Source organism: Pseudomonas sp. SLFW (assembly GCF_009905615.1).
Lineage (GTDB): Bacteria > Pseudomonadota > Gammaproteobacteria > Pseudomonadales > Pseudomonadaceae > Aquipseudomonas > Aquipseudomonas bambusae.
Genome location: NZ_JAAAKW010000007.1, coordinates 230,429 through 288,099, shown reverse-complemented (window position 1 = coordinate 288,099; position 57,671 = coordinate 230,429). Strand labels below are relative to the sequence as shown.

The following is a 57,671-nucleotide window of genomic DNA, read 5'->3' as shown; positions in this document are numbered from 1 at the left end:
GTGTTCTTTCCACGAAGCTATGGCAGTGGCCTGTACGCGCAGCTGCTGAGCCTGGCGCGTGATGCGGGGTTCACGCCGTTGTTCGCCCAGGAAGCCGCCGAGGCTATGACGATCATCGGGCTGGTCGCGGCGGGGCTGGGCGTGACGGTGCTGCCTGCGTCGTACCAACGCATGCGGATCGATGGCGTGGTCTATCGCACCCTCTTGGACGAGGCCGCAACGTCGGCGGTGTGGCTGGTGCAGCGCAAGGACCAGAAGTCGCCCATGGCCAAGGCGTTCGTTGAGTTGGTGACGCGCAAGGCGGGCTAGTAAGGACGCACGAGATGCGCAATTCGAACTGTGGGAGCGAATTCATTCGCGAAAGATGCAACAGGCGATGCACCTCTATCGGCTGAAGTTTGTTCGCGAATGAATTCGCTCCCACAGGTGAACCGTTCGTGCCATCGGGCGCCGCAGAAAGCCTCGCCCCATTAGAAAGCTTTACTGCACCTTCGCCAGGTCACCTTTCAACGCAACGCCTGCCATGACGGCCCCGGCGTGGCATTCGTAGGTTGCAGGGTCTTTGCGTTCGATCTTCTTGTAGTAACTGGCGATGTTAACCACGGCATTTGCCCCTGCGCCTTTCGCCGCTTCGTTCAATTGCAGGATGGCTGATTGCAGCGCCCATTCGCAGGCGTCGTTGTCGCTTTTGTTGAAGGCGTTGGTTTTCTTGTTGGTCACAGCGTTCGGCGATAGCACCGACACTTTCCCTTTTGGCGTGACACCCGCCAGGTAGAACTTCACGCTGCCGTCCAGTTTCTTCTCTTGAAGCATTTGTGCAACGACCTTGTCGAACGGCAGATACAGCGCGGTATCCCGTGCCTGACTGATACCGGGCAGCGCGCCCAGAACGATTGCAGCGGTGGCCGCCCAGACTTTCAGTTTCATGCTTTCACTCCTTGAGGGATCAACTAAAAAACGCTCACGGCCAGCGACGGAAAATCAACGACGTGTTGACCCCGCCGAAGGCAAAATTGTTGTTCATCACGTACTCGTGGCTCATGGCGCGGGGCTCGCCGCGCAGGTAATCCAGCGCCCCGCAACGGGCATCGATGTCGTCCAGATTGAGGGTATGGATGTAGCGGTCGTGCTTCATCATTTCGATGGTGAACCACGACTCCAGCGCACCGCACGCACCCAGCGTGTGGCCGAGGAAACTCTTCTGCGAGCTGATCGGCATGCGCGCACCGAACAGGCTGTGGGTGGCCAAGGTTTCAGCGATGTCCCCTTGCTCGGTTGCGGTGCCGTGGCCATTGACGTAACCGATGGCATCCGGAGAAAGGCCCGCGTCTTCCAGCGCCAGCTCCATCGCCCGGCGCATCGTGCTTTGCTCAGGGCGGGTGGTGTGTACGCCGTCTGCGTTGCTGCCGAAACCGACGATTTCGGCGTGGATGCGCGCGCCACGGGCCAGTGCATGTTCCAGCTCTTCAAGGACCAGCATGCCGCCGCCTTCACCAATCACCAGCCCGTCACGGCCACTGTCATAGGGACGCGGACTGGTGTGGGGCGCATCGTTTTTCAGGCTGGTCGCATACAGCGCGTCGAACACCATGGCTTCCGTTGGGCACAGCTCTTCTGCACCGCCCGCAAGCATCAACGGCAGGCGCCCGAACTTGATCGCTTCATAGGCGTAGCCCACGCCCTGACTGCCGCTGGTGCACGCGCTGGAGGTCGGAATGAGACGGCCCGTGAGGTTGAAGAAGATGCTGATATTCGCTGCCGTGGTGTGGGGCATCATCCGCACGTACGAATTAGCGTTCAGCCCTTCGGCCACCGAATTGAGCAGCATGTTGCCGAACGCCTTGATCTCGTCGGTACTGCCGGTGGAAGACCCGCACGCCACCCCCATGCGGCCATCACGGATGACCGGATCGCCCAGCAAACCAGCGTCGCGCAACGCCTCTTCCGAGGCGCCGACCGCCAGCCGTGACACGCGGCCCATGCTGCGCAGTTGTTTGCGCGTCCAGTGCGTGGGCACCGCGAAATCGTCGATGGGGCCGGCCAGACGAGTGTTCAATTCGCTGAAACGATCCCACTCATCCATGCGCCGGATGCCGCTGCGATTGGCGCTGAAATTGGCCTCAATGCTGGCCCAGTCGCTGCCCAGCGAGGTGATGCCGGCCATGCCGGTGACGACAACGCGCTTCATCAGCACAAGCCTCCGTTCACGGCCAGCACCTGTCGGGTGATGTACGACGCTTCCGCCGACATCAGGAAATTCACGGCACCGGCGACTTCTTCCGGGGTGCCCATGCGCTGCGCAGGAATCATTTTCAGCAACTCTTCCACCGGCACGTTTTCATCCAGCATCGCGGTGTCGATCAGGCCCGGCGCGACACAGTTGACCGTGATCTTGCGCTTGCCCAACTCAATGGCCAGCGCCTTGGCGGCCCCGATCACGCCCGCTTTCGAGGCGCTGTAATTGACCTGTCCGCGATTCCCGATCAGTCCGGAAACCGAGGTGATGCAGACAATCCGACCCGCCGCGCGGCGGCGGATCATCGGCATCATCACCGGGTGCAGCACGTTGTAGAAACCGTCCAGGTTGGTGCGCATGACCACGTCCCAATCCTCGTCGGTCAACGCCGGAAAGGCGCCATCGCGGGTCAGGCCCGCGTTGCAGACCACGCCGTAATAAGCCCCATGGGTTTCGACGTCCTCTTCAAGCACGGCTTTGCAGGCGGCGCGATCCGCCACGTCGAATTGCAGCACCCGTGCATCCCGGCCCAATGCACGAATCTCAGCCTGCACGGCCTCGGCTTCAGTGCGGCCGCTGCGGCAGTGCAACACGATGTCATAGTCGGACCGTGCGAGGCGCAGCGCGATGGCGCGACCAATGCCACGGCTGGAACCGGTGACCAGGATTGAATCAGTCATTCACGGCTCCTTCGGCCAGATAGCCCGCCGATTGGGGCGGACGGTAAACGTTCAGACGTGCGCTGGCGTGAATGCCGGGCCCGTTCAGGTGGCATTCGAAGACGCCCATGCCGTTGTCATCCTCTAACGATCGGAGGGCATGAATGATCAATTCGCTGCCCATTGGAAACCCTTCGACATTGCATTCGAATTTCCGGGTGCCCAACAAGAATCCCAGTTCGACAGGTTCACGCTTCACTCGGGCCTGACACCCCGCATAAGCGGCGACACTTTGAGCCATCAGCTCAATGCCAACCCAGGCGGGCAAGCTGCCATCGGCGCGATTGAACAGTCCGCCAGCGCGTACGTTCAGGCGGGTTCGGATCTGCTCTTCGTCGAATTCGATCACCTCGTCGATGAGGATCATGTCGCCCGCATGGGGTACCAGTTCGGCGACGGGCCACTGGCAGGAAATCAGGGCGGTCACGGGGCGTCTCCGATGATCAGGCTGACGTTGTTGCCACCGAAGGCAAACGAATTGCTCATCAATCGGCGCGGTGCGCGAGATGGCCATTCATCACCTGTCTTCACCCAGGCCAGTGCGGACAGATTTGTATCGGCCTGCTCGTCCCACACATGAGGCGGCAGCCGATGCCCGTCGTTTTCGGAAGAGAGCGTCAGCCAGCAAAACGCCGCTTCCAGCGCGCCCGCTGCGCCGAGGGTATGGCCGCTCATGGGCTTGGTCGATGAACAGGGCACGCCGCCGGGAAAGAGCGCGTCCACGGCGAGGCACTCCATTGAATCGTTGTGTTGGGTCGCCGTGCCATGCAGGTTCAGATAGCCGATGTCGGCGGCGTCCAGGTGCGCATTATTCAGCGCTTTTTGCATCGCAGCCATGGCGCCGCGCCCTGTGGGTTCCGGGGCGGAGATGTGATGCGCGTCCGAGCTGGCCCCCGCGCCGAGCAGGGCAATCCGATGGTCCGCGCTTGCTTCGCGGGTCATCAGAAACAGCACCGCTGCTTCGCCAATATTGATGCCGTTGCGATTGACGGAAAACGGATTGCAACGCTCGCTGGACACGGCTTCGAGGGATGAAAAGCCGTTGAGTGTCAGCTTGCACAGGCTGTCGACGCCGCCGCACAACACGGCGTCGCACAAGCCCATGTCCAGCAGGCGACGGGCGCTGAGCAACGCGCGGGCGCTGGACGTGCACGCCGTGGAAATCACGTAGGCCGGGCCGCCTACGTCCAGCCAGGTCGCCAGAAAATCCGCAGGCGCGCCGAGCTCTTGCTGACGATAGTCGTAATCGCCGGGAAACGCGTCGTCACGAAGATAGCTGGCAATGCCCCGGCTGGCTTCATCGATCCCTGATGTGCTGGTGCCAAGAATCACGCCGACCCGCGCAGCGCCGTAATGCCCGATGGCTTCACGGATTTCGGGTTCGATCTGCAACGCCGCCGCCAGTAGCAATTGGTTGTTACGGCTCGACTGCCCGCGCAGCGCATCAGGAATCTCGGGAAGCAGGGCCTTCACGGACGCGACGGGCAGTGATCGTTCAGGCACCCAGCCGCTTTCAGTCCGCATGCCTGAGGTATCGCCCGCGAACAACGTCCGTGCCACGCTTGCGCGGTCATCGCCCAGCGAGCAGATAAGACCCAGTGCATTGAGGTAAGCGGTCATTTCGAGGCCTTGCCTTCGAGCGGGCTGACGACGTATTTCAACTCGCCGCTTTCCAGGGTGAGGCGGAAAACCCCTTCCGAGGCATAATCGACCCGCCAGCGCTCTTCGAGGGTGCGGCCGTGAGGCAATAACACGACGCCGGGATAGTCGAAGCGCGCCTCTTCATTGGAGGTCAGCGCGAACAACACGGCTGCAAACAGCTCCCGGGCTTCGCGATTGGGTGGCAGCAGCCCATCGGCTTTCCAGGTTTCCTCCTCCAGTTGCTGACGGGCGACGGGGATGCCCAGCGGGTCCATCAACGAGAAACGCAGACCGTGGCGTTCCTTCTGGATCACCAGCAGCCAATCCTGTCGCTGGCCAGCCTGTTCACGCAGGACGTGCAACTGCTTGGGAAATTTGATGTGCGGAATTTGCGCGGGCAGTGGCGCGTGGCTGGTGCAAGCACTCAGCAGCACGACGCAAAACAGCAAAAGTGCGCGGATCATGGTGTCTCACCTTCGAATGGTGCCTGTAGTGGTTTACGTGCGACGGCATTCACCAGCGTCTCTTCACGTTCGCCAAAGGGCTTGGGTTTAACCAGCTTGAAACGCTCCAGCAGGCCGAAATCCCTGGCGCGGCTCCACCACAGGTAGGGGTAGGAGACGTTCTTCGCGGTAAATTGAAAACCTTGTCCGTGCAGCATGTCCAGATAATGCGCAGCGCTCTTCTGTACGTGCATCGGATGGCGGAAGAACCAGCGAATCACCCACGTGTCGATGTAGGCCTCGGTGGATTCCGCGAACAGCAAATAACCACCTGGCTTGAGCACGCGGTAGAACTCGGACAGCGCCTGTTCCTGCTCGACCAGATGATGGAAGGTTTGGTGGCAGAACACCATGTCAACGCTGGCGTCGGGCAGTTTAAGCGATGCGCAGTCGCTGCCGATCAATTCGACGTTCAAGCGTCGCCGCTCCGCTTCCTCAGCACTGAGCCTGAGGCTGAGCGGATCGGCATCCACCCCCAGAATTTTCACCGGGTTGAACACGCTGTGCAGGTACTGGAAGGATTTTCCCTGACCGCAACCCGCGTCGAGAATCACCGGATTTTCGGGTGGGTGTTCGCTGAACAGGCCGCGCAGGTCGTTGATTGCTACCCGAAGGACGTGATGCTGCCAGGTGTGGCTGCGCAGGAACAGAAAACCCAGGCGAGTCTCTTCGACGTAGCTGGGAGAGAAAAACGGCTCGCTCATCGGCTGGCACCCCCGCAGATTTCCGCGAGCATGCGCAGGCGGCGGGAGGGTTCGGCCACGAAGGGGTTGCGTTCGTCCCACGCGTAACCGGCGAGGATCGAACAGATCATGCGGCGAATGTCATCGCTGCTGCCGGGGTAAAAAATGACGTCCTGAAAGCTGCCGTCGTACCAGCCTTCGACATAGGCCCGGAAGGTATCGACGCCTTTCTTGAGCGGGACGGCGAATTCGTTTTCCCAGTCCACGGCTTCCCCCTGCAACTGACGATGCAGTACAGCGGCGGCCATGCTGGCCGAACGCATGGCGATGGTCACCCCGGAGGAGAACACCGGGTCCAGGAATTCCGCCGCGTTCCCCAACAGCGCGAAGCCTTGACCGTGGAGGGTTTTGACGTTGGCCGCGTAGCCGCCGATCGTCCTTGCCGGGGTGTCCCAGACCGCGTTTTGCAGGACGCGCTGAAGGCTGGGCGTTTCATCGATGAAGGCGCGCAGGCAGGCGTCGAGGTCGGTGGGTTTGTCCTTGAAACGTTCGGCAGAAGCCACCACGCCCACCGAGCAGCGCCCATTGCTGAACGGAATCGACCAGAACCACACGTCGCGCATCGTCGGGTGCACGCTGACCAAGATCTTTTCTCGGTCGAAGCCGGGATCGTCGATGCGATCTTCGACGTGGGTGAACACGGCCTGGCGCAGCGGGAAGTTCGAAGGGGCTTCGAGGTCGAGCAAACGAGGCAGGACGCGACCGTAGCCGCTGGCGTCGAGGACGAAGTCGGCTTGCAGGCGGTACTGACTGCCATCCTCGCGCTGCACGTCGAGCACAGGCTGTTCGGCCGTGAAGTCAGCCGCGATGAGGGTTTCCTGAAAGCGAACGTCCACACCCTGACGCACCGCTTCGTCGGCCAGCAGTTGGTCGAAATCGGCTCGCTGAACCTGAAACGTTGTCGGCTTGCCGTTGCTGAACGTCTCGCTGAAATCGAACGCACTGTATTGCTCGCCGCACGCAAACGCCGCGCCGTTCTTCACCTGAAAGCCCGCCGCGTGCACCGCGTCGAGCATGCCCGCTTCTTCGACGAAGTCCAGGCAGTGCGACAACAGGCTTTCGCCGATGGAGAAGCGCGGAAAGGTCTGGCGTTCGATGATCAGCACGTCATGGCCGCGACGTTTGAGGAGCGCAGCGGCAATGGCCCCGGCGGGTCCGGCGCCGATGACGACGATCTGGCGAGATTCCCTATCAGCTATTGGCACAGGATTTCCTTTTCGAGTGTTTGACGGCGTCGGCGTCTTGCCGGGCAGAGGGTTCGGAATGACTGCCCGCCCACGGCGCCAGGATGAAGCTGAAGGCAAGCCCCAGGCTTACCGACAGGCCAAAGTTGCTCACCGCTGGCGTGCTGGAGATGGCCAGCAGCCCGAACGATAACCACGTGGTCGCGGCGGCCAGCAACGTACCCAGCAGGCTGACCGCAGCACCGCCGATCTGCTCACGCATCAGGATCGCGTAATCGACGCTGATAGCCGTCACCAGCAGCAAGCCGAACAGGCTGAACAGCGTCAGCGGTTGGCCGAGCCAGCCCAGACTCGCCAGGCTGCACAGCGCCGCCAGCAACGGCAGGGCGACGACTCGGAGGGCACCGCGCAGGCCGAATGGCAGGATCAGCAGCAGGACGATCAGCACGCACGACAGCAGTTTCAACTCGGCAGCGCTGACCTGCGTGGCGGCGAACACTTTGTTCAAGTCGCCCAAGCGGTCCACCAACTGCACGCCGGGCAAACCCTCGGCCTGGGCTTGCAGCAACACTGCGTTGTTGAGCCCTTGCAGGCTGACGATGCCCGCGACACCCTCGGTATCACGTCCCATCCACAACAGTCGCCAGGGTTCACCGAGCGGGCCGGCCAGCACCTCATCGATGCCCTGATTCGGCAACGCGCGCAGCGTGGCCAGTTCGTTGTTCAACGCTTCAACCGGTACGCCGAGGTCCAGCAAGGGGTGCCACCGGGCATGCAGGACATTGAGCGCCTGACGCGTGGCGTCCTGTTCGGCGGGCGTTGCAACCAACTGGCTCAAGGACAGATAACCTTGCAGCGCCTTCTGATTCACCAACTGATCGAGGCGCTGACTCAGTGCGCTCTGACGCTCCAGCAATTGTTGCTGATCGGCGCCGCGCACCAGAAAGAACTGGCTGGTGGGCTGATAACCCGTAATGCGCGCAACGGTCCGGGCCTCATCGGTGAGACTCGGTGGTGCCGCGATCCATTGGCGAATGTCGTTCTTGGTCGTCAACTGCCACAAACCTGCCGTGCAGAACGCCAGCAGCAGGCCCAGCAAGACGGGTGTGCCGACGCGTCCGATCAGTCGAGCCCGCAGATGGATCAGGCGTTCGGCAATCTTGAGCGGCCACTGCGCGGGGTATAGATCGACACCGTTCAGCAGCGCAGGCAGCAGGCAGACCGCGCACAGATAGGCTCCGATCAAGCCAGCGGCGGAGAACACGGCAATTTGGGTCAGCGCCGGGAAGGGCGTCCAGGCCAAGGCGAGGTAACCGATGCAACTGGTGGCGAGGCTCAGGCTCAACCCCGACAGCGTCAGACGTAACGCTGGCCAACTGCGCCACGGCTTCAGGCTCCAGCCTTTGGAGAGATAGTGCAGCGGATAGTCCACGGCGACACCGATCAGGCTCGACCCCAATACCAGCGTCATCACGTGCATCTTGCCGAACAGCGCGATGCACGCCGTGGCGCCGAAGAGCATGCCGACGACCACCGGCAGGAACGCCAACAACACCCGCCAACGTTTGAACGCCAACAGCAGTAACAACAAAATGCCGAGGGTCGCGCCGCCGCCGACCCAAGTGATTTCCCGTGCAGCTTGCTGCTGGCCATGGGCGGCGTACAGAAGCCCGCTGGCGGCGAGCAATTGCGCGTCGGTCTTGTCGGCTTCAGCGCGGGCGGCGTCGAGCAGAGCCGAGACCTTCAATGGCAGGCTCATATCGAATGCGTCGGCCTGCGTGCGCGCCCGCAACAGTACCCAATGCTTGCCGTCAGCCTCGGCGATGAGGGCGCCGCTGCCTACGTCCAGTTGCACCGCGCCGCGAGTCGGCTGGTTGTTCTGGATACGCGCCGTCAGCCCCAGCCAATCGTCCTGACTGGCTACCAGACTGAAACCGCCAAAGGGGTCGAACAGGTTCTGCACGCGCTTCTGAATAAAGGCGTCCGGCTGGTCGATCAGCTCGGTGCGGTCGCTGTTCGAGAGCATCGACAGGCGGCCTTTCAACAACTGCTCACGCAAGGCCGGGAGATCAGCCTGAAGGTTCCACTGGACCTTCTCGAACAGACCGCTGGCTTGCCATTGCTCGCTGATCCTGCGGGCCAGCGCGATGGCCTGCTCTTGATCGGCGTGTCCCACCAGCACCAGCATTTCGCGATTCAACGGTTCCTGAATCCGCTGCTCGGCGCGCAATTCCAGCGCATCAGGACTGCTGCCGGGCACCAGTTCCATCAGGTTCGCCGACAGTGGCGCACCGCCACGCCATTGCCAGCCTGCCAGCGCGAGAATCGCCAGCAGCAGGATCAGGAACAGGCGGGGCAGCAGGCGCTGCAGTGTCGGGTCAGCGGGCAAAGTCGGCGCGCTCCGAGTCGCTCAGCGGTTGGGCGCTTGTGCTGTCGATCATCTTCAGCAGTGTTCGATCACCTTGAGTTTCCAGCAGCTCGATCTGCTCGACCAATGCACCACCGTCGATGTTGATCTGCGTGAACACCTGTTGAAGCATCAGCGAGCGCGGCACCAGCGTCAGGTGCCACGCTAGGGCATCGCCACTCACCCGCAACTCGAAATCCCGTTCCAGACCGCTGCTGTCGCCTTGCAACACGGCGAGGAACAGCCGGTTTTGTTGGGCGCCTGCGGTTTTGCCGGGGATGACTTGCCAACTGCCGTCGGCGTCACGACGGGCGATACCCGCAGCGCTGATTCGGTAGTCCTGTTTGAGCGGCGTATTCAATAGCCACAGAAGACCGAAATCCTTGGCCAGCACGAAGTTGCCTTTGCTGGTCAGCGGCTGAGGCAATGAACGCAGGTGTTTTTCCTGAATGAAGCTGCCGTGGATCACGCTCGGTTTGGCCAGTTGCTCGCTGAGCTGGTGCAGGTCGAAGGCGTGGGCATTGAAGCTCAACAACATCGCAACTGTAGGAGTGAGCTTGCTCGCGATGGATTGTTTCAGCCGCCTCATCATTGCCTGGCCAGCCCTCATCGCGAGCAAGCTCACTCCTACAGGGGTGTGTGATGTGGCTGTCAACATTGCAAGGCCCTCTCGACCGCTTCGACGAAGACCTTGGGCGAGGCCAATTGCATTTCACGCGTCTCTATCTCGACCGCCACTTGCACCGTGCTGGCGCGGGTCAGTCGTTCGCCAGTGGCTTTGTCGGTGATCAGGTAGTCGATTTTCAGGCGGTTTTCCCATTCCACCAGGCTGGCGCGCACGTTGATCCGCTGACCGAACACCGCGCCGCGCACGTAACGCAGTTGCAGGTCGATCACCGGCCACGCATAGCCCGAGTCGCGCATCTGGGTGTAGTTGTGGTTCAGCTTGTCGAGCAACGCGCAGCGCGCCACTTCCAGGTATTTTACGTAGTGCCCGTGCCAGACGACGTGCATCGTGTCGACGTCGAAAAACGGCACCAGCACTTCGGTGTCTTCATGGATCACGCCTTTGCTACGCATGCAGCCTCCAATGTTGATCGGCGATGCGTTGCAGGCACAGGCGAAGTTCGCCCTCCAGCGCGCGGTCTTCGATGACGGGGGGGAAGTCCTCGCGCAGTTGCTCGTGCATGGCGGCCAGCACCGGCGGCAGCGGGCGGGCCTCGGGATCACGGCTGCGTAGCCATACCCCCTGGTTGGCGGCGATCAGCGTGGCGGCGGCGACCTGCTCGGTCAGCTCGAGCACACGAATCGCATCCCGCGCCGCGATGGTGCCCATGCTCACCTTGTCCTGGTTATGGCATTCGGTGGACCGCGAAAACACGCTGGCGGGCATGGTGTTTTTCAGGGCCTCGGCGGTCCAGGCGCTGGTGCCGATCTGCACGGCCTTGAAGCCGTGATTGATCATCGCGCGGTCTGCTGGCGAGCCAGACAGGTTACTGGGCAGGCCCTGGTTGTAACGTTCGTCCACCAGCAACGCGAGTTGGCGATCCAGCAGGTCGGCAACGTTGGCAACGAGGGTCTTCAGGCTGTCCATGGCGAACGCGATGTGGCCGCCGTAGAAATGCCCGCCGTGCAGCACGCGCTCGGCTTCGGCGTCGATGACCGGATTATCGTTGGCGCTGTTCAGCTCTATTTCGATGAAGCCCCGCAGCCAGTTCAAGCTGTCAGCCAGCACGCCCAACACATGGGGGGCGCAGCGCAGGGAATAGCGATCCTGCAGGCGATGCAGCGGGGCGGTCGGCGCATTGATCGCCAGATCCTCGCGCAGCCACGCCGCGACCTGCATTTGGCCCGGATGAGGCTTGGCAGCGAACAGGCGCTCGTCGAAGTGTTCCGGATTGCCTTGCAGCGCGACAACGTTCAGCGCTGTGATGCGGGTCGCAAGCTTCAACAGGTAATCGGCGCGGGCGAAGGCCAGGCACGCGAGCCCGGTCATGACAGCCGTGCCGTTCATCAGCGCCAGCGCTTCTTTGGGACGCAGCACCAGTGGGTCCCAACCCAGCTCACGATGCACCTCGGCAGACGTGCGACGCTCGCCCTTGAACATCACGTCCCGCTCACCGGACAGGGTCGCTGCGACGTAGGAGAGCGGGGTCAGGTCGCCACTGGCGCCCACCGAACCCTCTTCCGGGATCAGCGGCAGGATGTCGTGTTCAAGAAAAGCTTGCAGGCGTTCCAGCAGTTCGACCCGCACGCCCGAGACGCCGTAGCACAACGAGCGCAAGCGGGCGGCCAGTACCGAGCGCGTCGCCTGTGCGTCGAGCAGTTTCCCGAGGCCGCACCCATGAAAGGTATACAGATGACGAGGCAAGGCTTCGACGTGTTGCAGCGGCACGGCCACCACACAGGAATCGCCATATCCGGTGGTCACGCCGTAGATGACGCCTTCCTTGTCCAGCAGCGAGTCGAGAAACTGCGCGCCTTTGGCAATGCGTTGACGATAGGCGTCATCGTTTTGCAGCGCGGTGGGCCGCTGGCGATTGGACAGGGCAAGGACGTCCTCGATGCTCAGGGGACGTTCGCCGAAGATGATCGGCTCAGGTGCTGGGTTCGTCATCGGATTTCCAGAACGGGTAGAAGTTGAACCACTGTTGCGGTGCTTGCAGGCAGTAGTGCGCCAGGCGATCGGCGTAACGTTGAGTCCACTGTGCGATCACCTGTTGGCGATCACTGCGCCGCCATTCGATGGCGCGGGCGAACGGCTCAAGCACCACGCGATAACCGCCGGGGCCCTTGAGGCAGAAAATCAGGTTGATGGGGCATTTCAGCAGCCCTGCCAGCAGCCACGGGCCTTGAGGAAATGCTGCCGAATGGCCGAGAAAGTTGACCCTGACGTTGCGTCCGCCGTGCAGCGGAACGCGGTCGCCAGCAATCGCCAGCCACTCGCCTTCATCGAGACGCTGGCTGAGTTGCAGCATGATCGCCGGGTCCAGTTCGCTGACCTGAATCAGCCGCAGATTGGTTGCGCCTGCCTCACCCAGGAGACGATTGAAACGCTCGGCGTGTTTAGTGTGCACCAGCACGTTCATCGTGACTTTTTCGCCAAGTTCGGCGAGCGCTCGACAGACTTCAAGATTGCCCAAGTGGGCGCCCACCAGCATCTGCCCGCGCTCGCCGCGCAACTGATCACGCAGATGAGCGTCGTCGACGATTTCAATCTGGTCCAGCCCCAGCTTGCCGTTCCACACGTCGAGCTTGTCGAGCAATGCGTCGGCGAACGCCATGAATTGCCGGAACACGCGCCAGGTTGTAGGGCGCAGTTCGGGGCGCTGGCTCCAGTCTGAAAGCCGGTGCTGGTATTGCCACGCACTGCGCCGTGCGCTGCGGCCAAACAGGAAGAAGTACAACACGATGCCGTGGAGGATCGGACTCAGCACCCGGCGCCCAAGGACCTTTACGCCCCAAGCGGTGAGTTTCATCAGCATGAAACTGCCGCGCTCTTCATGCTCGGCCCAATGCTGCTTCTGGTCGGCGTCGCTCACGGCAGCCACCGTCGCCAGAGGATCAGCGGGAAGCGCCCAAGCATGCCGAAAAACAGCTTGGCGTGCATTTTCGAAATCAGCGCGTTGTCGTGAAACAAACGGAAATGGGAAAGGCCGTCCTGGGGGTAATGCACCTTGGTCGGCAACCAGCGCATCGGCTGGTTGCGCCACGACAGGCGCACGAGAATTTCGGGATCGAAGTCCATGCGTTTGCCGAGGTTTACGGTGTCGATCAGGTGAAGGACCGGCTTGAGCGGGTACACCCGGAAGCCACACATCGAGTCGGGAATCTGCAGCGACAGGCTGTTGATCCACACCCAAACGTGGGTCAGGTAGCGTGCGTACAGACGACCTTTCGGCACGCTGGCGTCGTATTGCGGGTAGCCACAGATCAACGATGTCGGGTGTTCGCGGGAGTGGTCGAGAAACACCTGAATGTCGTTCAAGTCGTGCTGGCCATCGGCGTCCACTTGCAGGGCGTGGCTGAAACTCAGCTTCGCGGCTTCACGCAGGCCGGCCATCACGGCACCGCCTTTGCCTTGATTCACTGGCAACTGAACCAGAAACACCTCGTCCTGCTCCGCCAGGCTGTTCAATACGGCAGCGCAGGCGGGGCTGCTGGCGTCATCGACCAGCACGCACGGCAGGCCAGCGTTCAGCAGTTCCTGAACCACGGCAGGGACGGCCAGTTCATGGTTGTAGACCGGGATGACGGCACAGGGGTTATGCATAGGGAAGTCCTTTTCGAGCGCTGCGATACGTCACTGCCGACCGCAAATCCTGTGGGAGCGAATTCATTCGCGATACGGAGGTACATCCGACAGAGATGGGTCGACTGTACCGGTCTCTCGCGAATGAATTCGCTCCCACAGGGTTATCGCCAGACACATAATCCGTGTCGGGCATGGAGCTTGTGGTCTGCTCACGCATCGGCTTCACTCCACAAAATCCGCCCGCTGGAGCAGGCCGCATCGCCGTTGCGATAGGTGAAATACAACTTGCTGCGTTCCTGATCGAAGCGCAGGGTCAGCGTGATGCGGTCGCCCGGGCGCACCAGTTGCTGGAATTTCAGCACTTCCATTCCAGCAAAGCGCGGTGGCAGGTCCATCAGGCGCTGGCCGAGGGCGATGGCCCAGTCGACCTGTACCACGCCGGGCAGAATCGGCGTGGTGGGGAAGTGGCCACTGAAATGCGCCAGATCCAACGGGACGATCAGCTCCAGCCGAAGCCCTTCGTCGGTGTCTTGCTGATTGACCAACTCCGGCTCATGGACTCGCGGTGCCACGAGCAGCGCTTCAACCTGTACCTGAGGCAATTTGCCTTGGGTGTTCAGCGGCAATTGGCTCAGGATCCGCCAGCGGCGGGGCAGGGCGAGGGTTTCGCAATGAGGCACCAGATGCTGTCGGAGCGCGGCCGTTACCACGCGACGGCCCTGATTTCGCAGTGCATGCACGCCTTGGGCGCTAAGGACGACCAGCGCACCCAGTGACGCACGGTTTTCCCGGACAACACCTAACCGGGCTTCGCTGACCCATTCATGGGTGGCCAGCGCTTGCTCCAGCAGCGGCAGAGAGATGCGCTTTTCTTCCAGCTTGACGATGCGGTCCAGTCGTCCGAGCAGTTCAAAGCGGCCATCTTCAGTGAAACGTGCCGCGTCAGCGGTTTGTTCGACATGGCCCACGGGCAAGTAGGGGGACTCGATACGCAACGCGCCGTCTTCGTTCTGACTGAGTTTCACGTCGTCGAACGCGCGCCACAACGGATCGCCCTGGCGCCAGGCGATACCGCCGGTTTCCGAGCTGCCAAGAACCTCCGTCGGCCACTGATCGAGACGCTGACGCAGGCTCTTTGCTGCGTCACTCGGCAAGGCGCCACCCGAAGAAAACACCCGGCGCACGGCGCTCAAGCTATCCCAGTCAAGGTTGTCGCCCATGCGCTTGAGCAACGCGGGGCTGGCGACCCATGCAAAGGCTTCATGCTCGCGACTGGCGCGTTGCAGGTCTTCTGGAAACGGGAGCTGCTTGCGCACGAAGCTACGTCCGGCACACAGAGGCCACAACACACGAAACAACAGGCCATAGATGTGCTGAGCGGCAACGCTGCCAATGATGCAGGCCCGGCCAAGGTCGGCGCCCCAGAGTCGTTCCAGTGCTGCGATTTCGTTGGCCAGCTGGCGCGCTGTTTTTTCGATCAGTTTGGGCTCGCCGCTGGAGCCTGAGGTGCACAGGCTCAACAAGCACGTGTCCAGATTGAGAGGCATCGGCTTGAACGGTGGGGCGTTCAGCTCATCGAGACGGGTATCGCCTTCGGCGTCCGTCAACCAAAGCTCGGCGAGGGAAGCCCAGCGTTTGCGGCTCTGGGCCTGCAAGTCCGAGGGCAACAGCACACTGGCGCCCGCATGCCAGGCGGCGAACACGGCGATGGCCAGTTCCGCCGCGTCTTCGAGGTGAATCGCGACACAGGTCACGGCGCGTTGTTGCAGCGCCGCCGCGACTGACAATGCGCGCTCGCGCCATTCTGCGTGGTTCATCCCCGGGGCGTGAGTGATCGGGCGTTCAGGGTGTGGCGCCAGCAACAGCCGATCAATGCTCAGCCAACTCATGCACGCCCCCGCACACGTTGGCGCACGACCCATTCACCGGCGAACAGCAGGCCCATCAAACCGTAGGCGATCAGCCCGGTGTACAGCGTCCACCAGCTCAGCGGCGCCCAAAGGGTCAAGGCGGCGGCGACGATGCCATTGAACAGAAAAAACAGGCACCAGATTTGGGTCACGTGACGCGTGTAACGGACCGCGACGTCCGGCAGCTCGGGATCGGTCAGGCGTGCGAGGCGTTCGACCACAGGCATGCCGTGCATCAGGCTCAAGCCAAACAGTGCCAGCATGAAACCGCTGATCAACACCGGGTACCAGCGCAGCAATTGCGGGCTGTTCACGATGCCCAGCAGCAGGCAGAAGCCGATGGCGACCGACGCCATGCCAAGGCTGCCCGGACGACGCTCGGCCGTCAGCGCACGGGCAGCCCACAGCACGCCCAGCAGCAATGCGAATTGCCACGGCGAAAAGTGCCCCATGCCGAAATACACGGCGAAGGGGTACAGCACCCCTGCGAGCACCAATACCAGACCCATCAGGCGGTTCATGCGGCGGTGTTGACCAGCCGGTGTACCGCTTCGACGACGTCATTGACGGTGCGAACGGACTTGAATTCTTCGGCGGCGATTTTCTTGCCGGTCTTGCGCTTGATGTGGTCGATCAGATCGACCGCGTCGATGCTGTCGATTTCCAGATCCTGATACAGATTGGCATCCAGCGTGACCCGCTCGGGCTCCAGCTCGAACAGCTCGACCAATGCGGTGCGCAGGGTTTCGAAAATCTCTTCACGGGATTGCATGTTCAGTCCTCAGGCCACTTGGCGAGCGCTGACGAATGCCGCGAGGCTGTCGACGCTGGTGAAGTGGGTGCGTGTGTCTTTGGCGTCGGCGTCGATCTTGATGCCGTAGCGTTTCTGAATGGCCAGGCCCAACTCCAGGGCGTCCACCGAGTCCAGCCCGAGGCCTTCGCCGAACAGCGTCTGGTCATTGCCGATGTCGTGGGTGCTGATGTCTTCGAGGCCCAGGGCATCGATGATCAGCTGTTTAATTTCCAGATGCAGATCGCTCATCTGTGGCGAGCTCCTTGATGAAGTGGTGATGCAGATAGTCATTGAGCTTGCGCGATGCCACAGGGGCGGGACCGAGCAGGGCGAACGTCGCCGGGTCGATGTCGTTGCCCACTCGCAGGTGAAAGTGCGGACGACGCTGAGGGATGCGATACCAGGGCTCTGCCTTGGTCAGGGTGGTCGGTGAGACATGGATCGTGACCGGAGTAATGATCTTCGCGCCACGCAAGGCGATCGCCGCCGCGCCACGATGGAAGGCAGGGGCTTTGCCCGGGCAGGTGCGAGTGCCTTCGGGAAAGATGATCAGAGTCTGGCCGGTCTGGAGGAGATACGCGGCGTTTTCCAGCATGTCGGCGCTGCCATCGTTGCTGACGTAGCCAGTCGAACGAACGGGGCCTCGCGTGAACGGGTTCTGCCAGAGGCTTTCCTTGACCACGCAGTTGGCATCCCTGACGAGGCCGATCAGAAACACCACGTCGATGAGCGACGGATGGTTGGCGATGATCATCTGCCCAGGACGGCCCAGTCGCTCTGCACCTTGGACCTCGTAGGTGAGGACGCCTGCCCTGGCCATGAAGCGAATGAACGTCCAGAACAGGCGGCTGATGGTTCGACGCGCACGACGCTGATGACTGCACGAATCGCCGGGCAGCCATGCCAGTACGGGAAAAATGAACAGGCGCAGGCACAACCCGCCCAGCCCGAACAGGGCGAAGCTCAGGGCAGTGGTCAGCAACCGCCAATAGTAGGCGTTGCGACTTTTGCTCAGCGGTTGCGTTGCCAGTTCCATAGCCGATTCTTCCAGGGATGTTGCAAAGCGTTTTGTTGTGTCGACAGTGCGCGCAGCAGATTGAGGGCGTGCGGCCACTCGTGGGGTGATTTCGCGTCGTCCTTAGACTCGTTCACGCGCAAGGTCAGTTGCCATTCGTCGCCCGGCGTCAGCAACAGGCCGAGCGCGTAGGGAAATGGCACATCGTCGATCCAGGGCGCATAGGCCTTGGGCGGGTTTTCCTCGGCAATGACCAGCAATACCGCTGGAGCCCCTTCGTTTAACAGGCCCGCCGCTTCCAGCACGCCATGCTCCAGACCGTCGCCTGCCGCTGCGAGGGCCGTCATTTCGCTGGTTTCGCCGCGCATGATCGACCACAGGCCGATGACCGCGTTATGCACGGACAGGCTGAATTGGGTCGGGGACAACGGCTGTTCGGCCGCCAGGTCGCTGAGAATGTCGAAGGTCCGGGGTGTTTCACCGTGTCTTGAAACGAATACCAGCGGCAGGTGTTCAAGCCGTTCTGCCAGCGGCCAGCCGACGCTGAAGGCCATACGCGCCAGGCGGCTCAGGCGCCTGCGTTGCATGGCGGGCAGGAACGAGACATCGGGGGCCTCATCCTGATGGCAGGGCACGACCGGTTTTTGGCTCCAGTGCCGCCAATCTTCGACCGTGGTCAATCCCGGCGCCCAAGCGCGCCACTGTGCAATGTTGAAATTGATCACGATTCTTTTCCCGCCCCTGCGGGCTTACTTCCTGGCTTCGAGTATCCGAAGTGACACCAACCATGGCGCGGCGCTATCACCGAGTGCCGGGCATTATCCCGGCGTAAAAGCACAGAGGCAAACGCTGAAACAAATAGTTTATTTACTTGGGATATTTCCTACTGTAACGGCAGTCGCTGTCTGGCAAAGGTCTGTAGGATGTTGCGACTTGATAAGCGCGGGGGTTTCGGGCCGACTATCGGAATTTTCCGAAGCGCTCACCTGACATGTCTCGTTTGCCTAGACTCGATACCATTCATCGGGTCACGAGACGATCCATTCATTCAAGACAGCGACAGGGAGTTTTCAAATGCGGCGTGTGGTGTTCAATCAGAAGGGCGGGGTCGGGAAATCGAGCATCGCCTGCAATCTGGCAGCCGTCAGCGCCCACGAGGGCTACAGGACGCTCTTGATCGACCTTGATGCTCAGGCGAACTCGACGCAATACCTCACAGGCCTGACCGGCGAAGACATTCCCATGGGCATCGCCGATTTTTTCAAGCAGACGTTGTCTTCCGGGCCGTTCTCCAAGAAGAATCAGGTCGATATCTACGAAACACCCTTCGACAATCTTCACGTCGTCACCGCGACGGCCGAGCTGGCGGACCTGCAACCCAAGCTCGAAGCCAAGCACAAGATCAACAAGCTGCGTAAGTTGCTCGAAGAGCTGGACGAGGACTACGACCGCATCTATCTGGACACGCCACCCGCGCTGAATTTTTACGCCGTCTCAGCATTGATTGCGGCGGATCGGGTGTTGATCCCTTTTGACTGCGACAGCTTCTCCCGGCAGGCCTTGTATGGGCTGCTGAAGGAAATCGAAGAGCTGAAAGAAGACCACAACGAAGGTCTGGAGGTGGAAGGCATTATCGTCAACCAGTTCCAGTCACGTGCCAGCTTGCCGCAGCAGATCCTCGACGAGTTGATCGCCGAAGGCCTGCCGGTGCTCCCGGTGTACCTCAACAGCTCGGTCAAAATGCGCGAATCACATCAGGCGAACATGCCGCTGATTCACCTGGACGCTCGTCACAAGCTGAGCCAGCAATTCGTCGAGCTGCATCATTTGTTGGAAAACAATACGGCGCATTGATCGGCATCTCCCGGGCTGCGCTGGCCTCGTCATCCTGCGTCGGCGGACTTTCCTGACGCAGTGCCTTGGTGAGCTGTCTGGCCCGTTTGCGCGCCTTGCGAGCGAGGTCCTTGGGGATGTCGATGGCGGCGTTCATGTCCGCCTTTAAACCCTCCTGGCTCGCGATCAAACGATGATTTTCGTCCGGACATTCACACCGCACGCGTTGTCCGTTCGTCGCGACAGCCACAAGATCATCGATGTAGGTGGGGTTGCCTTGCGCGATGTACCCCACCTGCTCGCAGGCCGCGCACCAGACCGGATCGCCCATGCGTGCGAGCCGACGTTCTTCGTAGGTCTGCGTGCCGGAGGTTTGCAGCACCACGCCGCCTGTTGTGGTTGTGTCGCCTTCTCTGATTACTGATGCCATCGCTCATCGCCTCTGGATCAACCGTGAGAGTGGCTAACCCTAGGCGCTTTCTTTGAGCTCGGGATGTCCGCCAGGCGTTTTCAGACGCGTCTTACGAACATTGCAGCCGCGGGCTTCGACGTGAGGCGAATCCGCCCTCAAATCCCCTGACTGGCAAGCCAGGCGGTCAACTGCTGGAGCGGCATGGCCCCGCTTTGACGCGCCACTTCGCGACCGTTCTTGAACAGAATCAGACTCGGAATCGACCGGATACCCAGCTGTGCCGACAGCTGCGGGTGCGCTTCACTGTCCAGCTTCGCCAGACGCACCCGCCCGCTCAACTGCACAGCTGCTTGCTCGAACGTCGGCGCAAAGGATTTGCACGGCCCGCACCACTCCGCCCAGACATCCACCAGCAACGGCAGATCACCCTTGATCTGACTCGCATAATCGCCCTGAGTCAGCGTGAACGGTTTAGACAACAGCACCGGCTGCTTGCAACGCCCACACTTGGGCTGATCCCGCAGCCGCTCGGCGGGGATGCGATTGAGGCCGTTGCACTGAGGGCACGGGATGACGAGAGGTTCGGACATGGCGGATACCTGGAGGAAGGCTGATGCTCGGTAAGTGAGGCCGCGGGGTGGGTTTATCAAGTTGGGCGGGTTGGTCTAATTCCCTCGAACTCAGTGTGTAACCGTTCACGCTCCTGAACATGGGCGCGTCCGCTGGGCCATTCTTTTCACTGTACAAAGACACCCAGCATTTCTTTGGCGTCTCGATGAAGCGTCCATGCGCAGCGCTTTCCACGCATCCTGCCCCGCATTTTTATCCGAAAGAGCGACCCGTTTGGCCGGCTAGCACTTGGTAAAGCCTGCGCATAGCTTCTGCCCTGAAGGGGTGTCGATTCGTTGTGAGTCAGTGGCCCCTGTTCATTCATGGTCAGGGAGATGCCAATGATCAATCAGTTACAGGCTGCATTCTCAGCGACCACCTCCGGCAAAGTCCCGGCGACCGTTTCCTCCGAAACGAAAAAGGGTCCGGAGCTCGCCGTCGAGAGCCCTGAGAAGACCGAGAAGAAAGCAACGGACAAGGCGAGCTTTTCGACGCTGGCGAGCCAGTTGAATGAAAGCGCTGCCCGTGCTGCCAAGCGTGATGCGGGCATGACCCATGCGGAATTGGGAAAGTACGGCCTGAGCCGGATCAACGAGTTTTTGTCTGAAACCCCGAAAGCCAATAGCCACACACGGGCGATGGAAGTGCCGGATACGACCGACCCCGAATTGTTGGATCGCGCACGAGCCGCCACGGCTTTCGTCACCCAAACGCTGGCAGGGCATCAGAATGCGAAGAGTCCGTTCGATGCGCTGTCCCGCGAGCAACTGAACCTGGTTGCCTATGACGACAGTGGCTCGTTCACCCTTAACGAACGACGCGCCGCGTGGCACGGCATTCAGAAGATGGACGACGCCTGGCGCAAGGTGGCGATCCCCGAAGGGCTCATCGAACAAACCCGCACAGGCAAGGCGTCGAAGTTTTACCAAGAGGCCCTGAGCTACTTCAAATCGCTGCCGACCATCGAGAAGGCGGTGGACTATCCCAAGGATGCAGAAGCGATTCTGGAGGCGCGGATCAAGAGCAAGCCAACCTTGCCGGAGCCAGCGACTTTACCCGGCCTCGTAGAGCGACGCGCGGCCGACCGGAAGCTGACGCTGTACGACATCCTCGCGGGTATGGTCGATACACAGAAAGACAAAGTCGACCCGAACACCCCGGCCCGCACCAAGAAATTCAGCCCACGCACATCGCCGACGCCGATGACGTGGACGGAGTCGTACGCGAAGAGGGTTGAGGCGATGGAGACAGCCAAGCCTGCCGTGGCGGCAAAGGTTTAAGCGCGGTAGAAAGGGGCTGCTTGTGACCCGGTGATGTGGCGCTCACCTATAAACTCGTTCGCGATGTAAGGTTGGCCGGACATGCTTTTATCGCAACTTGCGATTTTTCCCGTTTCTGACTAACATGCGTATCGCAAAGTGCGATATGGACTATCAGATGCATGTGATTACTGAAAAGAGGATTTGGGCGGCCAAGGCTAAATGGCCTCACTCTGCAAAGGCCTTGGACGCGTGGTATCGGCTCGTCAAGGCTTGTAGGCCCTCGGATTTTGCGGCTATGAAGGCGATTTTTCCCGCTACGGATAAGGTAGGACCGTTTCACGTGTTTGATATTGGGGGCAACAAGATCAGGCTTATTGCTTCAGTCAATTATTCAGCCCATCGTCTTTTCATTAAGCACGTCCTGGATCACCGCGAATACGACAAAGGCAAATGGAAGGTGTAAGTCAATGAGCGCTCTCATCAAACACGCAACGGAGCACTGGCACCACGTAGCCCCCTTGCTTAACAAGCCAGAAACGGAAGACGAATACGATCTGTTGGTCAGTGGCCTGGATGAGTTACTGGAAATCATTGGCGAAGATGAAGGGCATCCGCTTAACCGTCTCGCCATCCTCATCGGCGACGCAATTGAGGCTTACGACCATGAGAATCGCCCGATGCCGGTTGCTTCGGGGGTCGAGGCATTGCGCTATCTCATGCGTGAACATGGTCTGAATCAGGGAGATGTTCCTGAGGTGGGTACTCAATCAGTGATTTCCGAAATTCTTTCAGGTAAGCGTCAGCTCAATTTGAGGCAGGTTCGCCAGCTCGCGGATCGCTTCGGGGTGCCTGTCGAGGTCTTCATCTGACCTCGATTTCAAAAATCCTCACGACGAACAACTGATCTCCAGATGCTTGCCCCAATCCGGCGGCCGCTGGGCATAACTCTCCATGCCGTCCTGCGCTTCAAACGGTTTGCACAGCACCTGATGCAGCCGCCGAACCTCGCTGTAGTCGCCTTGTTCGGCGGCTTCGATGGCGCGTTGGGCGAGGTAGTTGCGCAGGATGTAGAGCGGGTTGACGGCGTGCATGCGGGTGCGGCGTTCGTCTTGAGTGCTGGCGGAGTCGCGGGTGATGCGGGCTATGTAGGTCTCGGCCCAGGCGTCGAAGCCGAGCATGTCGATGAAGTCGTCGCGTAAATGACGCGCGGCGATGTCGGCGGAATCTTCGCCTAAACGGCGAAAGAACAGGCTGTAGTCGACGCCGCTGTTTTGCATCAGTTGCAGCAGGCGTGCGATGAGGTCGGCGTCATTGTCCTCGGCCGTGGTCAGCCCCAGACGGCGGCGCATGAGGTCCAGATAGTGGGCCTGATACAGCGGCAGGAACAGGTCCAGCGCTTCGCGCAGCGCTTCGACACTGATGAAGGGGGTCAGCGCCTGGGCCAGTGCGCTGAGGTTCCACTGGCCAATCGGCACCTGATTGCTGAAGGAGTAACGGCCTTCGTGATCGGAGTGGTTGCAGACGAAGTGCTGGTCAAAATCGTCGAGGAAGGCGAACGGGCCGAAGTCGAAGGTGATGCCCAGGATCGACATGTTGTCGGTGTTCATCACGCCGTGGCAGAACCCATAGGCCTGCCATTTGGCGATCAACTCGGCCTGACGCTCGACGATGACGCGGAACATGGCCAGATAGGGTTCAGGCTGTTCGAGGCATTCGGCGTAGTGCAGCGACAGCACGTGATCGGCCAAATGTTTCAGCTCGTCGTGCTGTTTGGTGTAGTAGAAATATTCGAGGCTGCCGAAACGCACGTGGCTCTGGGCCAGACGCAGCACAATCGCCGCGCGTTCCTGGGTTTCCCGCCAGACTGGCGTGCTGGAGCCGATCACGCAGCCTGCGCGACTTGTCGGAATCCCCAACGCATGAAGCGCTTCGGAGGCGAGAAATTCACGTATTGACGAACGCAACACGGCGCGACCATCGCCCATGCGGGAAAACGGCGTCTGCCCGGCGCCCTTGAGGTGCAAGTCCCAATGCTCGCCCGCCTCGTTATAGACCTCGCCCAGCAGCAAGCCACGGCCATCGCCGAGGCGCGGGTTATACGAGCCGAACTGGTGACCGGAATAGACCATCGCCCGCGGATCGGCGTCTTCCCACAGCTTGTGACCGCTGAACAGCTCGGCAAATACTGGCTCTTCGGCCTGCGCAGGGGCCAGGTCCAGCAACGCCAAGGCCGATTCGCTGGCGACCACGAGGCGCGGTTCGGCAATGGGTTCGGGCAATACGGACGTGGAAAACGTATCGCCGAGGCGGGCGAAACGGTTGTCGAAGGTCAGTTCGTCGAGGGCTTTCACAAGACAGCTCCAGCAGAATGTCCGAGCATTCTGCTGGGATTTGTCGCGTCAGTCGAGCTTGGCTTCCGGCGGCTCCGGGACATCCTTCGGCGCCGCAGGTACGGTGGTAGGCGTTGCGATCGTCTTCTGCTCTTGCTCGATCGGCACCATTTTGTACTCCTGCCCCTGCATGTTCTTGAGGTAAACCTCCATCTGCCGGAACGAGATGTTGATGTGCTGCTTCTTGAATTCCTTGTTGATGAACCGGTTGATCTCATCGAGCACCGGGTTGCGGTCGCCAAGGTCGCGCACGTGCATGCGCAGTTCGTGGTCGAGCGTGCTTTCGCCGAAATTCAGGAAGTAGACGATCGGCTCAGGCTCTTTCAGGACGCGAGGGTTTTCCCGAGCGGCCTTGAGCAAGAGGTTGCGAACCAAGTCCAGATCCGAGCCGTAATCCACGCCGAGCTTGAGCGTGACGCGAGTGATGGTATCGGTGAGCGACCAGTTGATCAGTTGCCCGGTGATGAACGTCTTGTTCGGGACAATGATGTCCTTGCGGTCGAAGTCGGTGATGGTGGTCGCGCGGATGCGGATTTTGCTGACTGTGCCCGACAGGTTGCCGATGGTGATGGTGTCGCCGATCCGCACCGGGCGTTCGAACAGGATCATGATGCCGGAGATGAAGTTCGCGAAGATCTCCTGCATCCCGAAACCCAGACCTACGGACAGCGCCGCCACCAGCCATTGCAGCTTGTCCCAGCTCACGCCGAGCGCGGACAGCGTCGAGACGAAACCGACACCAGCAATGATGTAGGACAGCAGGGTGGTGGTCGCGTAGGAACTACCCTGTTTGAGGTTCAGCTTTGACAGCACGAACACTTCCAGCAGGCCCGGCAAGTTACCGGCCAGCACAAAGGTGATGCCGATGATCACCAGCGCGCCGATCATGTCGCCGAGGCTGATCGGCACCATGCTCATGGTTGCGCCGGTGCCGCTGGTGTATTCGTACAGGGTGATGTTGTCGAGGTATGAGAACACCGTGATCAGGTCGGCCCAGACCAGATACAGCGCGCCGATGAACCCGGCGATCAGGGCCAGACGAATCAGGCGTAACGACTGTTGGTTGACCTGTTCGATGTCCAGCGTCGGCTCTTCGACCAGCGCCTCACCCTCGCCAGCTTCCTTGGCGGCGTTACGTTTCGCCAGAGCGCGCTGGTAGGCCAGGCGTCGGGCTGCGACGCCCAGGCCGCGAACGAACGTCGCTTCGATCACCAACCACAGCATCAGCAAATAGAGGGTGTCGATCAAGCGGTCGCTGAGTTTCAGCGCGGTGTAGTAGTAGCCGAAGCACACGGCGAGGAACAGCGCGACCGGCAGAGCGGTGAACGCCAAACCTACCGTGCGGCGGAACAGCGACGCACTTTCGTGGGTCGGGCTGGTCAGCAACAGGCGGGCGAGCAGCCAGGTCATCAGTGCGTAGCAGGTCAGGACGACGGCAATGCCGATCACATCGTCCGCCAGCGCGGACGGCTCATGCTCGGCCACGGCGACCACCGTCACCAGCGCCAGCACCACCAGCCCCAGGCGACGAATCCAGCCCCGCAGGAATTCCACCTGGGACTTCTCCCAGCGAAAATGCAGCTGTGCAACGCCACCCGGCGCCAATACCCGGTAAGCCGTGTAGAACACCAGCCAGGCCAGCGAGATTTGCATCAGCGCCGCGCCGAGATTGATGTTCTGTTCACGGGCGTCGATCTGCAGCGCGAGCGCGCACGATGCCAACGCCAGTGACAACGGCATCGCCAGCAGGATGTTGATGAAGATTGCCAACGGCGTCTGCCACTGCCGGTCACGCTTGAAGTGGCCGATGTCGGCGTGCAGGCGGTTGAGCTTGTCGTACAGCGCCTTGCGCTTCCACATCAGGCCGCCGATCACCAGCAACAGCGGCAGGAAAATCAGTGGGCGCTGCGTCAGGCCGTCGCCCAGTTCGCTGAACGTCGAGGTCCACGGCAGGGTAGTGATCTGCTTGGTCAGGCGCGGTTTGATGCGCTCGAACCACTCCAGGTCCAATGGCTTGTTGCTGGGTATCCAGAACATCTGCTCATCGAGGGTCTGGCGCAGGCTAATAGCTGTGCTGACCAGCTGTTTCTGGTTGAGCTGCAAGGTGATGGATTCGTTGAGCAGCGCGCTCAGCTCGCGGTTCAACCGCTCCAGCAGGTCGGTGCGGGTGGTCGCCAGGTCCAGCAGGGTTTTACGCAGGGCCGGGGTGACGTCTTCTGGCTTCTGCGTGGCGAGCAGCGTATCGACGTAATTCGCTGGGTTGCTCATCTGTTCGCGCTGCTGATTGACCTCGAACTGGTACAGGCGAATGTCAGCGATTTCGTCCGCCAGGCCGCTGTCGAGCTTGAGTTTGGGAAGCGATTGCTTCTGCTTGTAGAGAATCTTGGAGAGCAACAGGCTGCCGCTCAACACGTTGATCTGCTCGTCCAGCGCCGCATCGGTCTGGGTGATGGCGTCGAGCTGGGTTTTGGTCTTGAGGTTCTGCTGAGTCAGTTCGTTCAGGCGATCGGTGCCGCGCAGCAGGTAGTCGGATAACTTGAGATTGGCCGCGCTTTCGGTGGCGAGCAGGCTGCTGCCTCCGGCTTTCTGCGCTTCGATCGACAGCTGCGTCACGGTTTCCTGGGACTGTGCGCGGCGTTTGTCGTTGATCAGCGTTTGCAGATCCTGGATTTCCTGATCCTGACGGGCCACTTTCTCGGTCAGCAGATCACGCTGGCTGCCGCCCAAGTCCTGCAATTGACTGTTGCCTGCCAATTCCTGACGACGCAGGGCAATCAACGCGTTGATCGACGCCAGCTCAGCGTTCAACTGATTGCGCTGGTCGCTGCTGATCGCCTTGCCCCCGTCCTTGCCGGATTTGAGGATGCCGTTGATCGTTTGAATGCGGGTCTGGCTGGTACTGATCTCGGCCTGAGCGCGCTCCGGGCGAGTCTGTGCCGTGATCGTCATGCTGTTGGCGTCGTTCAGCGCCTTCTGCAAGTCAGCCTGTTGCGCGCTGCGTTGGCTCAGCATCCCCTCAAGCTGAGGCACGTCCTGATTGGTGTAGCGCTGGGCAACCGGAACCGTTTTGCTGGCTTTGAGCTTGGCCAGTTCGCGCTGGTTCTCGCCGGTCTGCTTCGGCGCATCGGCCAGCTGCTTCTTCAGGTCTTCCAGCTTTTGCTGGTTATCCTTTTGGCTTGCGATGAAGGCGAGCGTCTGTTCCAGCACCTGTTGCAGGGCTTTCTGGTCATCAGCCGACAGTTTGCGGTCGGCGATCCGGTCCAGGCTCTGCTGAACGGCGTCGCTGCTCGGTGGGGGAGTGTCAGCGGCAAATGCCGGGACGTTGGAAAGGCAAAGCCCCAGCAAGGCTGAGGCAAAAAAGGTACGCAGCGAGAACATAGACACCGGGTTGCACGATCAGGAAAGAGGAGCAGTTTAGAGGAACAACCCGGGACCCGGGCGGCTTCCTTCGGGGAATCTGACGCCCACTTTGAGGATCTTGTTCCCTTCCATAACCGCAACTGTCCAAATAGTTCCGTTCCATTCGATCTGGTCGCCGACAATTGGCGCGCCGCGATTCTTCTGAATGATGAACTGGCTCAGCGGCATATTCGAATCCAGGCCGTCGAGTTTCAAACCGTACAATGCCGCGACAGCCCCGAGCTGAGCGTCTCCCTCAAGGACGAAGTCACCGAAAAAGCGCAGATCCAGACCCCGTTGCGGCGCCTGACTGAACAGCTTGCCGAGGGCAGGAAGATCGTGTTCGTGGCCGATGACGCACAGCAGGTCGCCCGTCTCCAACACCGTACTACCCGACGGATGGAGCAGTTGCTGACCCCGAAACAGGGCCGCGATCCGGGTGCCTTCCGGCATTTTCAGCTCGCGAAGCGCCGCGCCGATGCACCATTTCTCGGCACCGAGTCGGTAAACGAACAGCTCCCACTCGCTGGTCACGTGCACTTCGAGCGCTGCGCGAGAGATGGGTGCAGGATCAGGCGGAACCGTCACCTTCAGCCATTTCGCCATCCACGGCAGGCTCGTGCCCTGCACCAGCAGCGACACCAACACGATAAAGAAGGCGAGGTTGAAGAACAGCTGCGCCTGCGGCAGACCCGCCATCAGCGGGAACACCGCCAGAATGATCGGGACCGCCCCGCGCAGGCCGACCCACGCGATGAAGGCTTTTTCGCGACCATGAAACACGCGGAACGGCAGCAGGCCGGCGAGGACCGACAGCGGGCGCGCCACCAGAATCATCCACAGCGCCAGGCCCAAGGCCGGCAGCGCGATGGGCAGCAAATCATGGGGCGTGACCAGCAGGCCCAACACCAGGAACATGCCGATCTGGGCGAGCCACGCCATGCCGTCGAGCATGTGCAGGATGCCGTGACGGCTACGAATCGGCTTGTTGCCGAGTACCAGACCGCACAAGTAGACCGCCAGAAAGCCGCTGCCGTGGATGGCGTTGGTCAGCGCAAACACGGCCAGGCCGCCCGCGATCACCAGAATCGGGTACAAGCCGTTGGCCAGGTTGATGCGGTTGACCAATTGCAGCATCAGCCAGCCGCCACCGAGGCCGAGGATCGCGCCGATGCCGAATTCCTGGATCAGATGACCCAGCAGGCTCCAGTGCAGGCCGGTCTGGCCGCTAGACAGCATGTCGATCAGCGTGACGGTCAGGAACACCGCCATCGGGTCGTTGCTGCCGGATTCGATTTCGAGGCTGGCCGTGACCCGCTCGTTGAGGCCCTTGCCGCCCAGCAGCGAAAACACCGCTGCGGCGTCCGTGGAGCCGACGATGGCGCCGATCAAAAGGCCTTGAATGATGTTCAGGTCGAACAGCCAGGCCGCGATCATGCCGGTCAGACCCGTGGTGATCAGTACCCCGACCGTGGCCAGCGACAAGGCCGGCCAGAGCGCAACCCGGAAACTCGCGACCCGGGTTCGCAGGCCGCCGTCGAGCAGAATCACCGCCAGCGCAAGGTTGCCGACCAGATAGGCCGTCGGGTAGTTGTCGAAGATGATGCCGCCACCATCCACGCCCGCCGCCATGCCGACTGCCAGGATGATGACCAGAATCGGGATGCCGAGCCGGGACGACAGCGAGCTGACCAGAATACTCGCGCCCACCAGCAACGCGCCGATCAGGAACAGGCTGTTGATGGTCGTCGCATCCAAGGGCGGTACTCCAGACAAAAGCAGAAATGAACGCATGCGTGACTTGACATGCAGTCCACGTGCCAAGGGATTTAACCCGTTGAATTGGCACGCTGTCAAAGGCTTCTGCCAGCGGAAGGCTTAACGCTTGCTTCGGTGTGAGAGAACCAACAGCCGTGCACAATGCCATTAATAGGGTGTGCAGAGTGCGGTAATTATGTAGTGCATGTTCGGATCTTTAGTTGACTACTGTGGGGCTTCTGATCACTGACAAGGATGTCGACGATGAAAAAAAATCTGGAGTCCTCCACATACCCGATGCCGTCGGGCGTTCGGCCACGTAGCCTTGGTTCGATTTTTTATCCAGAGCCTGATCTTGAGGTAGATGAAGCTGCCGAAGGCATCGGCTACGAAGTCGGGCTGCCCGAGGGGGAGGGGCCGGGAATCGTGCCGATTGAAGAAGGAGGGCGTGACCCACATCACGCCTTGCTGCTGACAGAGTTCCTGGCCAGCAAGGATTTAAGCTTTCCGTCCCCCAAAGACTTCGCTCACGACAAGGCCAAGGCCTACGTTCTGGAGCATCTGGAGCTGGACATCGATCCCGATGACCTGATCATTGCCACGCTCTACATCGACGCCGTGGACCACGGCGATCAGCGTGCGAACCTTGCCTACTCGATGACGCTGACTGAAGCCTTGATGCGCAATTGGCAACAGGAGGGCGATGGCCACTTCTACGATCATCTCGGAACGCTGGAGGACTGGCGGCTTGAAGGGTATCCCGCGGTCATTTCGGAAGAACCTCTGTCGCTCGACCAGTGTTTTGCCTATGAAGCGATCTACCGTAAAACCACCCCCCAACACTTCGACGGTTCCGCTCAGGTCCATCTGGACCCCAAGCCGTTCAAGCGCTTCATTTGGGAGGCTGATCTCCAGTCCCACTACGAGGAGCTGCTCAACGATTTCTGGGCCGCGCACCGGGATGACTATCACTTGTTCATCAAGGCTTCGCTTCTGCGGGCGGCCTATGTTCAGCATGAGGAAGGCTCGCTCAGTGACGAGGATAAGGCGCTTGTCCTCGACGCTGTAGGCCTGAAGCCTGAACAGTCGTGGGAAACGTTGGCGTTCGAGGCATTTCGGGATGCGCCGCTGAATCCTCAGAATGCGACAATTCGCGAGCTCGACATTTATTGCTACACCGCCACCGACATCATTGTGCTCAAAGATGAGCGCACTGAAAGGCTAGTGATGTACATCCCCGGCAACTCTTCGCCGCTGCACGGTTTCGACGACATGGCCGCCTTGCGTGACTGGTTTGCGTTGCAATGTCGGTACACCGAGCGACGAACAGCGCTGGAAGGGCACTTTCGAGTCGAGGACGGACCTGATGGCATTTTTTACAGCGGCCTACGGTCGTCCCTCAAGGGTTTGGGTGCCTACCCGAACTGGTTCATCGGCAACACGCATTACTGGAATCCCGCCACGGAAATCAACTTGGGCCCCGCGCTCTCCCCATGGCCGTTTTCTCACTTCAGGAAAAGTCTTCAGCGTCGGCTGAAATCCGATGCAAACCGTTTGATCCGCAGTCGTGCGGATTACAACAAGGAAACGGCGGCGGAGATCCTGTCTGCCGCGATCAACGTCACCGGCGTTATCGCGATGGTGGTGCCAGGTTTGTGGGCGCCCCTCGCGTTGATGTCTGTGGCGCTGATCGGCTTGGGAGCCGATCAGGTGATCGAGGGGACTGTCGAAGAACAGCATGAGGGCGCTGGCCGAATCGTCTTTGGTGTTCTCAATGCTGTACCGGCACTCGCCGAGGGCGCTGGAAAAGTATTGGGCGCGGCAGCGGTGAAAGGGGAGCCAGTTGCCGCAGGTGCGGCCGACGAGATTGGACAGAAAATCAGCAGTGCAACTGAAGAAGAGCAGACTGCAGCCTCGGCCGAAGCGGAACGCGCAGAAGCGCATGCGGCGGAAGAGAAGCAAGCGCGAGCGACTGAGTCCGAAGATGAACGCGGGGCGCGACGGGATCAGGAGGAGCAGCGTCGAGCGGACCTGAGAGCGCATCACGCGGCCCACTTAGACGCTGTGAAAGCCTTTGGTGTGGAGCCTGCGGGGTTGCGCTCGCTGAGTCCGGGGCTGAGGGCGGATCTCGCCAGTTTCGAATATGTCGATGAACTGCCTGCTGGCGGAGAGTGGAAAAGTCTGGATGAAGGAAACGTCTACAGCGTTCTTGACGACGCCTCCGGAAAGGACATCCATTTCACTCGTGTCCACGCAAAAATCTACCGTGTGGAGTTTGTTGAAAATGCTCGCCAGTATCGGATCATTTCGACGAGCGATTCGACGCTCAAGGGACCGTACGTCAAAAAGCTGAAAGGCTTTTATTCCGACATTGATGTCAGGCCTGGACTGAGGGGTGGCGACAGCTACGTACCTGGGGGCGAACCTGTTCCCGAGATCGCGCCGGTCAAAGAGGACATTCCACTGGTGCGCGCGCAGCCGCCCTTGTTCGTGGAGATCCCGCTGGACGGTATCGAGGTACGGCCGGTGGTGGGCGATGACGGTCAGGAAATCGATCAGTTCTTCATTCCCAATCCACCGAAAGACGTCCGGGTGTCCTATGACGTGGATCTGGGTTGCTGGAAAAAGAACGCCGTCGAGTTCCGATGGATGGACAACAACGGCGTCTGGAAATCGGGGAGCGAAGACAAGTTTCTCAAAGTGAGGAGCAGACTGCTGCCGCCGGTGAAAAGCGAGATTTACAAGTTTCCGCGCGTGCCGGGGCTGGCAGAAGACACACAGGCGGTGAACCGCACCGTTCACCACGTCTGGCTAGGCAGCAGGCTTCCGGATGAACATTTGATCGCCGGGATGAAAGCCAACATGGAGACCAGCCCGGACCTCAGCTTCACTCTGCATATCCAGATCGATGACACTGCCATCGTTGACGGAGTCAGCCCTCAGGAACAATTGCAGGCCGCGTTTGCGGGCCATCCGAACATGACCATTTCGAACCTCGAAGAAGAGCCGTTTTTTGCCCATTTCAGGGAAAGCCCGCACACCGCCGAACCCTTCAATTATTTCCGGGAAGGCAGTGGCCAGAACTACGCAGCGGCGTCGGACGTGTTGCGCTATTCGCTGCTGCACGAGTACGGCGGTATTTACATGGATTGCGACGACGTGATCAAGGTGTCGTTCGAGGGGCAAGCGCTGAATGCGGGGCCGAACGATGTGTTGATGGGGGAGGCTGTTTCGTCTCCGCGCATGGATTTCTTCGGTCCTGGCAACAGTCATTTCGCCAGCCACGCCGGTAATCCAGTATTGCTGGAAGTGCAGAGCACGTTGTACGCGCGCTTCAAGGACGAGCTCGACGCGCTTGTCATCATGGAAGCAGACAAGTCTCAAGTGATCGACGGGAAAAATCCTTACATGACCAAGATATTTTTCGTGACAGGGCCGCGCCTGTTGCTGGACACATTGAAGAGCGTTCGCCCGGACTACGCGGCCTTGCTCGACAATTCCCTCCACGCAAAATCAGGCATTTCTTCGCTCACCTATCAGGAGTACGTGATAGAAGCTCAAGACTTTTATGTCCCATTTGGCCGACGGCTGAAAATCACAGCCGGTGCCGAAAACTCTTGGCACTCGGCGGCCAGTTAAGGTGATCGACACGCGGCGATAGCAGCCTCGGCTCAGGCGCCGCTTATCTCAGAACCAGCTGTCCTGCATCGTCAGGCAGACGTCATCACGAGCCTGGAGAATCGCCAGTTCGTGATGACACGCCGGGACTTCCCACGTCAGGAAGAATCGTGCGGCCGCGAGTTTGCCGGTATAGAAATCCGTGTCGGCCGTCTGGCCTTTATTCAGGCCTTCTTGCGCCCGAATCGCCTGCTCCAGCCAGCGCCAGCCAATGACCGTGTGACCGAACGCCTTGAGGTAGAGCGCGGAGTTAGCCAGCGTCGCGGTTACCTTGCCTTGCGCCAGGTCCGTCAACAGCTCAATCGTCACCGCCTGCAAACGCGCTACCAGTTGTTCCAGTGGCTGGCGCAATGAACTCAACGACGCGTGTTCCTGCGCCCGTTGGCAGGTGTCTGCGATCAGACGGACCAATTGCTTGAGACCGGTGCCGCCGTTCTGTGCCAGTTTGCGTCCCAGCAGATCCAGCGACTGAATGCCGTGAGTGCCTTCGTGAATCGGGTTCAGGCGGTTGTCGCGGTAGTACTGCTCCACCGGATATTCGCGCGTGTAACCGTGGCCGCCGAGGATTTGAATCGCCAGCTCGTTGGCCTTCAAGCAAAACTCTGAAGGCCAGGATTTGACGATGGGGGTCAGCAGGTCCAGCAGTTCATGGGCCAGCTTGCGCGCTTCTTCGGTGTCGCCCGTTTGCGTGTCGTCGAACAGGCGAGCGGCGTAGAGCCCCAAATCGAACGCGCCCTCGACGTAGGCTTTTTGCGTCAGCAGCATGCGTTTCACGTCGGCGTGTTGAATGATCGACACCGGCGCGCTTTCGGGATTTTTGCTGTCGGGCAGGCGACCCTGAGGGCGTTCGCGGGCGTACTCCAACGAATACAGATAACCGGCGTAACCGAGCATCACGGCGCCCATGCCCACGCCAATCCGTGCCTCGTTCATCATCTGAAACATGTAGCTCAAGCCCTGATGGGGCTTGCCCACCAGATAGCCCACGCAGTTGCCGTTATCGCCGAAATTCAGAGCCGTCGAGGTGGTACCGCGCCAGCCCATTTTGTGGAACAGCCCGGCAAGCAACACGTCATTACGCGGACCGAGGCTGCCGTCTTCATTGACCAGGATTTTCGGCACGATGAACAGCGAAATGCCCTTCACGCCGGGTGGCGCGTCCGGGAGTTTGGCCAGCACCAGATGCACGATGTTTTCGGACAGCGGATGGTCGCCGCCGGAAATGAAAATCTTGTTGCCGCGCAGGCGGTAGCTACCATCGGCAGCAGGTTCTGCGCGGGTGCGAATGTCCGACAGCGACGATCCGGCGTGAGGTTCGGTCAACGCCATGGTGCCGAAAAAACGCCCCTCGATCATTGGTTGCAGAAACTTCTGCTTTTGTTCTTCGCTGCCGAAGTTCTCGATCAGATTCGCCGCGCCCATGGTCAAGAAGGGGTACGACGTCGACGCCGCGTTGGCGGACTGGAAGTGAGCGAAACAGGCTTGGGATAACAGCGTCGGCAGCTGCATGCCACCCGCTTCGAAATCCCGTGCCGCGTTCAGAAAACCAGCCTCAAGAAACGCATCGACAGCGGGTTTCACCTCGGGAATCAACACCGCTTCGCCGTTCTCAAAGCGCGGCTCGTTCTCGTCGTTCTTGCGGTTGTGGGGCGCGAAGTATTTCTCCGCAATCGCCCGCGCGGTGCCAATGGCGGCATCAAACGTCTCACGACTGTGCTCGGCAAACCTTGCACGCTGAGTCAATGCCTCAGCGTCCAGCACCTCATACAGCTCGAAAGCCAGATTGCGGGAACTGAGCAGCGTCTCGGACATGGCGGCGTACCTTTTGTTGGATTGCCGAGGAGTCTAGGGGCGAGGGGAAGGGGTGAACAGGAAGATTGATGTGGGTGATGGAGGGCTAGAACACAGGGTGAATGCAGGCCGGGTAGAGAGCGTCGCACGGTTTCCGACCGTGGGAGCGAATTCATTCGCGATGAGAAGGTATACCCGACGAAGGTCATCGGGTGTACAGACGTCTCGCGAATGAATTCCCCCCTACAGGAGGGACGTAGCGCCGGCTTACCCGATCGTCATCAGACTCGCATTACCCCCTGCTGCGGCGGTGTTCACGCTCAATGCACGTTCGATCACCAAACGCTCCAGCGCAATGCCGGTTTCGCCTTTGGACAAGCCGTGAACGCCGATGATGGCGCCAGCACGCTGAGCGACTTGCTCGCAGATGGCGCGCAGCTGGTCGGAGTCGCCGTGGTGCAGGACGGCTTCGATGGCGATGTCGTCCTTGCTCCAGTCACTCACCAGCTTGATGCGCGCCTGCACGTCTTTCGGCAGGCGCTTGTACAGCGGCTTGCTGAGTTCGGTGTCAGGCACGATAGCGGTGCTCCCAACGGCCAGTACGGCAGCCAGTTGCGTCAGCAGGTCGGCTTCGTCTTCGGCCAAGCACAGCACGTGCTCACGGGGCAGGATGGTGTAGCTGTTGCGCTCGCCGGTCGGGCCTGCCAGCAGTCGTGAAATACCGCTTTGCGATTGTTCGGCGAACTGATCACAGGTCGCTTCCAGTTCCGCTTGTTGCTGGATCGACGCCCAGGCTTTCAACGCGGTCAGCGGTTTGAGCAGGTTGTCGCGCAGGCGCACGTCGGGCTTCGTCGCGGCGTCACCTTGAGCGAACGATTTCTGCACGGCGTCGGCAGGGCGAGTCGAGAGCAGGCGATACAGGTACAGCGGGCCGCCCGCTTTCGGACCGGTGCCCGACAGGCCTTCGCCGCCGAACGGTTGGACCCCGACCACGGCACCCACGATGTTGCGGTTGACGTACATGTTGCCGGCGTTCACCGAGTCGATCACCTTGGCGATGGTTTCGTCGATGCGGGTGTGAACACCCAGCGTCAGGCCGTAGCCCGACGCGTTGATCTGGCCGATCAGTTGGTCCAGTTCCTTGCGCTTGTAGCGAACGACGTGCAGCACCGGGCCGAAGATCTCGCGTTGCAGTTCGTCGAAGCTTTCCAGTTCGATCAGCGTTGGCATCACGTAGGTGCCACGCTTGATTTCGTCGCTGTCGGCGATCGCCACCTGATACACGTTACGGCCTTTGTCACGCATGGCCTGGATGTGTTTCTCGATGCCTGCCTTGGCTTCGGCGTCGATCACCGGACCAATGTCTACGGACAGGCGCTCCGGGTTGCCCAGACGGCTTTCGGCCATGGCGCCTTTGAGCATTTCGATGACGCGGTCGGCGGAGTCTTCCTGCAGGCACAAAACGCGCAATGCAGAGCAGCGTTGGCCTGCACTGTCGAACGCCGAGGACACCACGTCGATCACCACCTGTTCGGTCAGGGCTGACGAATCGACGATCATCGCATTCTGGCCGCCGGTTTCGGCGATCAGCGGGATCGGACGACCCTGCGAGTCGAGACGACCGGCGATGTTGCGTTGCAGCAGGCGGGCGACTTCGGTGGAGCCGGTGAACATCACGCCTTTGACGCGATCGTCACCGACCAGACGCGCCCCGACGGTTTCGCCACGGCCTGGCAGCAGTTGCACTACGCCCTCAGGAATACCGGCTTCCAGCAAAATGCGCACGGCTTGAGCCGCGACCAGCGGGGTTTGTTCGGCCGGCTTGGCCAATACCGGGTTACCTGCGGCCAACGCTGCGGCGACCTGGCCACTGAAAATCGCCAGCGGGAAGTTCCACGGGCTGATGCAGACCACCGGACCCAGTGGACGGTGGGCGTCGTTGGTGAAATCGTTGCGAGCCTGCACAGCGTAGTAACGCAGGAAGTCCACGGCTTCACGCACTTCGGCGATGGCGTTGGCGTAGGTCTTGCCTGCTTCGCGAGCCAGCAGGCCCATCAACGGCTGGATATCGGCTTCCATCAGATCGGCGGCCCGTTCCAGGATCGCGGCGCGCTCGGCCGGTGGCGTCGCTTGCCAGATCGGACCGGCGCTCAGGGCGCTCAGAAGGGCGTTATCGACGTCTTCCAGACTGGCTTCCTGAACATGGCCCACCACGTCACGCAAGTCGGATGGGTTCAGCACAGGGTTTGCAGCGCCTGCGCTGACCGGGCTGCCCAGCATCGGCAGGGCTTTCCAGTCGTTGTGTGCGGTGGCCAAGAGTGCGGACGACAACGACGCCAGACGGTGTTCGTTGGCCATGTCGATGCCCGCCGAGTTGGCGCGCTCGCTGCCATACAAATCGCGAGGCAGCGGAATGCGTGGGTGAGGCAGACCAAAGCCGCCTTCCTGCGTGGCCATGCGCTCGATGCTGGAAACGGGGTCGGCCACCAGTTCCTGAATCGAAATGGACTGGTCGGCGATGCGGTTGACGAACGAAGTGTTGGCGCCGTTTTCCAACAGGCGACGAACCAGATACGCCAGCAGCGTTTCGTGTGTGCCAACCGGAGCGTACACGCGGCACGGTCGGTTCAGCTTGCCGTCAGCGACCTTGCCCACGACTTGTTCGTAAAGAGGTTCGCCCATGCCATGGAGGCACTGGAATTCGTACTGGCCGGGGTAATAGTTCTGACCGGCGATGTGATAAATCGCCGACAACGTGTGGGCGTTGTGCGTGGCGAATTGCGGGTAAATGACTTCCGGCACCGACAGCAATTTGCGGGCGCAGGCGATGTAGGACACGTCGGTGTACACCTTGCGGGTGTAGACCGGATAGCCTTCCAGGCCTTCGACCTGGGCGCGCTTGATTTCGCTGTCCCAGTACGCGCCCTTCACCAGGCGGATCATCAAGCGATGACGGCTGCGGCGGGCCAGATCGATCACGTAGTCGATCACGTATGGGCAGCGCTTTTGATAGGCCTGAATGACGAAGCCGATGCCGTTCCAGCCGGTCAGTTGCGGTTCGAAGCACAGGCGTTCGAGCAGGTCCAGTGACAGCTCAAGACGGTCCGCTTCTTCGGCGTCGATGTTCAGGCCGATGTCGTACTGCTTGGCCAGCAGCGTCAAGGACAGCAAGCGCGGGTACAGCTCTTCCATCACGCGCTCGTATTGCGCGCGGCTGTAGCGCGGATGCAGGGCCGAGAGCTTGATCGAGATGCCCGGGCCTTCGTAAATGCCGCGACCGTGGGAGGCTTTGCCGATGGAGTGGATTGCTTGTTCGTACGACGCCAGGTATTTCTGCGCATCGTGTTCGGTTAGCGCCGCTTCGCCGAGCATGTCGTAGGAATAGCGGAAGCCTTTGGATTCGAAACGGCTGGCGTTGGCGAGGGCTTCTGCAATGGTCTCGCCTGTCACGAACTGCTCGCCCATCAGGCGCATGGCCATGTCGACGCCCTTGCGGATCATCGGTTCGCCGGACTTTCCGATAATGCGGCTCAGCGAAGAGGTCAGGCCTGCTTCGTTGTGAGTGCTGACCAGCTTGCCAGTCAGCAGCAGCCCCCAGGTCGCGGCGTTGACGAACAGCGACGGGCTGTTACCCAAGTGCGGGTGCCAATTGCCGGTGCTGATCTTGTCGCGGATCAGTGCATCGCGGGTGCCTTTGTCCGGAATGCGCAGCAGCGCTTCGGCCAGGCACATCAGCGCCACGCCTTCTTGGGACGACAGCGAGAACTCTTGCAGCAGGCCCTGCACGATGCCCGCGCGGCCCCCGGCGCTCTTTTGATTGCGCAGTTTTTCGGCAATCGACGCGGCCAGCTTGTGGGTGGCGTCTGCCATGGCTACTGGCAGGCGGGCCTGTTCCAGCAGCATTGGCACGACTTCAGGCTCAGGGCGACGATAAGCCGACGTGATCGCGGCGCGCAGCACTGACTGAGGCAGGATGCTTTCAGCGAATTCAAGGAACGCCTGATGGCCGTTATCCGCAGGCAGTTCACCGTGGTCGTCGGCGTCTTTGCTGACCAGCCCATTGAGCTCGTTGAGGGTGGCGCCAGCTTCGAGCTTCTCCAGGTAATTGAAAATCGCCTGTTTGATAAGCCAGTGGGGAGTCCGGTCAATGGACTGCGCAGCTGCTTTCAATCGCTCGCGGGTCGGGTCGTCGAGTTTGACACCGAGGGTGGTGGTCGCCATGTCTTGTCCTCATCAGAGCCACATTGGGCGTGGCTGTCACTGCGGGCAAGATTAGCCTGTGGTCGGGGCTGGGTGCAACCGGGTGCAACCCATTTTTTCAAGATATTTCCAAAGGTATCGTCAATGCACGATGCCCCTCAAAAAAGGGTTTGAGCACCGTCATTTGGTGGGATTTCGGCTGTCAATGGTTCAAAAAAAGCGCATAAAAACCAATGGGATACATTTTGACTCAGAAAAAGAGCGGCTCAGTGTTCCGAAAGGTTGCACCTTTTCCGTTCTGTTCCCTAGGATGCCCGCCTTTGGTGCAACCCGTTGTGCCTCCTTTCACCAAGGCATGGACAGACGATGAACATTAGCAACCCTACGTTGATCACTTTTGTGATCTACATCGCTGCCATGGTCCTGATCGGACTCATGGCTTATCGCTCCACCAATAACCTTTCGGATTACATACTCGGCGGTCGAAGCCTGGGCAGCGTTGTGACCGCGCTGTCGGCGGGGGCCTCGGACATGAGTGGCTGGCTGCTGATGGGGCTTCCAGGCGCGATTTACATGTCCGGCCTGTCGGAAAGCTGGATCGCCATCGGCCTGATCGTCGGCGCCTACCTGAACTGGCTGTTCGTGGCCGGTCGCCTGCGGGTGCAGACCGAGCATAACGGCGACGCACTCACACTCCCGGATTACTTCTCCAGCCGCTTCGAAGATACCAGCGGCGTGCTGCGGATCATTTCGGCGATCGTGATCCTTGTGTTCTTCACGATCTATTGCGCCTCGGGCATCGTGGCCGGCGCGCGTCTGTTCGAAAGCACGTTTGGCATGCCTTATGAAACCGCGCTGTGGGCCGGAGCCGCCGCGACCATCGCGTACACATTCATCGGCGGTTTCCTCGCCGTGAGCTGGACCGACACTGTGCAGGCCACGTTGATGATCTTTGCGCTCATCCTGACGCCCATCATCGTCCTGCTGGCCACGGGTGGCGTCGATACCACGTTTCTGGCCATTGAAGCCAAAGACCCGGCTCACTTCGACATGCTCAAGAACACTACCTTCATCGGCATCATTTCTTTGATGGGCTGGGGCCTGGGGTATTTCGGGCAGCCGCATATCCTGGCGCGTTTCATGGCGGCCGATTCGGTGAAGTCGATCGCCAAGGCCCGTCGCATCTCCATGGCGTGGATGATCCTGTGCCTGGGCGGCACCGTGGCCGTCGGCTTCTTCGGTATCGCCTATTTCTCCGCGCATCCTGAAGTCGCCGGGCCGGTGACGGAAAACCCCGAGCGCGTGTTCATCGAGCTGGCAAAGCTGCTGTTCAATCCGTGGGTGGCCGGCGTGCTGCTGTCGGCGATCCTGGCAGCTGTCATGAGTACGTTGAGTTGTCAGTTGCTGGTGTGTTCCAGCGCGTTGACGGAAGACTTCTACAAGGCATTCCTGCGCAAACGTGCCTCGCAACTTGAACTGGTCTGGGTTGGACGTGCAATGGTGCTGCTGGTGGCCCTGATCGCCATCGCCATGGCCGCGAACCCTGAGAACCGAGTCCTGGGTCTGGTGAGCTACGCGTGGGCAGGTTTCGGCGCGGCATTCGGCCCCGTGGTGCTGATTTCCGTTCTATGGAAAGGCATGACCCGCAACGGTGCGCTGGCAGGAATTCTGGTGGGGGCCGTCACGGTCGTCGTCTGGAAGCACTTCGAGTTGCTGGGCCTGTACGAAATCATTCCGGGTTTCATCTTCGCCAGCCTTGCCATTGTGCTCTTCAGTGCGCTGGGCAAAGGACCGACGGCGGGCATGTTGCAGCGTTTCGAAGCGGCGGAGAAAGAGTACAAGGCTGTGTAATGTCGCTGTAGCAGCCGGCCTGCTGGTGAAGACGGTGGGCCCGATGCATTGGGATGTCTGCCGGAACGCTTTCGCCGGCAGGCTCACGGCTACAGTCGCATGGCAAGCTCAACCCTTGTTGTGATCCACATCGAGGTTGAAGAACATCACCTTGCCGCCTTCGCTGGTGTAACCGGTATTGTCCTGGGTATAAACGCCTGCCTTGAAGTACAGCTGCTGTTTGCTCCACGTAGCGCTGATGCGATCGTTCCAGTACATGTTGTTGGCCCTCACACTGAGCAAACCGGCTTTGTTCAGATGAATCTGATACTTGAAGGTTTCGTTGAGTGGTACGCCTTCGGCGACCGTGAAGATGCGCGCTTTCTTGTCGGTGGGATGAAACCTGACCTTGGCAACGATGATGCCGTCCTTGGTCGCGTCCTGATATTGGTACTCGACTTTGAGTAACGGCTGGGTGCTCTCATATACATGGATCTGACCAATCACGACGCGGCCGGATGAAGGTACCTGAATGACCTTGAGCTTGGCCGTGAGGAAATTGTCGGCGTCAGGATAGAACCAGTTATGCAGGGTGCCGTTCGACCAGGTCTCCCGCAATTCTGTGCGAGGGTACTTGGCGTTGGCGGTCTTGGTGCCGGTGACCGGCGCCCAGAAGGTGACATTGGAAGCACTGGAGGTGAAGTACTTGCCGTCGTAGCCTTGAAGCAGTTGGCGGGTTTCAATGGTGGCGGGGGGCGAGCCCACAGGAATGCTCAGATTCCAGGTTCCCAAATCAATCATTGTTCAGTTCGTCCGAGGTGTCTCATTGCCAGTCAAACATCTGGCGCAAGGCGGAAAGGGGCGCTTCTTATACGTTCCAAGTCCCTGCCTGTTAACGTGAAACCGTCGAACGGGTAGCGTCAATGTGCCGCTAATTTCCACGCAGGCCAGCGCAGGACTGCACCTCAGGGCTGATACCGTTAGTCGGTTCGATTACACTTTTGAGATGGCATAACGGTGGCCCAGCTTCACTTTTCCCTATTCGGGTCTAGAGTAAGGGCCATTCGGATCATGGGCGGAGCCCTCTCACCGGGCAGTGAAGTAATGAGTAGCAGCATGGAATGCGTGCAACCCCTGCCACCTAATGGCAAATCGGTTCTGTTGGTAGTCGATGACTACCCGGAAAATCTCGTCACGATGAGAGCGGTCCTGCAGCGACAGGACTGGGAAATCGTCACGGCCAGTTCCGGCATGGAAGCGCTGGGCCTGCTTCTGGATGTGGACGTCGACATCGTCCTGCTGGATGTGCAGATGCCGGAAATGGACGGCTTCGAAGTCGCGCGACTGATGCGCGGCAGCCAACGAACGCGCCTGACCCCCATCATTTTCCTGACCGCCAACGAGCAGTCCCGAGATGCCGTGCATAAAGGCTATGCCAGCGGCGCGGTGGATTATCTTTTCAAACCCTTTGACCCGAACATCCTCAAACCCAAGGTTCAGGCGCTACTGGAGCAGCAGCATAACCGTCGTGCCCTGCAGAAACTCAGCCGGGAGCTGGAGTCGGCGAGGGCGTTCAATGCGTCGGTGCTGGCGAACGTTGCCGAAGGCATTCTGGTGGTCAAGGAAGACGGCATCATCAGTTTCGCCAACCCGGCGATCTGTCGGCTGCTGGGCATGACCGATGGCGAGCTGCGAGGCACCGAGCTGTGTTGCTATCTCGAAGAGCCGTGTGTCGCTGAGTGGACAGAGTCCGGGTTTTATCACCACTACCGACGCGCCGATACCTATCGCATTCATGACGCCATCATGCGCACCCCTGAAGGGCGGCAAGTGCCGGTGGCGCTGTCTTGCGCGCCATTGCCTGAAGAGCAGAAGGCGATGGTGTTGAGCGTGCTCGACATGTCGGTGGTGCGAGACCTTTATAGCCAACTTGAACATCAGGCCGTCACGGATTCGTTGACCGGGTTGCTCAACCGCCGAGGCTTTTACCAAACGGTTGAAGGCATGCTGCTGCGCAATGAGAATGCCGGGAAATACCTGGTGGTCCTCTATCTGGATCTCGACGGTTTCAAGCACGTCAACGATTCGCTGGGGCATGACGCGGGCGATCAGGTGTTGATCTGGGTCGCCGAGCAATTGAAGGAATGCTTGCGGCCGTATGACGTGCTGGCGCGGATGGGTGGCGACGAATTCGTCGTTGTGGTCGATGGGCTGGACTTCCCCGAACACGCCGCCAAAGTCGCCGAAAAGCTCATCGAACGGGTATCGGTGCGACGTCAGGTCGACGGGATCGAAGCCACGTTGGGCGCGAGCATCGGCATTGCGATTTACCCGGATTGCGGCACCAATCTCGATGGCCTGCTGCGTGCCGCCGACATCGCGATGTACGAAGCCAAGCGCGCGGGTCGCCATCAATACCGTTTCTACGACCAGTACATGAATGGCCGTGCGCGTTCTCGATTGATGCTCGAAGAAAGCGTGCGCACCGCCATCGAGGGCAAGGATTTCTCTATCGTCTATCAGCCGCAGATCAACGTGTTGACGGGGCGTACCCGAGGTTTTGAAGCCTTGCTGCGCTGGAACCACCCGGATGCGGGCGACGTGCCGTCCAGCTTGTTCATCCCGTTGCTGGAAGAAACGCGGCTGATCAACAAACTGGGCAGTTGGATCTACGAGCAAGGCGCCGCGCAGCGCCAGCGTTGGGAGGGGGTGTTCCCGGATGACCTGGTGATCAGCGTGAGCGTGAGTCCGGCGCAGTTCAGCATGCCGAATCTCGCTGCCGAGCTGCAGCGGGCGATCCAGATTCACGGGCTGAAACCGCGACAGTTGGAGGTGGAAATCACCGAGCCGTCGCTGGTCCACAACCTTGTTCACAGTCGTAAACAGCTGCAAAGCCTGCACGACATTGGCGTTCGGGTGTCGCTGGATGATTTCGGCGCAGGCGACAGTTCACTGGCGCACCTGCGAAACCTGGATCTGGACACGCTCAAGATCGACCGGCATTTCATCAGCGGCATGATGAATTCCCCACGTGATCTGGCCGTAGCACGCAGCATCATCGATCTGTGCCGACTGCTGGATATCGAAGTGATCGCTGAGGGGGTCGAGAATCTGGAGCAATATCACTGGCTCGTCGACAGTGGCTGCGAAATCATCCAGGGGTTCCTGCTGGCGCATCCGATGACGCCGGACGAAGCCTTGAGTTTCGTCGCGCCAATCACGTTGCCGAGTCGTGAGTCGCTGCTGGGCAAAGGCTGACGCGGTAGACTGATGCCTTTTCGAGCCACACGATCAGACCATGACCGCCAACGCGCCAATGATGCTCAAGTACCTGCAGGCCTACCCGGCCTCTTTGCAGGATCAGGTCCGCCACCTGATTGCCCAGGACAAACTCGGCGATTATCTGGAGCAGCGCTACCCCGGACGCCATGACGTGCAGAGCGACAAAGCGCTCTACGCCTACGCGCTCGCCCTCAAGCAGGAACACCTTCGCAACGCGCCGACCATCGACAAAGTGCTGTTCGACAACCGCCTGGACCTCACCCATCGCGCCCTTGGCCTGCACACCACGGTTTCACGCGTGCAAGGCGGCAAGCTCAAGGCCAAGAAAGAAATCCGCGTGGCCTCGCTGTTCAAAGAGGCGGCGCCTGAGTTCCTCAAGATGATCGTCGTGCATGAACTGGCGCACTTCAAAGAGAGCGACCACAACAAGGCCTTCTACAACCTGTGTGAGCACATGCAGCCGGGGTATCACCAGCTGGAATTCGACCTGCGCGTGTACCTGACGTGGCGGGACATGCAGGGCTGAGGGCGTGATGGTTGGTCGTTATCGGAATTGGTGAGAGCATGGGCGCACCTCTCATCGACAAGGACCTGACGATGGACGTCAGCAAAACCAAAAGCAGCTTTTACCGCCGCTTGTATGTGGCGTATTTGATCGACAGTGGCATCGCCAGCAGCGTCCCGGCCCTCACCGACGTCACCGGCATGCCCCGTCGGACGGCGCAAGACACTATCGCTGCGTTGGCGGATCTGGACATCGTGTGTGAGTTCGAACAGGAAGAGGGCGCGCGCAATCACGCGGGGTCGTACCGGATTCGCGAGTGGGGCGCGATCGACAAGCGCTGGATCGCGGAGCATCTGGCGCAGATCAAATCGGTGCTGGGTTATCCCTGAGTCGGGCGACTGACGCTGAACACCTGTGGGAGCGAATTCATTCGCGAAAGTAGACCAGGCGACAGAGATGTATCGGCTGTACTGGCCAATCGCGAATAAATTCGCTCCCACAGTTCGACCGCGGAGTGCCACAAGGCTCAATCCAGGTCCCGACGCATCCCGATGTGCGGAATGCCGTCCTCGACGTACACCTCACCCACCGGGTTGAACCCGTAACGGCTGTAGTAGCCCTGCAAATGCGCCTGCGCCGACAGATAGATTGGTTGATCGGGCCAGTTGCGTTCGGCGTGTTCCAGCGCTTGCACCATCAATTCGTGGCCCATGCCTTTGTTGCGCATTGATGGGGCAGTCACCACGCGTCCGATGGTCACGTCGCCGTCCTGCTGGATCGGGTCGAGCAGGCGCAGATAAGCCACCAGTTCATCGTCTTGCCAAGCCATCAGATGGCGCGTATCGCCCAGCAAGTCCTGGCCATCGACATCCTGATAAAAGCATTTCTGTTCGACAACGAACACCTGCGCGCGCAGCTGCAAAATGGCGTACAACTGTTCCTTGCTCAGGGCGGTATGGTGTTTGCAAATCCAGTTGATAGACATGAAGCCGGCTCGCGAAAAGAAGTCGATCCCGGATACTAAACGCATATTGCTGTAAGCCCAACGTCAACGCGTGGTGACAGTTGTGACAAGAGTCAGGGCATCGCGCGATTTCTTGAACTGCGGCACAAACATTGGCCACTTATGTGTTGTGGAAAAGCAGCAACCGGTCTTCAATGAAGGCCACTTGCTACCTCCGAACGTCGCCTCAATTCGGGTCGCTAAACGACCTTTTGCTCGCACCAGGGATGTCACAGTGTCGCTTGATTGCCGCTGAAAAATCGCAGGCCATCCACCTGCCTAAGGATCTTGAGCATGCCGCGTTTGCTTCGAGCCATGGCTTTGCTGGGAATGCTGTTGATTGCGCAAGGCGCGTCGGCGCAGAAACTGCGTATCGCCGGTGACGCCTGGGCCCCTTATTCGGATCTGACGTTGATCAATGGCGGGCTGTCCACTGACCTGATTCGCACGGCGCTGGGCCGTGCCGGTTACACCACTGAATACGATCAGGTGCCGTGGGCCAGAGCCGTTCATGGGGTCAGTGAAGGGCGTTATGACATCCTGATCAACGCGTGGTACAGCAAAGATCGCACAGAGATTGGCGAGTTTTCCGGCGAGTACCTGGTTAACCGTTTGCGGTTTCTCAAGCGCAAAACGTCGGACATCCAGTACAAAAGCCTGCCTCAGTTACACCCCTATTCCATTGCCATCGTCCGCAGCTATGCCTACTCCCCCGAGTTCGATAACGATCCCGATCTGAAAAAAATACCGGTCGCGAGCTTTTCGACGGCGGTCCGGATGTTGGCGGCGGGGAGGGTGGAGCTGACCGTCGAGGACGAATACGCGGCGCGTTTCGCCCTCAATCACGAGCCGGAAGACGTGCGAGACAGCGTCGACTTTTTGCCCCAGTCATTGAGCGAAAACAGCCTGCACATTCTGGTCAGCATGAAGAACCCCGATCACGCGAAAATCGTCGCCGATTTCGACAATGCCATCGCCGCCATGAAAGCCGATGGCACCTACGACAAGTTGTTCAAGCTGCACGGTCTGTAACGGCTGTCTCGTCCTTGGATGGCTCTTTGATCAAGTGAGCCGCCAAGGTGCGCAGCGGCCCCAGCTGACGGCAGATCAGCGCCAGTTGTGTTTGCACCAGACGCTGCCCTTCATCGATCTCTTCCGGCATCTGCTCAAGGTCTGCCGCCAGGGCTTCCTCGGCATCGCTTTGTACGGCCACGGGGTGACGGGTGGCCAGGCTCTGGGCGATCTCATCGATGCTCGACGCCAGATTGGCGCCCGCACCTTCGATCAACTGCTCGCGCACTTCATTGGGGAGCTGGGTCTCGCGGTGGGCGCCGAGACCTGACAAATAGCTCAGCAATGTGTGCGAGAGCACCAGGAAGCGGAAGCCCACGTCGGCCTCTTTGCGGAAATGGCCGGGCTCCATCAGCATGTTCGCCAGCGTCGTGGACAGCGCGGCGTCGGCGTTGTGGGCGTTGCGTCGGGCCAAGCGATAAGCGAGGTCGTCGCTCTTGCCTTGGGCGTACTGCTGCATGATCTGGCGCAGATAAATGCTGTTGCAGGACAGCGTGTTCGCCAGCACTTTGTTCAGGCGTCGGCCCTGCCAGTCCGGCAGGAACAGGAACACCGCCAGGCCCGCGATCAAGCTGCCGAGCAGCGTGTCCATCAGGCGCGGCAGGAACAGCCCGTAACCGTTGCCGACCTGATTGAAGCAGAACAGGATCATCACCGTGATCGCTGCCGTGGACAGCGTGTAACGCGTGGTGCGGTTGACGAAGAACACGACCCCCGCGAGCACTGCGCACATCGATTGCAGCACCGGCGTGGTGATCAGGTCGAACAGAATCCAGCCCGCCGTCAGGCCAATGGCCGTGCCGATGATCCGCTGCCCCAGCTTGCGCCGGGTGGCGCCGTAGCTCGGCTGGCAGACGAAAACCGTGGTCAGAATGATCCAGTAACCTTGCGAGGGGTGGATCAGGTGAACCATGAGATAGCCGATCACCAGCGCCAGCGGCAGACGCAGGGCGTGGCGGAACAGCAGCGAGGTCGGGGTCAGTTGCAGGCGCAAGCGGGTCCAGACGTCTTTCAGGTTACGGGGAGAACGGTCCAGCAGGCTGCTGTCGGAGGCGTCGGCCAGCGCGTCGGGATTGCTCGCGTCGCTGAGCAGTCGGTCCAATGTGCCGAGGTTATTCGCCAGTGCGCGCAGGGAGCGCAGCAGGCCACGCCACGCCGGGTTGCTCTGGATGCGCAGGTGTTCGAGGGACGCGCGCAGGTCGTCCAGCGCATGGGCGAAGCTGTCGTCGTAAACGAACGGTTGGCGCAACTGGATCGACACTGACAGGTCGCGGCAGGCGTTGCCCTGCTGACGCAGCAAGCGTTGGCAGCGGAACAATACGTCGCTGTGGAAGAACGCTTCGGCCAGCGAGTTGTAGGGATAGTGCGAGGAGCTGGCGCGTTCGTGGATGTCCTGAGCGAGAAAGTACAGCTTCAGGTAGCGACTGACCTTCGAACCGGGTCGACCGCTGCCGACGCGGTTGAGGATGATTTCCTTGGTCACGTTCAGCGCGGCGACGACCTTGCCGTTCTGCTTGGCCAGCTCCAGACGTTTGGCTTCGACGTCCAGCGTGCGAATCGGCTCAAACAGCTCGGACTTCAGTTTCAGGTACAGGCCCAGTTCCCGGAACAGTCGCGCCAACGCCTGCTGCACCGGCTGGTTGGAAAACAGCATCTGCCACAGCACTGACAGCAGTCCGTACCACGCGGCGCCGGCCACCAGAAGCATGGGCTCGTGCCAGAAATCCGTGACCTCGCCACCGCGCTGGTCCACGCCGATCATGGTGTAGACCGAGAGAATGAGCGTCGCGTAAGCGATGGCGCCGTATCGTTCGCCCAAGGCGCCGAGCATCGTCAGGCAGAACGCCGCGAGGGCGAAGGCGCTGATGAACAGCACGGGGTAGGGGAACAGCAATTCAACGGAGAGCGCCGCGATACTGAAACACACCAGCGTCACGGCCAGTGCATTGAGGCGGCCCTGCCAGCTGTCGTCGGTTTCGGAGAGGGCGCTGGCGATAATCCCGAGGAACAGCGGGATGACCAGCGACATTTCGTTTTGATACCAGCACAGCGCCATGCTGCCGGTCAGCGCGATAAACACCCGCACGCTGTAGGAAAATTTGTCCAGCGCCCACAGGCGGCGGAAGGTATTGCGCAACGATTTCGATGCCATGAACGCGGACGGCCTTTTTCGCGACTGATTCTGCTGATGGATATGTACAGCGCCTGATGCGCGCTGTACATCTGATTAGCAAAATTTATTCCGAGAGAGCCAGATGGCACTGATCTTCAGGGGGAGAGCAGTTCAAACTGTGGGAGCGAATTCATTCGCGAAAGGCCGATACATCCGACGCATCTCTATCGCTCATACCTACGCATCGCGAATGAATTCGCTCCTACAGGGGTTCTGCGTCGTCAGCCAAAAAGATGAACGTTAGACAAACTGCGCTGCCGCATACGCCGACGCCCAAGCCCACTGGAAGTTGAAACCGCCCAAATGCCCGCTGACGTCCAACACTTCGCCGATGAAATACAGCCCCGGTGACTTCAGCGATTCCATCGTTTTCGAGGACACTTCCCGCGTATCGATGCCGCCCAGCGTCACCTCCGCCGTGCGATAACCCTCGGTGCCCGCCGGAACCACCTTCCAGCTCGCCAGTTTCTCGGCGATGTCGGCCAGTTCGGCGTGGGTGTATTGCTTCATCGGCTTGGAGACGAACCACTGATCGGCGATCAGGTTGGCCATTTTCTTGGTGAAGATCTCGCCCAGCAGGGTCTTGAGTTCGCTGTTCGGGCGCTCGGCCTGGTGCTCGGTCAGCCAGCCGTGGGCGTCGTGGTCGGGCAGCAGGTTGATCTCAACCGTGTCACCGGGGTGCCAGAACGAGGAAATCTGCAGGATCGCCGGCCCGCTCAGCCCGCGATGGGTGAACAGGATGTTCTCGCAGAAGCTCGTGTCGTTGCAGCTCACCAGGCAATCCACCGACGTGCCCGACAGCTCGGTGCACAGCTCTTTCAACTGATCGGTGATGGTGAACGGCACAAGGCCGGCGCGGGTCGGCAGCAGGGTGTGACCGAACTGCTTGCCCACCTGATAACCAAAACCGGTAGCGCCCAGCGTCGGAATCGACAGGCCGCCCGTAGCGATCACCAGCGAGGTGCAGTTGATGTTGCCCAAGGTGGTTTGCAGCAGGTAGCCGGATTCGATTTTCTCGATGGCCTGCACCGAGGTGTCCATATGCAGGGCAACGCCCGCGTCATCGCATTCGCTGAGCAGCAGGCCGAGGATGTCGCTGGACTTGTTGTCGCAGAACAGCTGGCCAAGCTTCTTCTCGTGGTACGGCACGCCGTGCTTGACCACCAGTTCGATGAAATCCCACTGGGTGTAGCGGGCCAGTGCCGATTTGCAGAAGTGTGGGTTCTGCGAGAGGAAGTTGGCGGGCTCGGTGTACATGTTGGTGAAATTGCAGCGCCCGCCGCCCGACATGAGGATTTTCTTGCCCGGCTTGTTGGCGTGATCGATCAGCATCACCTGGCGACCACGATTGGCGGCGATGGCGGCGCACATCAAACCTGCGGCGCCAGCGCCGATGATCACAACGTCAGTAACGGGCAAAGCGGTGTCCTCGGGTGTTCTGTGGTGTGTCAGAAGGTTTTGCGGTGTTTGTGAATACGTTTCGCGAATGAATTCGCTCCCACAGGTTGAGCGCGGTCAGTCTGTGAGAGCGAATTCATTCGCGATGCGGTTTGCGGGTTCTCAGAGAATCCGGACCCGCAACGATTTGCCCTTGATCTTGCCGTTGTTCAGACGATCCAGCGCCTGTTTGGCGATGCCACGTTCCACGGCGACGTAGGCCTGGAAATCGAAGATCGCAATCTTGCCCACCTGAGTGCCGGGAATGCCCGCTTCGCCGGTCAGCGCGCCGAGGATGTCGCCCGGACGCAGTTTGTCCTTGCGGCCCGAACCGATGCACAGGGTGGTCATCGGTGGCAGCAGCTTGCCGCCTTCCTTGCGAGTCAACTGGTCGTACTGCTGCCAGTTCAGCGGCGCTTTTTGCAGCTCTTCGACGGCGCGGGCGCGCTGGCTTTCGCCCGGGGCGACGAGGCTGACGGCGATGCCGGTTTCGCCCGCACGACCGGTCCGGCCCACGCGGTGAATGTGGATTTCCGAATCACGGGCCAGCTCGACGTTGATCACCATGTCCAAAGCATCGATGTCGAGACCGCGCGCGGCAACGTCGGTGGCGACCAGCACTGAGGTGCTGCGGTTGGCGAACATCGCCAGCACTTGATCGCGATCACGCTGCTCCAGATCGCCATGCAGACCAACGGCCGACATGCCCTTGGCGGTCAGGTGGTCGACCACTTCTTGCACCTGCTGCTTGGTGAAGCAAAACGCTACGCAGGATTGCGGGCGGAAATGATCGAGGACTTTCACCACCGCTTCGAGGCGTTGCTCGGGCGAGATTTCGTAGAAAATCTGCTCGATCTGGCTATCGGCGTGCAGCGCTTCGACCTTCACAGTCTGTGGGTCGCGCATGAACTTGGAGGCCAGCTGTTTGATGCCGACCGGGTACGTGGCCGAGAACAGCAGGGTCTGACGACGCTCCGGGGTCTGCTCGATGATGTCGGCGATGGCGTCGTAGAAACCCATGTCGAGCATGCGGTCGGCTTCGTCGAGGACCAGCGTGTTCAGGCCGTCGAGGACCAGCGAGCCTTTGCGCAGGTGCTGCTGAATGCGGCCCGGCGTGCCGACGATGATGTGCGCGCCGTGTTCCAGCGAGGCGATTTGCGGGCCGAAGGACACGCCGCCGCACAGGGTCAGGACTTTGATGTTGTCTTCGGAACGCGCCAAACGACGGATTTCCTTGGCGACCTGATCCGCCAGCTCACGGGTCGGGCAAAGCACGAGTGCCTGGCAGCCGAAGTAGCGCGGGTTGATCGGGTTGAGCAGGCCGACGCCGAACGCGGCGGTCTTGCCAGAGCCGGTCTTGGCTTGAGCGATCAGGTCCATGCCCTTGAGCATCACCGGCAGGCTCTGCGCCTGAATCGGCGTCATCTCGGCATAACCAAGGGACTCCAGGTTAGCCAGCATGGCGGCGGAAAGGGGCAGCGAGTTGAAAGCGGTGTTAGTCACGGGACGGGCCTGCAAAACAAAATGTCGCGCAGTGTATCAGGTCGCGGCCCATGGCTTGGGGGTGGGGGCGATAAATGGTGGGGGTTGTCTGTCGTTGTTCGACGATGCTGGATGCGCGGCTGATCTCTCTGTTGGCACAGGGCCCCACTGTGGGAGCGAATTCATTCGCGAATGGGCGGTCCATCCGACCCATCTCCACAAGCCGGACAATTTTTCGCGAATGAATTCGCTCCCACAGAGGGGTTTGCGTCCGGCAGGGAGTCCGGTGCGTGCCTCTCAGACGATCACGCCTCGATCTCAGGCTCCGTCTGCGGCTTGCGCGGTGGATTCTCGGGGGGCATGCGTGGCGAGAGTTGCAGGAAGATCGACGCTGCGAGCATCGCCAACACGCCCACGCACAGGAACGTCAGCTGGAACGCGCCCAGCACGCTGCTCACTTCGCCCGTCGACACATCATCGGTAAAGCCCCCCAACAATGCCGCCGCACACGCAACGCCCAAGCTCAACGACAACTGCGCTACCACCGACAACAGGCTATTGCCGCTCGCCGCGCTGGCATCATCGAGGTCGATCAGCGTCACGGCATTCATCGCCGAGAACTGCAACGAGTTGACCCCGCCCAAGAACGCCAGGTGGATCAGCAGCAGCCAATACGGCGTGTCGGCGTCCACCAACGCCATGCTCGCCAGCAGCGCGCCGAGCAGGAGGGTGTTGCCGGTCAGCACGATGCGATAGCCCAGACGCTCGATGGCGCGGGTGGCCAGCGGCTTGGCGAACATCGCGGCCAAGGCCAGCGGAATCATGCTCATCCCGGCGTGGGACGGCGAATACCCCAGCGCCACTTGCAGCATCAGCGGCACCAGAAACGGCAACGCGCCGCTGCCCAGACGGGCGAACAAGTTGCCCATGATCCCGACCGCGAAACTGCGGGTGCGGAACAGCGATGCAGAAAACAGCGGGGATTCGACATGCCCGGCCCGCAGCCAATACGCCGCCAGACAGGCCATGCCGCCAAACAGCAGCATCACCACACGCAGGTGCGGCAGGTGCAGTTCGCCCAAGCCTTCCAACGCGATGGTGATCAGCACCATCGAGGCGCCGAACAGCGAGAACCCCACCAGATCGAAACGCGTGCGTCCGCCGCCCACGAGATCAGGGATGAACTTGCGCACCGCAAAGCAGCCCAGAATCCCCACGGGAATGTTGATCAGGAAGATCCAGTGCCAGCTCAGGTATTCCACCAGCCAGCCGCCAACCGTAGGCCCCATCAGCGGACCGAGCAGGGCGGGCATGGTGATGAAACTGAGGATGCGCACCAGCTCCGTCCGCGGATAGGCCCGCAGCACGATCAGCCTGCCGACCGGCATCATCAACGCGCCGCCCAAACCCTGAATCACCCGGGCCGCGACCAGCATGCCAAGGGTGTTGGCCGCTGCGCACAGCAATGAGCCGAAGCTGAACAACAGAATCGCGCTGAAGAAAATCCGCTTGATCCCGAAACGGTCAGAGATCCAGCCCGACGCCGGAATCAGCAGGGCGATGGTCAGCATGTAGGCGATGATCACCGACTGCATGCGCAACGGGTCTTCGGACAGCGAACGGGCCATGGACGGCAGCGCGGTGTTGAGGATCGTGCCGTCCAGGCTTTGCATGAAAAAGGCGATGGCAATGACCCAAGGCATCCAGCGCAGAGTTCTGGCGTCCAGTTGCGGCGTGTTGGTCGGCATGTGGATCGTGGGTCCTTTTGGTTTTGTTGGTTGGCGCACTGCGTTCGGGTGTTTGCCGCGCTACAAAGTCAACGTCAACCTACTGATCAGCGCCCCCGGCAGCAGATTCGACGCCGTCTGACGTTGACTGTAGGTGCTTGCCGACAAGATGAGTTCCCTTTCCTTCGTCAATTGCTCCAACGCCCCTCCCAGCAAACTGAAAATGCTGTCGTCGAAACGCATGGTGCTGACTGGGGCCTTGATTTGGCCGTCCTCGACCCAGAAGGTCGCGAAGCGGGTCATCCCGGTGATGCGCCCGGCGGTGCGGTCGGAGAAGTTCAGGTACCAGAGGTTGCTGATGTACAACCCCGTGCCCAACGCCTTCAACACCTCGTCCAGAGCCAGTGCCCCGCCGCTCATGCTCAGCGCGCCAGGCGCTTCACCCCAACCGGCACCGTTGGCGGTGAGGCCGTATTCGGCGGCGCTGCGCGAGTCGATCAGCCGGTCTTTCGCGAGGCCCTCGACCACCAACGACAGGTCCGAGCGCGGATAGCCTTCGCCCGAAAACGCCGGAGACAGGGAGCCGGTCACCTGTTCGTCCAGGCTCACCAAGGGATTCAGCGTCGCGTGACCGTCGTACAGACGTTGCAACGGACTGGTTTTGTCCGCCAGCGATTGCGCCGAAAACCCGCCCCAGCACAGCATGCTCATCACTTCTTCCAGTGCCGCTGGTGCCAAGTACGCGCGGTATTGTCCAGGCGCCAGGGTGTGCGACGGCTGACCCAAAAACGCCAGTTGCTCGCGGGCCAAGGCAAAGCGCTTGGCGAACGCCTCATCGCTCCATTCGTGGCCCGCATAGTTGGCCTTCACGGCCTGGCCGTTTTCGTGAAACAGGCTCCAGTCGAAGTTGAAACTGTTCGCCTGATGCCAGCCGAATCCGCCGTTGGAACTGGCGAAACCGCGATAGATCGGACCAGCGGCATAAATGCCCACCAGGTCCAGCCCTTCGCCCAGTTGTGTGATTTGCTCGACCACATGGGCGCTGTCAGGCAGCGGCGAGTCCTGAACGTTGCTGCTTTGCCAGGCATTCTCGTTGAGCAGCAGATAGGGATCGACCGGCAACAGTGCCAGCGTCTCGCGCAGTTGATGAAGTGCCTCGCCCAGACGCTGACGATCAACGGCCTCATCACCCGACAGCGTCAGGTTGAGGTCGGCGTGGCGGCCATCGTCGATCAGCTTGAAATACACGCTGGCCTGCTGCACATGCCCGGCCTGCCGCACTTTGGCGTGGTTGAAACGAATGAAATCCGAGGCCTCGGCGTTGTAGCTGAGGGTGAAGCGCTCCTGGGCCGTGGTCGCGCTTTGCAGCCAGTCGACCAGCGCCGTGAATTGGGCTTGATGGGACATCAGGCGTCACCTCCGAACACATCGACGTTGGCGAACACGCAGGCGGGCGAGGCATGGCCCACGCGCACCACTTGATTAGGTTCGCCTTTGCCGCAGTTTGGCGTGCCCAAGACTTGAAACGTGCTGGCGTCGCCGACGGCGCTGAGGTTGCGCCAGAACTGCGCGGAAATCGCCCGATAGTTCGGGTTTTTCACCACGCCCTTGAGTTCGCCGTTTTCGATCAACTGGCCCCATTCGCAGCCGAACTGGAATTTGTTGCGCGCATCGTCAATCGACCACGAACGGTTGGTGCTCATCAGAATGCCGTGTTCGATGCCGCCGATCAGCGCCTGCATCGACTGGTCGCCCGGCTCGATGTTGAGGTTGGCCATGCGGTCGATGGGCGCGCGGTTCCAGCTGCACGCGCGGCTGTTGGCGACGCCTTCCATGCCGCTGCGGTATTGCGACAGCGCACCGCCCAGAGGCCGTTCGAGCACGCCGTTCCTGATCAGGAATTGCTTGCTCGCGGGTGTGCCGTCGTCGTCGAAACCGTAGCTCGCCAGTTGCTGCGGGATCTCTGGGTCGAACGTCACGTTGAGCAGGTCCGAGCCGTATTGGAGGGTGCCGAAGTCGCTGGTTTTGACGAAGCTGGTGCCCGCGTAATTGCGCTCGTCGCCCAAGATGCGGTCCAGTTCCAGCGGGTGGCCGATGGATTCGTGGATCTGCAGGATCATCTGGTCCGGGGTCAGCAGCAGGTCGCGTGGGCCAGTCGGGGTGTTGGGCGCCATGATCAGTTGCAGCGCCTGATCCGCGACATTGGCCGCTGCGCCGATGATGCCGCAGGACGTGATGACCTCTGCGCCACCTTGCTGGCCGAAGTTATCGCGGCCAAGGCTGCGGGTCTGGCTGTCCTGGCCATCGTACGCTGTGACGCTCAGGCCGGGGAAGACGAAGCGCTGGGCCTGACGAATCTCAGCGCCTGCGCTGTTGAGGTAAATCTGTTCGACGTTTTCCAGGCCGAGGCTGACCTGCCAGTTCACCAGCCGCTCGTCCTTGGGCACGGCGGCGGATTCCTGACCGAGCAACGCGTAGCAATCGCTCAATGAAGGAAAGGCAGTGGTGAGGTTGGGCGACAGGTAATCGGCGCGATGGGTGGCGACGGCGTGTTCGCGCAGATCGAGCAGCGAATGGGTGGCCAGCTGTCGCGCCTGAACTTCGGCCCTTTCGAGTGCGGCTTGCAGGCCTCTTTGCGAGATGTCGTTGGTCGCAGCGTAGGCTTCGACCCCATCGACGCGCACGGTCAGCATCGCGCCTTCGTCGGTGCTCAATTGCGGCGGCTCGGGGACGTTCTTGCGCACGGAGAGGTGCTGGCTGGTCTGTCTGACGTAACGCAGGGAGAAAAACTGGGCGCTGCTGTGCAGGGTGGCAAACCGCTGCTTGAGCTGAGCGGAGAAGTCGAACATGCAGGATGTCTCCTTGGCGATTCGGAGGGCAATGGGCCGAATCATAGCGCGGAAGGGCTCTGCGGCGGGGGAGATGTGATCGTTCCCACGCGGAGCGTGAGAACGATCAATGAGCGTCACGCCGTTGGGGCGATCTCGCGCATCGGCTTGCCACGCGCCGGTGCGTCACCCGCCACGAAATACTTGGCGGTGCTGCGCGGCAGTGGTGTACGGCCGCGGATCTTGTCGGCGATTTTCTCGGCGATCATGATCGTCGGCGCGTTGAGGTTGCCGGTGGTGATGATCGGCATGATCGACGCATCGACCACCCGCAGACCCTGCATCCCATGCACGCGACCTTCAGCATCGACCACCGCCATCTCGTCGGTGCCCATCTTGCACGAGCACGACGGGTGGAACGCGGTCTCGGCATGCTCGCGCACGAACTGGTCCAGCTGCTCGTCGGTCTGCACCTCAACGCCAGGGCTGATCTCGCGACCCCGGTATGGGTCCAGCGCAGGCTGTTGCATGATCTCGCGGGTCAGGCGGATGCCGTCGCGGAATTCCTGCCAGTCTTGCTCGGTGGCCATGTAGTTGAAGAGGATGCTCGGGTACTCGCGCGGGTTCTTCGATTTCAACTGCACGCGGCCACGGCTCGGCGAGCGCATCGAACCGACGTGGGCCTGGAAACCGTGCTCTTTCACGCCATTGCTGCCGTTGTAATTAATCGCCACCGGCAGGAAGTGGTACTGAATGTTCGGCCACTCGAACTCCTCGCGGGAGCGGATGAAACCACCGGCTTCGAATTGGTTGCTGGCGCCGATGCCTTTGCCGAGGAACATCCACTCGGCGCCGATTGCCGGCTGGTTCCACCAGAGCAGCGACGGGTACAGCGAGACCGGTTCTTTGCAGGCGTATTGCAGGTACATCTCCAAGTGGTCTTGCAGATTTTCACCGACGCCGGGCAGGTCGTGGACCACCGGGATGTCGAGCTTTTTCAGCAGCTCAGCGGGGCCGACGCCGGAGCGTTGCAGCAGTTGCGGCGAGGCAATCGCGCCGCTGCTGACGATGACTTCCTTGCGAGCGCGGGCTTCGATGCGGGTGTCGCTGTCGCCGACCAGATAGGCCACGCCGACGGCGCGTTTGTTGTCGAACAGGATGCGGTCGGTCAGTGCGTGGGTGACGATGGTCAACGTCGAGCGCTGCTTGGCTTCGTCCAAGTAGCCGCGAGCGGTGCTGGCGCGACGGCCATTCGGCGTGACAGTGCGGTCCATCGGACCGAAGCCTTCCTGCTGATAACCGTTGAGGTCTTCGGTGCGCGGATAGCCCGCTTGCACACCGGCCTCGACCATCGCGTGGAACAGCGGGTTGTTGCCCGCTTTCGGCGTGGTCACGCTGACCGGGCCTTCGCCGCCGTGGTAATCGTTAGGGCCGATGTCGCGGGTTTCGGCCTTGCGGAAATAGGGCAAGCAGTCGAGATAGGTCCAGTTTTCCAGCCCTGGCAGTTTCGCCCAACCGTCGTAGTCCATCGCGTTGCCGCGGATGTAGCACATGCCGTTGATCAGCGACGAACCGCCCAGGCCCTTGCCACGACC

At 60.6% G+C, this 57,671-nt stretch carries 46 protein-coding genes and 1 pseudogene (2 of these 47 running past the window's edge); 11 read left to right on the top strand and 36 right to left on the bottom strand.

Annotation, left to right across the window (positions count from 1 at the left end; translation table 11 throughout):
* Positions 1-309, top strand: the 3' end of a protein-coding gene (locus tag GVN17_RS15365) for a LysR family transcriptional regulator (protein ID WP_166596118.1). Its footprint begins 582 nt before the window's first position; 309 of the gene's 891 nt are visible here — the last part of the coding sequence; its start codon lies beyond the left edge, outside the window; it ends in the stop codon at positions 307-309.
* Between the two features lie 171 nt (positions 310-480).
* On the opposite strand, the gene GVN17_RS15360 is transcribed toward GVN17_RS15365, so the two are convergent.
* The 20 genes from GVN17_RS15360 to GVN17_RS15265 all read right to left on the bottom strand — a co-directional run bounded on the left by GVN17_RS15360 (position 481) and on the right by GVN17_RS15265 (position 18,131).
* Positions 481-927 (bottom strand): excinuclease, encoded by a 447-nt coding sequence (locus tag GVN17_RS15360; protein WP_166596117.1) that lies wholly within the window; start codon positions 925-927, stop codon positions 481-483.
* Positions 928-961: 34 nt separating this feature from the next.
* Positions 962-2,188, bottom strand: coding sequence for a beta-ketoacyl-ACP synthase (locus GVN17_RS15355; protein ID WP_166596116.1), 1,227 nt, complete (start codon positions 2,186-2,188; stop codon positions 962-964).
* On the bottom strand, positions 2,188-2,916 hold the full coding sequence (gene fabG / locus GVN17_RS15350; RefSeq protein WP_166596115.1) for a 3-oxoacyl-ACP reductase FabG: 729 nt from the start codon (positions 2,914-2,916) through the stop codon (positions 2,188-2,190). Before fabG ends, GVN17_RS15355 begins: the two co-directional genes overlap by 1 nt.
* Positions 2,909-3,322 carry a hotdog family protein gene (locus GVN17_RS15345; protein ID WP_166596148.1) on the bottom strand — a complete coding sequence of 138 codons (414 nt, stop codon included), beginning with the start codon at positions 3,320-3,322 and terminating at the stop codon, positions 2,909-2,911. Before GVN17_RS15345 ends, fabG begins: the two co-directional genes overlap by 8 nt.
* 56 nt (positions 3,323-3,378) lie before the next feature.
* The gene (locus GVN17_RS15340; protein ID WP_166596114.1) at positions 3,379-4,575 is read right to left on the bottom strand and encodes a beta-ketoacyl-[acyl-carrier-protein] synthase family protein; all 1,197 of its coding nucleotides are present in this window, start codon (positions 4,573-4,575) and stop codon (positions 3,379-3,381) included.
* Positions 4,572-5,060, bottom strand: coding sequence for a hypothetical protein (locus tag GVN17_RS15335; RefSeq protein WP_166596113.1), 489 nt, complete (start codon positions 5,058-5,060; stop codon positions 4,572-4,574). The genes GVN17_RS15340 and GVN17_RS15335 overlap by 4 nt, the downstream gene beginning before the upstream one ends.
* Entirely contained in the window at positions 5,057-5,803 is a 747-nt protein-coding gene (locus tag GVN17_RS15330; protein ID WP_166596112.1) for a class I SAM-dependent methyltransferase, read from the bottom strand. The genes GVN17_RS15335 and GVN17_RS15330 overlap by 4 nt, the downstream gene beginning before the upstream one ends.
* Positions 5,800-7,047, bottom strand: a complete 1,248-nt coding sequence (locus tag GVN17_RS15325) for a tryptophan 7-halogenase (RefSeq protein ID WP_166596111.1) — start codon at positions 7,045-7,047, stop codon at positions 5,800-5,802. The genes GVN17_RS15330 and GVN17_RS15325 overlap by 4 nt, the downstream gene beginning before the upstream one ends.
* Positions 7,034-9,415, bottom strand: a complete 2,382-nt coding sequence (locus GVN17_RS15320) for an MMPL family transporter (RefSeq protein WP_256665234.1) — start codon at positions 9,413-9,415, stop codon at positions 7,034-7,036. Before GVN17_RS15320 ends, GVN17_RS15325 begins: the two co-directional genes overlap by 14 nt.
* Positions 9,405-10,025 (bottom strand): outer membrane lipoprotein carrier protein LolA, encoded by a 621-nt coding sequence (locus GVN17_RS15315; RefSeq protein WP_256665233.1) that lies wholly within the window; start codon positions 10,023-10,025, stop codon positions 9,405-9,407. The genes GVN17_RS15320 and GVN17_RS15315 overlap by 11 nt, the downstream gene beginning before the upstream one ends.
* 59 nt (positions 10,026-10,084) lie before the next feature.
* Complete coding sequence (locus tag GVN17_RS15310) at positions 10,085-10,513, bottom strand: thioesterase family protein (protein WP_166596109.1); 429 nt, start codon at positions 10,511-10,513, stop codon at positions 10,085-10,087.
* A complete protein-coding gene (gene hutH / locus GVN17_RS15305) occupies positions 10,506-12,050 on the bottom strand; it encodes a histidine ammonia-lyase (RefSeq protein WP_166596108.1) in 1,545 nt (514 codons plus the stop codon). Before hutH ends, GVN17_RS15310 begins: the two co-directional genes overlap by 8 nt.
* On the bottom strand, positions 12,031-12,918 hold the full coding sequence (locus GVN17_RS15300; protein WP_166596147.1) for a glycosyl transferase: 888 nt from the start codon (positions 12,916-12,918) through the stop codon (positions 12,031-12,033). Before GVN17_RS15300 ends, hutH begins: the two co-directional genes overlap by 20 nt.
* A gap of 53 nt (positions 12,919-12,971) precedes the next feature.
* Positions 12,972-13,706, bottom strand: coding sequence for a glycosyltransferase family 2 protein (locus GVN17_RS15295; RefSeq protein WP_166596107.1), 735 nt, complete (start codon positions 13,704-13,706; stop codon positions 12,972-12,974).
* A 191-nt stretch (positions 13,707-13,897) separates the two neighbouring features.
* The gene (locus GVN17_RS15290; RefSeq protein ID WP_166596106.1) at positions 13,898-15,577 is read right to left on the bottom strand and encodes an acyl-CoA synthetase family protein; all 1,680 of its coding nucleotides are present in this window, start codon (positions 15,575-15,577) and stop codon (positions 13,898-13,900) included.
* Positions 15,574-16,119: a hypothetical protein gene (locus tag GVN17_RS15285; RefSeq protein ID WP_166596105.1), complete on the bottom strand. Its 546-nt coding sequence runs from the start codon at positions 16,117-16,119 to the stop codon at positions 15,574-15,576. Before GVN17_RS15285 ends, GVN17_RS15290 begins: the two co-directional genes overlap by 4 nt.
* A complete protein-coding gene (locus tag GVN17_RS15280) occupies positions 16,116-16,370 on the bottom strand; it encodes an acyl carrier protein (RefSeq protein ID WP_166596104.1) in 255 nt (84 codons plus the stop codon). The genes GVN17_RS15285 and GVN17_RS15280 overlap by 4 nt, the downstream gene beginning before the upstream one ends.
* Before the next feature lie 9 nt (positions 16,371-16,379).
* Entirely contained in the window at positions 16,380-16,640 is a 261-nt protein-coding gene (locus tag GVN17_RS15275) for a phosphopantetheine-binding protein (RefSeq protein ID WP_166596103.1), read from the bottom strand.
* On the bottom strand, positions 16,615-17,427 hold the full coding sequence (locus GVN17_RS15270) for a 1-acyl-sn-glycerol-3-phosphate acyltransferase (RefSeq protein ID WP_166596102.1): 813 nt from the start codon (positions 17,425-17,427) through the stop codon (positions 16,615-16,617). The genes GVN17_RS15275 and GVN17_RS15270 overlap by 26 nt, the downstream gene beginning before the upstream one ends.
* A complete protein-coding gene (locus GVN17_RS15265; protein ID WP_166596101.1) occupies positions 17,403-18,131 on the bottom strand; it encodes a beta-ketoacyl synthase chain length factor in 729 nt (242 codons plus the stop codon). Before GVN17_RS15265 ends, GVN17_RS15270 begins: the two co-directional genes overlap by 25 nt.
* A gap of 349 nt (positions 18,132-18,480) precedes the next feature.
* Between GVN17_RS15265 and GVN17_RS15260 the strand changes: the two genes are divergently transcribed.
* Positions 18,481-19,260: a ParA family protein gene (locus tag GVN17_RS15260; RefSeq protein WP_166596100.1), complete on the top strand. Its 780-nt coding sequence runs from the start codon at positions 18,481-18,483 to the stop codon at positions 19,258-19,260.
* A 46-nt stretch (positions 19,261-19,306) separates the two neighbouring features.
* Here the strand turns inward: GVN17_RS15260 and GVN17_RS15255 are convergent.
* Together GVN17_RS15255 and trxC are read right to left on the bottom strand one after the other, a co-directional pair.
* Positions 19,307-19,669, bottom strand: a pseudogene (locus tag GVN17_RS15255) (PAAR domain-containing protein); the annotation flags it as partial.
* Positions 19,670-19,806: 137 nt separating this feature from the next.
* The gene (trxC, locus tag GVN17_RS15250; protein ID WP_166596098.1) at positions 19,807-20,241 is read right to left on the bottom strand and encodes a thioredoxin TrxC; all 435 of its coding nucleotides are present in this window, start codon (positions 20,239-20,241) and stop codon (positions 19,807-19,809) included.
* A gap of 360 nt (positions 20,242-20,601) precedes the next feature.
* On the opposite strand from trxC, the gene GVN17_RS15245 reads away from it, so the two are divergent.
* The 3 genes from GVN17_RS15245 to GVN17_RS15235 all read left to right on the top strand — a co-directional run bounded on the left by GVN17_RS15245 (position 20,602) and on the right by GVN17_RS15235 (position 22,391).
* The gene (locus tag GVN17_RS15245; RefSeq protein WP_166596097.1) at positions 20,602-21,540 is read left to right on the top strand and encodes a hypothetical protein; all 939 of its coding nucleotides are present in this window, start codon (positions 20,602-20,604) and stop codon (positions 21,538-21,540) included.
* Positions 21,541-21,697: 157 nt separating this feature from the next.
* Positions 21,698-21,985, top strand: coding sequence for a type II toxin-antitoxin system HigB family toxin (locus GVN17_RS15240; RefSeq protein ID WP_166596146.1), 288 nt, complete (start codon positions 21,698-21,700; stop codon positions 21,983-21,985).
* A gap of 4 nt (positions 21,986-21,989) precedes the next feature.
* A complete protein-coding gene (locus GVN17_RS15235; protein WP_166596096.1) occupies positions 21,990-22,391 on the top strand; it encodes a type II toxin-antitoxin system HigA family antitoxin in 402 nt (133 codons plus the stop codon).
* Between the two features lie 18 nt (positions 22,392-22,409).
* On the opposite strand, the gene selO is transcribed toward GVN17_RS15235, so the two are convergent.
* Genes selO through GVN17_RS15220 form a run of 3 tightly spaced genes read right to left on the bottom strand, consistent with a single transcriptional unit; the run spans position 22,410 to position 29,069 of the window.
* Positions 22,410-23,873, bottom strand: coding sequence for a protein adenylyltransferase SelO (selO, locus tag GVN17_RS15230; RefSeq protein ID WP_166596095.1), 1,464 nt, complete (start codon positions 23,871-23,873; stop codon positions 22,410-22,412).
* 48 nt (positions 23,874-23,921) lie between these two features.
* Positions 23,922-27,290 (bottom strand): mechanosensitive channel MscK, encoded by a 3,369-nt coding sequence (mscK, locus tag GVN17_RS15225; RefSeq protein WP_166596145.1) that lies wholly within the window; start codon positions 27,288-27,290, stop codon positions 23,922-23,924.
* Between the two features lie 36 nt (positions 27,291-27,326).
* The gene (locus tag GVN17_RS15220) at positions 27,327-29,069 is read right to left on the bottom strand and encodes a potassium/proton antiporter (RefSeq protein ID WP_166596094.1); all 1,743 of its coding nucleotides are present in this window, start codon (positions 29,067-29,069) and stop codon (positions 27,327-27,329) included.
* Positions 29,070-29,333: 264 nt separating this feature from the next.
* Here GVN17_RS15220 and GVN17_RS15215 point away from each other — a divergent pair, with 264 nt between their 5' ends.
* A complete protein-coding gene (locus GVN17_RS15215) occupies positions 29,334-32,708 on the top strand; it encodes a dermonecrotic toxin domain-containing protein (RefSeq protein ID WP_166596093.1) in 3,375 nt (1,124 codons plus the stop codon).
* Positions 32,709-32,756: 48 nt separating this feature from the next.
* On the opposite strand, the gene GVN17_RS15210 is transcribed toward GVN17_RS15215, so the two are convergent.
* Positions 32,757-34,559, bottom strand: a complete 1,803-nt coding sequence (locus GVN17_RS15210; protein WP_166596092.1) for an acyl-CoA dehydrogenase — start codon at positions 34,557-34,559, stop codon at positions 32,757-32,759.
* Between the two features lie 246 nt (positions 34,560-34,805).
* Complete coding sequence (putA, locus tag GVN17_RS15205; RefSeq protein WP_166596091.1) at positions 34,806-38,759, bottom strand: trifunctional transcriptional regulator/proline dehydrogenase/L-glutamate gamma-semialdehyde dehydrogenase; 3,954 nt, start codon at positions 38,757-38,759, stop codon at positions 34,806-34,808.
* Between the two features lie 345 nt (positions 38,760-39,104).
* Between putA and putP the strand changes: the two genes are divergently transcribed.
* Positions 39,105-40,589: a sodium/proline symporter PutP gene (putP, locus tag GVN17_RS15200; RefSeq protein ID WP_166596090.1), complete on the top strand. Its 1,485-nt coding sequence runs from the start codon at positions 39,105-39,107 to the stop codon at positions 40,587-40,589.
* A gap of 108 nt (positions 40,590-40,697) precedes the next feature.
* On the opposite strand, the gene GVN17_RS15195 is transcribed toward putP, so the two are convergent.
* Positions 40,698-41,369: a polysaccharide lyase family 7 protein gene (locus tag GVN17_RS15195; RefSeq protein WP_166596089.1), complete on the bottom strand. Its 672-nt coding sequence runs from the start codon at positions 41,367-41,369 to the stop codon at positions 40,698-40,700.
* A gap of 315 nt (positions 41,370-41,684) precedes the next feature.
* Here GVN17_RS15195 and GVN17_RS15190 point away from each other — a divergent pair, with 315 nt between their 5' ends.
* From GVN17_RS15190 to GVN17_RS15180, 3 genes are all read left to right on the top strand, one after another.
* A complete protein-coding gene (locus tag GVN17_RS15190) occupies positions 41,685-43,826 on the top strand; it encodes a bifunctional diguanylate cyclase/phosphodiesterase (protein ID WP_166596088.1) in 2,142 nt (713 codons plus the stop codon).
* Positions 43,827-43,884: 58 nt separating this feature from the next.
* Positions 43,885-44,376, top strand: coding sequence for a M48 family metallopeptidase (locus GVN17_RS15185; protein ID WP_371928554.1), 492 nt, complete (start codon positions 43,885-43,887; stop codon positions 44,374-44,376).
* Between the two features lie 71 nt (positions 44,377-44,447).
* The gene (locus GVN17_RS15180; RefSeq protein ID WP_166596144.1) at positions 44,448-44,744 is read left to right on the top strand and encodes a helix-turn-helix domain-containing protein; all 297 of its coding nucleotides are present in this window, start codon (positions 44,448-44,450) and stop codon (positions 44,742-44,744) included.
* Positions 44,745-44,881: 137 nt separating this feature from the next.
* Here the strand turns inward: GVN17_RS15180 and GVN17_RS15175 are convergent, their stop codons facing one another.
* The gene (locus GVN17_RS15175) at positions 44,882-45,340 is read right to left on the bottom strand and encodes a GNAT family N-acetyltransferase (RefSeq protein WP_166596086.1); all 459 of its coding nucleotides are present in this window, start codon (positions 45,338-45,340) and stop codon (positions 44,882-44,884) included.
* Positions 45,341-45,652: 312 nt separating this feature from the next.
* Between GVN17_RS15175 and GVN17_RS15170 the strand changes: the two genes are divergently transcribed.
* The gene (locus GVN17_RS15170) at positions 45,653-46,390 is read left to right on the top strand and encodes an ABC transporter substrate-binding protein (RefSeq protein WP_166596085.1); all 738 of its coding nucleotides are present in this window, start codon (positions 45,653-45,655) and stop codon (positions 46,388-46,390) included.
* Here GVN17_RS15170 and yccS read toward each other — a convergent pair.
* The 7 genes from yccS to betA form a co-directional block, all read right to left on the bottom strand.
* On the bottom strand, positions 46,371-48,581 hold the full coding sequence (gene yccS / locus GVN17_RS15165; protein WP_166596084.1) for a YccS family putative transporter: 2,211 nt from the start codon (positions 48,579-48,581) through the stop codon (positions 46,371-46,373). The two genes, GVN17_RS15170 and yccS, sit on opposite strands and share 20 nt — an antisense overlap.
* A gap of 261 nt (positions 48,582-48,842) precedes the next feature.
* A complete protein-coding gene (locus GVN17_RS15160) occupies positions 48,843-50,021 on the bottom strand; it encodes an NAD(P)/FAD-dependent oxidoreductase (protein ID WP_166596083.1) in 1,179 nt (392 codons plus the stop codon).
* A 141-nt stretch (positions 50,022-50,162) separates the two neighbouring features.
* The gene (dbpA, locus tag GVN17_RS15155) at positions 50,163-51,542 is read right to left on the bottom strand and encodes an ATP-dependent RNA helicase DbpA (protein WP_166596082.1); all 1,380 of its coding nucleotides are present in this window, start codon (positions 51,540-51,542) and stop codon (positions 50,163-50,165) included.
* 284 nt (positions 51,543-51,826) lie between these two features.
* Complete coding sequence (gene mdtD, locus GVN17_RS15150) at positions 51,827-53,269, bottom strand: multidrug transporter subunit MdtD (protein ID WP_166596081.1); 1,443 nt, start codon at positions 53,267-53,269, stop codon at positions 51,827-51,829.
* A 60-nt stretch (positions 53,270-53,329) separates the two neighbouring features.
* Positions 53,330-54,655, bottom strand: a complete 1,326-nt coding sequence (locus GVN17_RS15145; protein ID WP_166596080.1) for a TldD/PmbA family protein — start codon at positions 54,653-54,655, stop codon at positions 53,330-53,332.
* Positions 54,655-56,097 carry a TldD/PmbA family protein gene (locus GVN17_RS15140; protein ID WP_166596079.1) on the bottom strand — a complete coding sequence of 481 codons (1,443 nt, stop codon included), beginning with the start codon at positions 56,095-56,097 and terminating at the stop codon, positions 54,655-54,657. The genes GVN17_RS15145 and GVN17_RS15140 overlap by 1 nt, the downstream gene beginning before the upstream one ends.
* A 116-nt stretch (positions 56,098-56,213) precedes the next feature.
* A protein-coding gene (gene betA / locus GVN17_RS15135; RefSeq protein ID WP_166596078.1) for a choline dehydrogenase crosses the window boundary here: on the bottom strand, positions 56,214-57,671 show its 3' portion. It continues 243 nt past the right edge of the window; only the last 1,458 of its 1,701 coding nucleotides appear in the window; its start codon lies off the right edge, out of view; it ends in the stop codon at positions 56,214-56,216.

Coding starts and splice junctions, on each gene's coding strand:
- GVN17_RS15360 (WP_166596117.1), bottom strand. CDS start 927: ATGAAACTGAAAGTCTGGGCGGCCACCGCTGCAATCGTTCTGGGCGCG.
- GVN17_RS15355 (WP_166596116.1), bottom strand. CDS start 2,188: ATGAAGCGCGTTGTCGTCACCGGCATGGCCGGCATCACCTCGCTGGGC.
- fabG (WP_166596115.1), bottom strand. CDS start 2,916: ATGACTGATTCAATCCTGGTCACCGGTTCCAGCCGTGGCATTGGTCGC.
- GVN17_RS15345 (WP_166596148.1), bottom strand. CDS start 3,322: ATGATCCTCATCGACGAGGTGATCGAATTCGACGAAGAGCAGATCCGA.
- GVN17_RS15340 (WP_166596114.1), bottom strand. CDS start 4,575: ATGACCGCTTACCTCAATGCACTGGGTCTTATCTGCTCGCTGGGCGAT.
- GVN17_RS15335 (WP_166596113.1), bottom strand. CDS start 5,060: ATGATCCGCGCACTTTTGCTGTTTTGCGTCGTGCTGCTGAGTGCTTGC.
- GVN17_RS15330 (WP_166596112.1), bottom strand. CDS start 5,803: ATGAGCGAGCCGTTTTTCTCTCCCAGCTACGTCGAAGAGACTCGCCTG.
- GVN17_RS15315 (WP_256665233.1), bottom strand. CDS start 10,025: ATGATGAGGCGGCTGAAACAATCCATCGCGAGCAAGCTCACTCCTACA.
- GVN17_RS15310 (WP_166596109.1), bottom strand. CDS start 10,513: ATGCGTAGCAAAGGCGTGATCCATGAAGACACCGAAGTGCTGGTGCCG.
- hutH (WP_166596108.1), bottom strand. CDS start 12,050: ATGACGAACCCAGCACCTGAGCCGATCATCTTCGGCGAACGTCCCCTG.
- GVN17_RS15300 (WP_166596147.1), bottom strand. CDS start 12,918: ATGCTGATGAAACTCACCGCTTGGGGCGTAAAGGTCCTTGGGCGCCGG.
- GVN17_RS15295 (WP_166596107.1), bottom strand. CDS start 13,706: ATGCATAACCCCTGTGCCGTCATCCCGGTCTACAACCATGAACTGGCC.
- GVN17_RS15290 (WP_166596106.1), bottom strand. CDS start 15,577: ATGAGTTGGCTGAGCATTGATCGGCTGTTGCTGGCGCCACACCCTGAA.
- GVN17_RS15285 (WP_166596105.1), bottom strand. CDS start 16,119: ATGAACCGCCTGATGGGTCTGGTATTGGTGCTCGCAGGGGTGCTGTAC.
- GVN17_RS15280 (WP_166596104.1), bottom strand. CDS start 16,370: ATGCAATCCCGTGAAGAGATTTTCGAAACCCTGCGCACCGCATTGGTC.
- GVN17_RS15275 (WP_166596103.1), bottom strand. CDS start 16,640: ATGAGCGATCTGCATCTGGAAATTAAACAGCTGATCATCGATGCCCTG.
- GVN17_RS15270 (WP_166596102.1), bottom strand. CDS start 17,427: ATGGAACTGGCAACGCAACCGCTGAGCAAAAGTCGCAACGCCTACTAT.
- GVN17_RS15260 (WP_166596100.1), top strand. CDS start 18,481: ATGCGGCGTGTGGTGTTCAATCAGAAGGGCGGGGTCGGGAAATCGAGC.
- trxC (WP_166596098.1), bottom strand. CDS start 20,241: ATGTCCGAACCTCTCGTCATCCCGTGCCCTCAGTGCAACGGCCTCAAT.
- GVN17_RS15245 (WP_166596097.1), top strand. CDS start 20,602: ATGATCAATCAGTTACAGGCTGCATTCTCAGCGACCACCTCCGGCAAA.
- GVN17_RS15240 (WP_166596146.1), top strand. CDS start 21,698: ATGCATGTGATTACTGAAAAGAGGATTTGGGCGGCCAAGGCTAAATGG.
- GVN17_RS15235 (WP_166596096.1), top strand. CDS start 21,990: ATGAGCGCTCTCATCAAACACGCAACGGAGCACTGGCACCACGTAGCC.
- mscK (WP_166596145.1), bottom strand. CDS start 27,290: ATGTTCTCGCTGCGTACCTTTTTTGCCTCAGCCTTGCTGGGGCTTTGC.
- GVN17_RS15215 (WP_166596093.1), top strand. CDS start 29,334: ATGAAAAAAAATCTGGAGTCCTCCACATACCCGATGCCGTCGGGCGTT.
- GVN17_RS15210 (WP_166596092.1), bottom strand. CDS start 34,559: ATGTCCGAGACGCTGCTCAGTTCCCGCAATCTGGCTTTCGAGCTGTAT.
- putA (WP_166596091.1), bottom strand. CDS start 38,759: ATGGCGACCACCACCCTCGGTGTCAAACTCGACGACCCGACCCGCGAG.
- putP (WP_166596090.1), top strand. CDS start 39,105: ATGAACATTAGCAACCCTACGTTGATCACTTTTGTGATCTACATCGCT.
- GVN17_RS15195 (WP_166596089.1), bottom strand. CDS start 41,369: ATGATTGATTTGGGAACCTGGAATCTGAGCATTCCTGTGGGCTCGCCC.
- GVN17_RS15190 (WP_166596088.1), top strand. CDS start 41,685: ATGGAATGCGTGCAACCCCTGCCACCTAATGGCAAATCGGTTCTGTTG.
- GVN17_RS15185 (WP_371928554.1), top strand. CDS start 43,885: ATGATGCTCAAGTACCTGCAGGCCTACCCGGCCTCTTTGCAGGATCAG.
- GVN17_RS15180 (WP_166596144.1), top strand. CDS start 44,448: ATGGACGTCAGCAAAACCAAAAGCAGCTTTTACCGCCGCTTGTATGTG.
- GVN17_RS15175 (WP_166596086.1), bottom strand. CDS start 45,340: ATGTCTATCAACTGGATTTGCAAACACCATACCGCCCTGAGCAAGGAA.
- GVN17_RS15170 (WP_166596085.1), top strand. CDS start 45,653: ATGCCGCGTTTGCTTCGAGCCATGGCTTTGCTGGGAATGCTGTTGATT.
- yccS (WP_166596084.1), bottom strand. CDS start 48,581: ATGGCATCGAAATCGTTGCGCAATACCTTCCGCCGCCTGTGGGCGCTG.
- mdtD (WP_166596081.1), bottom strand. CDS start 53,269: ATGCCGACCAACACGCCGCAACTGGACGCCAGAACTCTGCGCTGGATG.
- GVN17_RS15145 (WP_166596080.1), bottom strand. CDS start 54,655: ATGTCCCATCAAGCCCAATTCACGGCGCTGGTCGACTGGCTGCAAAGC.
- GVN17_RS15140 (WP_166596079.1), bottom strand. CDS start 56,097: ATGTTCGACTTCTCCGCTCAGCTCAAGCAGCGGTTTGCCACCCTGCAC.